Annotated in this window: 48 protein-coding genes and 1 CRISPR repeat array (2 of these 49 running past the window's edge); of the genes, 28 read left to right on the top strand and 20 right to left on the bottom strand. The window is 70.9% G+C overall.

Features of this window, described 5'->3' with window-relative positions; translation table 11 throughout:
* On the bottom strand, nucleotides 1-222 hold the 5' portion of the coding sequence (locus ACNYC2_RS16795) for an NAD-dependent epimerase/dehydratase family protein (RefSeq protein ID WP_419702883.1). The gene continues 744 nt to the left of window position 1, outside the view; 222 of the gene's 966 nt are visible here — the first part of the coding sequence; it begins with the start codon at nucleotides 220-222; its stop codon lies off the left edge, out of view.
* A gap of 111 nt (nucleotides 223-333) precedes the next feature.
* Between ACNYC2_RS16795 and ACNYC2_RS16790 the strand changes: the two genes are divergently transcribed.
* Both ACNYC2_RS16790 and ACNYC2_RS16785 read left to right on the top strand, forming a co-directional pair.
* Complete coding sequence (locus ACNYC2_RS16790; protein WP_419702882.1) at nucleotides 334-978, top strand: TetR/AcrR family transcriptional regulator; 645 nt, start codon at nucleotides 334-336, stop codon at nucleotides 976-978.
* Complete coding sequence (locus ACNYC2_RS16785; RefSeq protein WP_419702881.1) at nucleotides 975-1,664, top strand: type 1 glutamine amidotransferase domain-containing protein; 690 nt, start codon at nucleotides 975-977, stop codon at nucleotides 1,662-1,664. Before ACNYC2_RS16790 ends, ACNYC2_RS16785 begins: the two co-directional genes overlap by 4 nt.
* A gap of 112 nt (nucleotides 1,665-1,776) precedes the next feature.
* Here ACNYC2_RS16785 and ACNYC2_RS16780 read toward each other — a convergent pair whose 3' ends face one another.
* The 5 genes from ACNYC2_RS16780 to ACNYC2_RS16760 form a co-directional block, all read right to left on the bottom strand.
* Nucleotides 1,777-2,397 (bottom strand): ferredoxin--NADP reductase, encoded by a 621-nt coding sequence (locus ACNYC2_RS16780; protein ID WP_419702880.1) that lies wholly within the window; start codon nucleotides 2,395-2,397, stop codon nucleotides 1,777-1,779.
* The gene (locus ACNYC2_RS16775; protein WP_419702879.1) at nucleotides 2,352-3,437 is read right to left on the bottom strand and encodes a hypothetical protein; all 1,086 of its coding nucleotides are present in this window, start codon (nucleotides 3,435-3,437) and stop codon (nucleotides 2,352-2,354) included. The genes ACNYC2_RS16780 and ACNYC2_RS16775 overlap by 46 nt, the downstream gene beginning before the upstream one ends.
* Entirely contained in the window at nucleotides 3,434-4,339 is a 906-nt protein-coding gene (locus ACNYC2_RS16770; protein ID WP_419702878.1) for an FAD:protein FMN transferase, read from the bottom strand. Before ACNYC2_RS16770 ends, ACNYC2_RS16775 begins: the two co-directional genes overlap by 4 nt.
* Entirely contained in the window at nucleotides 4,332-4,835 is a 504-nt protein-coding gene (locus ACNYC2_RS16765) for a hypothetical protein (RefSeq protein WP_419702877.1), read from the bottom strand. The genes ACNYC2_RS16770 and ACNYC2_RS16765 overlap by 8 nt, the downstream gene beginning before the upstream one ends.
* A gap of 135 nt (nucleotides 4,836-4,970) precedes the next feature.
* The gene (locus ACNYC2_RS16760) at nucleotides 4,971-5,510 is read right to left on the bottom strand and encodes a hypothetical protein (protein ID WP_419702876.1); all 540 of its coding nucleotides are present in this window, start codon (nucleotides 5,508-5,510) and stop codon (nucleotides 4,971-4,973) included.
* 91 nt (nucleotides 5,511-5,601) lie between these two features.
* Here ACNYC2_RS16760 and ACNYC2_RS16755 point away from each other — a divergent pair, with 91 nt between their 5' ends.
* The 3 genes from ACNYC2_RS16755 to ACNYC2_RS16745 all read left to right on the top strand — a co-directional run bounded on the left by ACNYC2_RS16755 (nucleotide 5,602) and on the right by ACNYC2_RS16745 (nucleotide 9,310).
* Complete coding sequence (locus ACNYC2_RS16755) at nucleotides 5,602-6,771, top strand: DUF3500 domain-containing protein (protein ID WP_419702875.1); 1,170 nt, start codon at nucleotides 5,602-5,604, stop codon at nucleotides 6,769-6,771.
* Nucleotides 6,772-6,773: 2 nt separating this feature from the next.
* Nucleotides 6,774-8,117, top strand: a complete 1,344-nt coding sequence (locus ACNYC2_RS16750) for a HupE/UreJ family protein (RefSeq protein ID WP_419702874.1) — start codon at nucleotides 6,774-6,776, stop codon at nucleotides 8,115-8,117.
* Nucleotides 8,118-8,449: 332 nt separating this feature from the next.
* Nucleotides 8,450-9,310, top strand: coding sequence for an HAD family hydrolase (locus tag ACNYC2_RS16745; RefSeq protein WP_419702873.1), 861 nt, complete (start codon nucleotides 8,450-8,452; stop codon nucleotides 9,308-9,310).
* A 58-nt stretch (nucleotides 9,311-9,368) separates the two neighbouring features.
* On the opposite strand, the gene ACNYC2_RS16740 is transcribed toward ACNYC2_RS16745, so the two are convergent.
* The 7 genes from ACNYC2_RS16740 to ACNYC2_RS16710 form a co-directional block, all read right to left on the bottom strand.
* Nucleotides 9,369-10,001: a TetR/AcrR family transcriptional regulator gene (locus ACNYC2_RS16740; protein ID WP_419702872.1), complete on the bottom strand. Its 633-nt coding sequence runs from the start codon at nucleotides 9,999-10,001 to the stop codon at nucleotides 9,369-9,371.
* A gap of 5 nt (nucleotides 10,002-10,006) precedes the next feature.
* Entirely contained in the window at nucleotides 10,007-10,801 is a 795-nt protein-coding gene (locus ACNYC2_RS16735) for a tyrosine-protein phosphatase (RefSeq protein WP_419702871.1), read from the bottom strand.
* Nucleotides 10,798-11,664 (bottom strand): phosphonate ABC transporter, permease protein PhnE, encoded by an 867-nt coding sequence (phnE, locus tag ACNYC2_RS16730; protein ID WP_419702870.1) that lies wholly within the window; start codon nucleotides 11,662-11,664, stop codon nucleotides 10,798-10,800. The genes ACNYC2_RS16735 and phnE overlap by 4 nt, the downstream gene beginning before the upstream one ends.
* Entirely contained in the window at nucleotides 11,645-12,460 is an 816-nt protein-coding gene (gene phnC / locus ACNYC2_RS16725; RefSeq protein ID WP_419702869.1) for a phosphonate ABC transporter ATP-binding protein, read from the bottom strand. Before phnC ends, phnE begins: the two co-directional genes overlap by 20 nt.
* A gap of 13 nt (nucleotides 12,461-12,473) precedes the next feature.
* Complete coding sequence (gene phnD, locus ACNYC2_RS16720; protein ID WP_419702868.1) at nucleotides 12,474-13,394, bottom strand: phosphate/phosphite/phosphonate ABC transporter substrate-binding protein; 921 nt, start codon at nucleotides 13,392-13,394, stop codon at nucleotides 12,474-12,476.
* 149 nt (nucleotides 13,395-13,543) lie between these two features.
* Nucleotides 13,544-15,121 (bottom strand): sensor histidine kinase, encoded by a 1,578-nt coding sequence (locus ACNYC2_RS16715; protein WP_419702867.1) that lies wholly within the window; start codon nucleotides 15,119-15,121, stop codon nucleotides 13,544-13,546.
* Complete coding sequence (locus tag ACNYC2_RS16710) at nucleotides 15,114-15,884, bottom strand: response regulator transcription factor (protein ID WP_419702866.1); 771 nt, start codon at nucleotides 15,882-15,884, stop codon at nucleotides 15,114-15,116. Before ACNYC2_RS16710 ends, ACNYC2_RS16715 begins: the two co-directional genes overlap by 8 nt.
* A 133-nt stretch (nucleotides 15,885-16,017) precedes the next feature.
* Between ACNYC2_RS16710 and ACNYC2_RS16705 the strand changes: the two genes are divergently transcribed.
* Complete coding sequence (locus tag ACNYC2_RS16705) at nucleotides 16,018-17,349, top strand: glycosyltransferase (protein WP_419702865.1); 1,332 nt, start codon at nucleotides 16,018-16,020, stop codon at nucleotides 17,347-17,349.
* The gene (locus ACNYC2_RS16700; RefSeq protein WP_419702864.1) at nucleotides 17,346-19,514 is read left to right on the top strand and encodes an ArnT family glycosyltransferase; all 2,169 of its coding nucleotides are present in this window, start codon (nucleotides 17,346-17,348) and stop codon (nucleotides 19,512-19,514) included. The genes ACNYC2_RS16705 and ACNYC2_RS16700 overlap by 4 nt, the downstream gene beginning before the upstream one ends.
* Before the next feature lie 318 nt (nucleotides 19,515-19,832).
* Here ACNYC2_RS16700 and ACNYC2_RS16695 read toward each other — a convergent pair whose 3' ends face one another.
* Nucleotides 19,833-20,063 (bottom strand): hypothetical protein, encoded by a 231-nt coding sequence (locus ACNYC2_RS16695; protein WP_419702863.1) that lies wholly within the window; start codon nucleotides 20,061-20,063, stop codon nucleotides 19,833-19,835.
* A gap of 258 nt (nucleotides 20,064-20,321) precedes the next feature.
* Here ACNYC2_RS16695 and ACNYC2_RS16690 point away from each other — a divergent pair, with 258 nt between their 5' ends.
* Together ACNYC2_RS16690 and ACNYC2_RS16685 are read left to right on the top strand one after the other, a co-directional pair.
* Nucleotides 20,322-20,657 carry a PadR family transcriptional regulator gene (locus ACNYC2_RS16690; RefSeq protein ID WP_419702862.1) on the top strand — a complete coding sequence of 112 codons (336 nt, stop codon included), beginning with the start codon at nucleotides 20,322-20,324 and terminating at the stop codon, nucleotides 20,655-20,657.
* The gene (locus ACNYC2_RS16685; RefSeq protein WP_419702861.1) at nucleotides 20,657-21,118 is read left to right on the top strand and encodes an HAAS signaling domain-containing protein; all 462 of its coding nucleotides are present in this window, start codon (nucleotides 20,657-20,659) and stop codon (nucleotides 21,116-21,118) included. Before ACNYC2_RS16690 ends, ACNYC2_RS16685 begins: the two co-directional genes overlap by 1 nt.
* Before the next feature lie 534 nt (nucleotides 21,119-21,652).
* Here the strand turns inward: ACNYC2_RS16685 and ACNYC2_RS16680 are convergent.
* Nucleotides 21,653-22,051, bottom strand: a complete 399-nt coding sequence (locus ACNYC2_RS16680) for a hypothetical protein (protein WP_419702860.1) — start codon at nucleotides 22,049-22,051, stop codon at nucleotides 21,653-21,655.
* 449 nt (nucleotides 22,052-22,500) lie between these two features.
* Between ACNYC2_RS16680 and ACNYC2_RS16675 the strand changes: the two genes are divergently transcribed.
* From ACNYC2_RS16675 to cas6e, 8 genes are all read left to right on the top strand, one after another.
* Nucleotides 22,501-24,348, top strand: a complete 1,848-nt coding sequence (locus ACNYC2_RS16675; RefSeq protein WP_419702859.1) for a SigE family RNA polymerase sigma factor — start codon at nucleotides 22,501-22,503, stop codon at nucleotides 24,346-24,348.
* Between the two features lie 241 nt (nucleotides 24,349-24,589).
* Entirely contained in the window at nucleotides 24,590-24,958 is a 369-nt protein-coding gene (locus tag ACNYC2_RS16670) for a helix-turn-helix transcriptional regulator (protein WP_419702858.1), read from the top strand.
* Between the two features lie 393 nt (nucleotides 24,959-25,351).
* Nucleotides 25,352-28,333 carry a CRISPR-associated endonuclease Cas3'' gene (locus ACNYC2_RS16665; RefSeq protein WP_419702857.1) on the top strand — a complete coding sequence of 994 codons (2,982 nt, stop codon included), beginning with the start codon at nucleotides 25,352-25,354 and terminating at the stop codon, nucleotides 28,331-28,333.
* Entirely contained in the window at nucleotides 28,326-29,966 is a 1,641-nt protein-coding gene (gene casA / locus ACNYC2_RS16660; protein ID WP_419702856.1) for a type I-E CRISPR-associated protein Cse1/CasA, read from the top strand. The genes ACNYC2_RS16665 and casA overlap by 8 nt, the downstream gene beginning before the upstream one ends.
* Entirely contained in the window at nucleotides 29,956-30,636 is a 681-nt protein-coding gene (gene casB / locus ACNYC2_RS16655) for a type I-E CRISPR-associated protein Cse2/CasB (RefSeq protein ID WP_419702855.1), read from the top strand. The genes casA and casB overlap by 11 nt, the downstream gene beginning before the upstream one ends.
* Nucleotide 30,637: 1 nt before the next feature.
* A complete protein-coding gene (gene cas7e, locus ACNYC2_RS16650) occupies nucleotides 30,638-31,762 on the top strand; it encodes a type I-E CRISPR-associated protein Cas7/Cse4/CasC (RefSeq protein ID WP_419702854.1) in 1,125 nt (374 codons plus the stop codon).
* Nucleotides 31,759-32,496: a type I-E CRISPR-associated protein Cas5/CasD gene (gene cas5e / locus ACNYC2_RS16645; RefSeq protein ID WP_419702853.1), complete on the top strand. Its 738-nt coding sequence runs from the start codon at nucleotides 31,759-31,761 to the stop codon at nucleotides 32,494-32,496. Before cas7e ends, cas5e begins: the two co-directional genes overlap by 4 nt.
* Entirely contained in the window at nucleotides 32,496-33,191 is a 696-nt protein-coding gene (gene cas6e / locus ACNYC2_RS16640) for a type I-E CRISPR-associated protein Cas6/Cse3/CasE (protein WP_419702852.1), read from the top strand. The genes cas5e and cas6e overlap by 1 nt, the downstream gene beginning before the upstream one ends.
* Before the next feature lie 2,441 nt (nucleotides 33,192-35,632).
* Nucleotides 35,633-35,966: a CRISPR direct-repeat array (repeat unit 25 nt; unit sequence TCCCCGCCCGACGCGGGGGTGAGCC).
* A 4,215-nt stretch (nucleotides 35,967-40,181) separates the two neighbouring features.
* On the opposite strand, the gene ACNYC2_RS16635 is transcribed toward cas6e, so the two are convergent.
* Nucleotides 40,182-41,165 (bottom strand): GlxA family transcriptional regulator, encoded by a 984-nt coding sequence (locus tag ACNYC2_RS16635; RefSeq protein WP_419702851.1) that lies wholly within the window; start codon nucleotides 41,163-41,165, stop codon nucleotides 40,182-40,184.
* A 180-nt stretch (nucleotides 41,166-41,345) separates the two neighbouring features.
* Between ACNYC2_RS16635 and ACNYC2_RS16630 the strand changes: the two genes are divergently transcribed.
* The 3 genes from ACNYC2_RS16630 to ACNYC2_RS16620 all read left to right on the top strand — a co-directional run bounded on the left by ACNYC2_RS16630 (nucleotide 41,346) and on the right by ACNYC2_RS16620 (nucleotide 43,040).
* Complete coding sequence (locus tag ACNYC2_RS16630; RefSeq protein WP_419702850.1) at nucleotides 41,346-42,008, top strand: DJ-1/PfpI family protein; 663 nt, start codon at nucleotides 41,346-41,348, stop codon at nucleotides 42,006-42,008.
* A 38-nt stretch (nucleotides 42,009-42,046) separates the two neighbouring features.
* Complete coding sequence (locus ACNYC2_RS16625; RefSeq protein ID WP_419702849.1) at nucleotides 42,047-42,361, top strand: hypothetical protein; 315 nt, start codon at nucleotides 42,047-42,049, stop codon at nucleotides 42,359-42,361.
* A 202-nt stretch (nucleotides 42,362-42,563) separates the two neighbouring features.
* Nucleotides 42,564-43,040, top strand: coding sequence for a DUF1801 domain-containing protein (locus ACNYC2_RS16620; RefSeq protein ID WP_419702848.1), 477 nt, complete (start codon nucleotides 42,564-42,566; stop codon nucleotides 43,038-43,040).
* A gap of 23 nt (nucleotides 43,041-43,063) precedes the next feature.
* Here ACNYC2_RS16620 and ACNYC2_RS16615 read toward each other — a convergent pair whose 3' ends face one another.
* Nucleotides 43,064-43,471 (bottom strand): VOC family protein, encoded by a 408-nt coding sequence (locus ACNYC2_RS16615; protein ID WP_419702847.1) that lies wholly within the window; start codon nucleotides 43,469-43,471, stop codon nucleotides 43,064-43,066.
* A 73-nt stretch (nucleotides 43,472-43,544) separates the two neighbouring features.
* Here ACNYC2_RS16615 and ACNYC2_RS16610 point away from each other — a divergent pair, with 73 nt between their 5' ends.
* The 3 genes from ACNYC2_RS16610 to ACNYC2_RS16600 all read left to right on the top strand — a co-directional run bounded on the left by ACNYC2_RS16610 (nucleotide 43,545) and on the right by ACNYC2_RS16600 (nucleotide 46,203).
* The gene (locus ACNYC2_RS16610) at nucleotides 43,545-44,123 is read left to right on the top strand and encodes a TetR/AcrR family transcriptional regulator (RefSeq protein ID WP_419702846.1); all 579 of its coding nucleotides are present in this window, start codon (nucleotides 43,545-43,547) and stop codon (nucleotides 44,121-44,123) included.
* Between the two features lie 137 nt (nucleotides 44,124-44,260).
* Entirely contained in the window at nucleotides 44,261-45,700 is a 1,440-nt protein-coding gene (locus ACNYC2_RS16605) for a GntP family permease (protein WP_419702845.1), read from the top strand.
* Nucleotides 45,697-46,203: a gluconokinase gene (locus tag ACNYC2_RS16600; RefSeq protein ID WP_419702844.1), complete on the top strand. Its 507-nt coding sequence runs from the start codon at nucleotides 45,697-45,699 to the stop codon at nucleotides 46,201-46,203. Before ACNYC2_RS16605 ends, ACNYC2_RS16600 begins: the two co-directional genes overlap by 4 nt.
* Before the next feature lie 21 nt (nucleotides 46,204-46,224).
* Here ACNYC2_RS16600 and ACNYC2_RS16595 read toward each other — a convergent pair whose 3' ends face one another.
* On the bottom strand, nucleotides 46,225-47,514 hold the full coding sequence (locus ACNYC2_RS16595; RefSeq protein WP_419702843.1) for a cytochrome P450: 1,290 nt from the start codon (nucleotides 47,512-47,514) through the stop codon (nucleotides 46,225-46,227).
* 170 nt (nucleotides 47,515-47,684) lie between these two features.
* Here ACNYC2_RS16595 and ACNYC2_RS16590 point away from each other — a divergent pair, with 170 nt between their 5' ends.
* Nucleotides 47,685-48,881 carry a sulfotransferase family protein gene (locus ACNYC2_RS16590; RefSeq protein ID WP_419702842.1) on the top strand — a complete coding sequence of 399 codons (1,197 nt, stop codon included), beginning with the start codon at nucleotides 47,685-47,687 and terminating at the stop codon, nucleotides 48,879-48,881.
* A 74-nt stretch (nucleotides 48,882-48,955) separates the two neighbouring features.
* On the opposite strand, the gene serA is transcribed toward ACNYC2_RS16590, so the two are convergent.
* Nucleotides 48,956-50,194: a phosphoglycerate dehydrogenase gene (serA, locus tag ACNYC2_RS16585; protein ID WP_419702841.1), complete on the bottom strand. Its 1,239-nt coding sequence runs from the start codon at nucleotides 50,192-50,194 to the stop codon at nucleotides 48,956-48,958.
* Between the two features lie 162 nt (nucleotides 50,195-50,356).
* Entirely contained in the window at nucleotides 50,357-52,612 is a 2,256-nt protein-coding gene (locus ACNYC2_RS16580; protein WP_419702840.1) for a HelD family protein, read from the bottom strand.
* A 121-nt stretch (nucleotides 52,613-52,733) separates the two neighbouring features.
* Between ACNYC2_RS16580 and ACNYC2_RS16575 the strand changes: the two genes are divergently transcribed.
* The 4 genes from ACNYC2_RS16575 to ACNYC2_RS16560 form a co-directional block, all read left to right on the top strand.
* Nucleotides 52,734-54,116 (top strand): PP2C family protein-serine/threonine phosphatase, encoded by a 1,383-nt coding sequence (locus ACNYC2_RS16575; RefSeq protein ID WP_419702839.1) that lies wholly within the window; start codon nucleotides 52,734-52,736, stop codon nucleotides 54,114-54,116.
* A complete protein-coding gene (locus tag ACNYC2_RS16570; RefSeq protein WP_419702838.1) occupies nucleotides 54,113-55,762 on the top strand; it encodes a sensor histidine kinase in 1,650 nt (549 codons plus the stop codon). Before ACNYC2_RS16575 ends, ACNYC2_RS16570 begins: the two co-directional genes overlap by 4 nt.
* 94 nt (nucleotides 55,763-55,856) lie before the next feature.
* Nucleotides 55,857-56,276 (top strand): response regulator, encoded by a 420-nt coding sequence (locus ACNYC2_RS16565; protein WP_419707848.1) that lies wholly within the window; start codon nucleotides 55,857-55,859, stop codon nucleotides 56,274-56,276.
* Between the two features lie 157 nt (nucleotides 56,277-56,433).
* Nucleotides 56,434-56,841 carry the beginning of a proteasome assembly chaperone family protein gene (locus ACNYC2_RS16560; protein ID WP_419702837.1) on the top strand. Its footprint extends 522 nt past the window's final position, so only the first 408 of its 930 coding nucleotides appear in the window; the start codon lies at nucleotides 56,434-56,436; its stop codon lies off the right edge, out of view.

Here is a 56,841-nt window from a genome sequence, read left to right as displayed (position 1 = left end):
GGTGTTCGCCGGCAGCCCGGCGGTGAAGTAGACGATGCTGCTGCCCTCGACGGCCGCAGCCGTCTGTTCGGCATCGAGCAGGTCGGCACGCGCCAGGGTGTCGGAGTCGTTGACCTTGTGCGGATTGCGGCTGACGAGCCTGAGATCGTTCGTGTGCTCGCGTCCCAGCTCCCGAGCTAGCTCGACGGCGATCTGGCCGTTCGCGCCCAAGATTGTCTGCATGTGATCCTCCGACCTCCGCCGGCCGCCCCTGGGGCCAGGGCGCGGCCGATGGTGGTCTTGCGTACGATAATGTTGACGGTGCACACATCAGCGTAGGAGGCGAAGTAAGCAGTGTCAACATCGACCTCACGGGCGAGCTATCACCACGGCGACCTTCGTGCCGCACTGATCGCGGCGGCGATCGAGTCCCTGGAGGCGGGGGAGGCGTTCTCCATGCGCGCTGTCGCGCACCGTGCGGGTGTCTCTCCGACGGCCCCGTACCGCCACTTCGCCGACCGTGGCTCCCTGGACGCGGCGGTCGCGGTCGAAGGGTTCGAGCGCATGCGCGAGGGCCTGCGTCAGGCTGCGGCCGAGCTCCCCGAGGGTGCGGATGCGGTGGACGAGATCACCGCGCTCGGGGTGGCGTACGTCTCGTTCGCGCTGCAGCGCCCGGCGATGTTCCGGCTGATGTTCGGCAACGAGTGCGACGACGCGAACAGCGAGCGAGTCCAGGCGTCCCAGGGTCTGCACGCCGTTCTCGAGCAGACCGTCGTGCGCCTGTTCCCCGCTGCGGATCCCACGAGCCTGTCCACTGCGCTGTGGGGCCTGGCTCATGGCCTGGCGTTCCTCCACCTGGACGGCAAGCTCCGGCCCGAGCCGGGCGACGAGGTGGCCGGCCGCGTGCGAGCGTCGGTCGCCGCGATCCTCGCCCTGCCCGGTGGCGCGCCGACCGGCCGCACATCTGACCGTCACCACCCGTCAGGAGCACGCCCATGACGAAGCGCATCCTCAACGTCGTCACCAACGTCGGCCACTACGACGACCCCGGCCACCCGACCGGGCTGTGGTTGTCCGAGCTCACACACGCCTGGCACGTCTTCGCTGAACACGGCTACGAGCAGACCATCGTCAGCCCGAAGGGCGGTAGCGTGCCCTTGGAGCCGCGGTCGCTGAAGTTTCCCAGCTACGACAGGACCGCCAAGGCCTGGCACGACGACCCAGCCCGGATGGCACTCCTGGGGGACACCGCCAGCCTCGACGACGTCGACCCCGCCGGCTTCGACGCCATCTACCTCACCGGCGGCCACGCCGTCATGTACGACTTCCCCGACAGCGAGCCCCTGCAGCGCGTCACCCGGGAGATCTGGGAGAGCGGCGGGATCGTCTCCTCCGTCTGCCATGGCTACTGCGGCCTGCTCAACACCACGCTGTCCGACGGCTCCCATCTGGTCGCCGGGCGCAAGGTCACCGGGTTCGCCTGGCAGGAGGAGGTCCTGGCAAGGGTGGACAAGCTCGTGCCGTACAACGCCGAGGAAGAGATGAGGAGCCGCGGCGCGCTCTACGAAAAGGCCAGGTTGCCGTTCGTGTCCTATGCCGTCGATGACGGCAACCTTGTCACCGGGCAGAACCCCGGATCCGCCAAGGAGACCGCCACCAAGGTCGCCACACTGCTGGACAGGTGACCTTGCCCTGACCTGAGGCGAGCTGTCGGACCCGATGGACGTGCTCACCCCTGCGCTTCAGGCGCCGAGAGGCTGGGACGTTCTGGCGATCATGCACCGCCGCAGCTACCGATCATGAGCCGACGAAGACGTCGGTGCGCACCCGCCGGACGCCCGCGGCTCGCGCCTGGCGCCGCACCGTCTCGACCGTTCTCGGCGGTCCGGAGACCATCAGCTCGCGGTCGGAGAGCCCCGGGGCCGCTGCAGCGAGCATGCCGTCGGCCTCCAGGCTTCCGTCGACCCACGTCCAGCCCGAGGGCAGGGCACTGCCGTCACGCAGCACCGGCCCGTGGGGGCCGCACCCCGGCGCTCCGGCCGGCACCACCGCGACCACCCGCGATGCTCCGGGCACCTCGCTGGGCAGCGGCAGCTCCGCGGCGTCATGCACCCCGTGCACCAGGACGATGTCGCGGCCGGGCAGCGGCCTGGCAAGGTGGGCGAGGAACGGCGTGATGCCGATGCCAGAGGCCACGAGCGCGAGCCGGGGGCGTCTGGTCTGCCGCCCGCGTCCCGGGATCTCTCTCGAGACATCCGGGCCTCCGGGCAGGAGGAAGTCACCCGCCACGCCGGTGGCGCGTACCTCGTCACCAGGAGCGAGACGTGCCAGCGCCGACTTGAACGCCGAGGGCTGCTCACCGACCCGGGTGATCAGGCGCACCTGGCCCGAGGCCGGGTCCGACGCGAGCGAGAGCACACGGCGCCGGCCGCAGGCATCTCGCCCGGCCGACGGGACGTCGATCTCGAGGTACTGCCCGGGCCTGGCGCGCAGCGGCGCGGTGGTCTCGAACCGCAGGTCGAGCAGGGTTCCGCGCCGCTGCGCGGCCTGCAGCCTGAGCACGACGGCGCGCCGCTGGCCGAACACGAAGGCGAGGACGTTCCCTGCCACGAGCGCGAGCTCGGGGTCACCGGCACTCCCACCAGGAGCGGCAGCGCCGATCCGACCGCGACCACCGCGGCGACGGCGGCTCGCTGCGCCCGCCGCGGCGGTGCGGTCAGCGGCTCGGTGAGCATGAACCCGGCCAGGAACACGATCGGGCCGGCGCTCAGCGCCCACCACGCGGCGTCCCCGAGAGGTGTACCGAGCATCAGGTAGCCGGCCGTCGTCAGCGCCCAGGCCGGCACGGCGTACGCGGCGGCGAAGCCGAACCCACGCGTGCGCCACAGCACCAGCAGCGCACCGGCCGCGACCACGGGCAGCAGTGTGGCGCTGCCGACCCACCACAGGGCCGAGCCGACGTCCGGGACGACGAGCCCGACCAGTCCGACGGCGACCGCTCCGGCCGCGGCCGGGTTGAGCACGTGCCGCCCGCGCCAGGCCAGGACGAACTTGCTCAGGCCAGCCACCAGGCCCGCGACCGCAGCCGTGCCGAGGGCGGCGGGAGTCAGGTCGGGCCACAGCAGCAGGAACAGGATGAGCCCGGTGATCGCCCAGGAACCGGGATGCGGGCGGGCGCCCGTGAACCGGGCGCCCACCGCGGTCCCGGCCCAGGTCGCCGCAAGGGCGATGGCGGCACTGGCGACCATCGCTAGCGGGTCGGTCGACAGCGCTCCCCAGGCGGCGAGCACGGTAGCCGTGACCGCGATCGTCCCCAGGACGACCAGCACCAGGACGTACATCGAGACCCGGCTCAAGATCGCGTCGACACGGGCCGGGAGACCGACCCGGCGGGCGGCGGCGGTGGTCGCCGCGGGCGCGGTGGCGCGGGCGGACGGCCGAGTGATCACGGGGGTCACAGGAACACCTGCCCGTCGATCCCGCCGGCCTGCAGCGGGCCCCGACGCGGCATCCGGACGAGGCCGGTGACCGGGAGGAGCTCCCGGACGGCGTCGGCGTCGAGGAAGAACGCGGCGGTCGCGGCGGCGTCGGCCAGCATTGCCGTCGGGGCGACGGCCCACGTCGCGACGATGTCCGAGGTGGGCCGGCCCGTGCGGGCGTCGAGCATGTGGTGCAGCCGGTCGCCCCAGACGCGCCGGTTGGTCGCCGACGCGCACACCGCGCCCCCGCCGGCAGGCAGGCGCACCACGCCGACGGCCCGGCGCGCATCGCCGGGGTGCTCCAGCGCGACACGGAGCCCGCGGCTGCCGACCTGGCGGATGTCTCCGCCGGCGTCGACGGTGAACTGTTCGATCCCGGCGGCCTCCAGTACGCCCACGACCAGGTCGACGAGGCGTCCCTTGCCGACCGCACCGACGTCGAGCAGCACCGGTGCGGACGGATCGACGGTCGACGTGGCGGGGTCCCAGCCCAGCGCGGGCCAGGCCGGCACCGATCCGCGTCCTGACGAGCTCGGCTTCAGCGTGTAGCCGGCGTCGTACCCCAGGTCCTCCAGGGCATGACCGACCAGCGGGTTCACCGCGCCCTCGGTCGCCGGCGCGAGCGCGGCGTAGAGACCGAGCATCGCCGCGCCGTCGGCGTCGACGTGATGCCTGCGGGGTCTGCGGGCCAGGTCGTGCACGAACGAGTCGGTGCGGAACCGTGACCAGGTGGCGTCGAAAGCGGCGATCTCGCGTCGCACCTCCGCCTGCGTCGTGACCGGCAGCGGGGCGGGGGTGTCGATGATCCACCGGGTCCCGATCGCCTCGAACTCGAGGCGGGCCGGTGCTGCCGGGGGTGCGGTCCGGGTCGCGTCACGCACTGGCCTGCTCCGCGATCTGCGCGACGGCCGCCTCGAAGCCGCCGGAGGTGAGCGAGGAACCAGCGACCTTGTCCACATCGAGCTCGTCCAGCGCGACGCCCACCACCTCGTCGGCGATGCCCGCGGCGAACTGCTCCTGGTACTGCGCGGACGTGCCGTCGGTGGCCTCGGGCGTGACGGTCACGGCGGTCACAACGCCGTCGGCGATCGTCAGCTCGACACCTACCGTCTCGGTCCCGGCCGGGGACACGTAGCTACCCTCGGCCGAGTAGGTGCCGTCGACGTAGGTGCTGGAGGCCGCATCGGAGCTGGTGGTGCTGTCCTCGGACGTCGTGCTCTCACTCGAACCAGCGTCGCCGTCGGTGCCGGACGTGTCGGTGGTCTCCTCGACGACGGTCTGCGTGCCGCTCTGCGCAGCAATGGCCGAACATGCGCTGACGGGTAGAGCCAGGCCGAACAGCCCGATCGCGAGTGCCCTACGAATCCTGAGGTTCATGAGTGCTGCCTTCCGGGGTGTGGTCTTGCTGACGGACACCACACTCGGCCAGGCCGGATCAGCCGCGCCGCAACGCACCGTTAAATCGACGTCAAGACCACCTGGAACCCCGCGGCATGCCCGGCACGTCCTGTGTCAGCCGTGCGCGAGGAGCTTGAGGCCGACCACGCCCAGCGCGAGGACGGCGAGGACGCCCAGGGCCAGGAGCCTCGCCGGCCAGGACAGCCTGGTGCGACGAATGCCGAGCCAGGTGATGAGCACCAGCGTGGCGATGAGCGCACCGACTCCGATACGGAGTGCGACGTCGAGCGTCCACCAGCCGAGGCCCGCCGCTGCGAGGGACACCAGCGGAAGGACCAGTGTCAGGAGCGCGTCTGCGCTGGTCCGTGTGATGGCGGCGAGGTGGCTCCGGCCGGGGAACCTGCCATGTGCGGCCAGGTGTGCGATGAGCTCGGCGAGCCAGGCGGCGGTGACGGTGCCCACGGCCGTGATGGTCAACGACCCTGCGGCGACCCCCACGGTCAGATCCTGCGTGTGACCGAGCAGCGTGAGGATGACCGCCAGCATGGCGAAAGTGACGTAGACCCGTTCACGGAGCTGCTCGCTCAGACGCTCCCTCTCCTGCGGGCTGAGTGCGGAGAAGCTTGGAGCGGCAGGGCGACGAGGGGTGCTCATGAGGTCATTGTGTCGCGCGCCCACCGGGCTGTGACGGACGGGTCTGACGTTGCACGGGCGGTCCCGCGGACCGAGAAGTATCTTCAGATGCATGAAGACCAGGCAAGGGCGTGCGAAGCGGCCCCGCCGCACGGCGGCGTGGAAGGTGCTGGCGGTCGGACTGACCGTGTCACTGGCCGGATGTACCGGCTCGGACGGTACCTCCGCGGGTTCGGCGGAGACCAGCGCATCAGCCTCGAGCTCGTCGACCGCGTCAGCGACGGCCTCCTCCGAGGCGGGCGCCGACGTCGTCACCCTTGCCGAGGCGTTCGCCGCGACGCTCGACGACGAGCAGCTCTCCGCACTGAACCAGGACTACACCTTCGAGAACGCGGCCAACTGGTCGAACCTCCCCAACGCGCTCCTGGCCGGCGGCATGGGCGGTGGGCCGGGCGGCGGCTCGAACAGCACCGGCCGGGTAGGCCTTCAGACGAGCACGCTCACCGACGAGCAGTGGACCGCACTGGAGGATCTGCTCGCCGGTGCGACAGGTACCGCGGAGAACGAGGGCTACGACGAGATCGTCCAGCACCTGGAGGCCGACGACTACCTGGGCGACAACGGCGGTGGTGACGACTACGGTCGGGGCAACTTCTTCGTCGCGTTCCTCGGGACTCCCTCCGCGTCCGGCACCTGGGAGCTGCAGTTCGGTGGCCACCATCTCGCCGTGTCGAACACCTACACCGACGGCGCCCTGGTCGGGGCGACGCCGTCCTTCCGCGGGATCGAGCCGATGGACGAGGTCGAGGTCGACGGCGACACCGTCATCCCCGAGCAGCAGGAACGGGCCGCGTTCGCCGAGCTTCTTGCGTCGCTCGACGACGACCAGCTCACCACGGCGACCCTGTCGGACTCGTTCAACGACATCCTGCTCGGCCCCGGTAAGGACTGGGCGTTCCCCGAGTCGTCCGAGGGCCTGGTCGGTTCGGACCTGACGGACGACCAGAAGGCTCTGCTGCTGACCGCGATCGAGACCTATGTCGGAGACCTGGCAGACGGGGACGCCCAGACGATCCTCGCGCAGTACGAGGACGAGCTGGACGAGACGTACGTGGCGTACACGGGTGACATCGCGATGGAGAACAACGGCGACTACGTCCGCATCGACGGCCCGTCGGTATGGATCGAGTTCTCCATGCAGAACGGCGTGATCCTCGACGGCGCCCACCCCCACGCGGTGTGGCGCGACAAGACCGCTGACTACGGCGGCCTCACGTCCTGACCATGCGTCGGCTCGCGATCCTCGCCGTCTCCGGTGCGGTCCTCCTGCTCTCGGTCGCCCCCGCGGCGGCACATGTCGTACCGGCCACGACGATCGAGCTCGACGTCCACGAGTCCGACATCACCGCGACGGTGACGATGCCCGCGGCCGACCTCGCCACGGCGAGCGGCATCGCGCTACCCGACGGTACGTTCGGCGCGTCGACGTCAGCCCAGGTGAACGCCTACCTGCGCCAGCACGTTGCCCTGACGTCGGACGGCGAGCCATGGACGGTCGAGGTCGACGACCTCGCGGCGACCCGGACCGAGCAGTGGGGAACGGGTGCGTTCCCGTCGGTCACCGCTGAGCTGACGCTCGTGCCGCCGAGTGCTGACCGCATGCGCGCCTTCACGCTCGTCTACGACGCGATCATCCACCAGGTGATCACCTCGGACATCTTCGTGACGCTCCACAGCGACTGGTCTGCCGGGCAGGTCGAGTCCGTGCGCGACCTGGGGACGATCACGCTCGATACCCGTACCGGCGAGGTCGCGCCGCTCGAGGTCGACCTGGACGACGGGAGCATGTGGCAGGGCTTCGCCGGCATGGTCCGGCTCGGCGTCTCGCACATCGCGGAGGGCACCGACCACCAGCTGTTCCTGCTCACCCTGCTGCTGCCCGCGCCCCTGCTCGCGGCGGGCGGCCGGTGGAACAGGACCGCGCCCACCGGCACCGCCGTGCGCCGGATCACGACCATCACCATCGCATTCACCGTCGGGCACTCCGTGACCCTCGTCCTGGGCACCCTGGGCCTGCCGGTGCCGCAGCAACCGGTCGAGGCGTTGATCGCCGCAAGCATCCTCGTCGCAGCAGCACACGCCGTCCGTCCGGTCTTTCCGGGGCGCGAACCGATCGTCGCGGCGGTCTTCGGTCTCGTGCACGGGATGGCGTTCTCGACGACGCTCTCCTCGATGGACCTGTCCGGAACACAGCTCGGCCTGAGCCTGCTCGGCTTCAACCTCGGCATCGAGATCATGCAGCTTGTCGTCGTCCTGATTGTGCTCCCACCGCTGGTCGTGCTCGCACGGACCCGCTCCTACGGGCCGATGCGTGTGACGGCCGCCGTGGTCACGGCGGTGGCCGCGACCGGTTGGCTGCTCGACCGGCTGGGTGTACCGAACGTGGCCGCTCGGGGCGCGGATGCGCTCGGCGTCGGCTCGCCGTGGATCGTGGGCGCCCTCTGGTTGGGTGCGGCCGCTGTTCTCGCGACGCGGGGCACCACTGGGTTGGCCGCGCCGTACGGCAACCGCGCTACCCGGGGAGCGCATCATGTCCGTCGTCGCCGTGGTGCGCCAGTCGCACGGTGAACGTCGTGCGACGCGGTCCGTGCCCGGGCCGGCGGACGGGGCGGCACCGGCGGCGGGCGTGCCCAGCAGGGCCGAGGCGCCGACGGCGGCGACGGTCCCGGTTTCGTGCGCGACCATCGCGACCTTGACGACTTCAAGAGGTGGGTGGACAAGACCCTCGACCATCGACACCTCAACGAATCGATGGGGGCTCTCCTACGGCCGAGAACTTGTCCACATGGATGTTCCGTCGATGGGCCTCGGTGTACCCCGAGCTCCTGGCCGAAAGTCGTGGTGAAAGTGGTGTGACATCGACGATCGCCGTGCGTCTGAGGGGCATGACGGATACGACAGTGCCTTCGCCCAGGACCGACGACGCTCAGGGATCCATCCGCCATGTTCGCGCGGTAGACGTCACGGTCGGCGCAGCCCTGATAGCCCTCGACATCGACGGCACGCTGCTCAAGGACCGCGGGACCGTGCCGGAGGAGACGGTCGCGGCGGTCGCCGACGTGCGGCAGTCGGGGCACCACGTGGTGCTCGCTTCCGGCCGCTCGCTGGCGGGCGTGCTGCCCGTCGCCCGCCAGCTCGGCATCGACATGGGCTGGGTGGTCGCGTCGAACGGCGCCGTCGTGGCTCGGCTCGACGCCGGCCAGCCGGGCGGTTACGAGCTCGACACGGTGCACACATTCGACGTGGAGCCGGTGATCCGCCGTGCCCGCGCCCTGGTCCCCGCGGTGCAGGTGGGCGTCGAGGAGATCGGCTGGGGCTACCGGGTGACGCGCCCCTTCGAGCCCAGCTCGGTGAACGGCGAGCAGCGGGAGGTCCCGGACGCCGAGCTGTGGGACGTGCCCGCAACCCGCGCGATCCTGCGGGGCGACGGTGTGGCCCGGCTTGTCGAACCCCTGCGCTCCCTCGGGGTCACGCCGGTGCCTGCGGCGTCGGACTGGGTCGACGTCACGCCCCGGGACCTGAGCAAGGCGACGGGGCTCGAACGAATCCGCGAGCAAGTTGGCGCAGACTCTGCCCGGACAGTGGCGGTAGGTGACGGCGTCAACGACCTGGAGATGATTGTTTGGGCGGCGCGCGGCGTGGCGATGGGGCACTCGCCTGCGGTCCTGCGCGACGCCGCCGACGAGGTCACCGGCACGATCGACGAGCACGGTGTCGTACCGGTGCTGCGGTCCGTGGGCACGACCACGGCAAGGTCGTAGTCACGGAGCCCTGTGCGAGCCCTGCCGATCGCGCCGACGACCGAGGCCGGGGCAACACTCAGGGACCCGGTTCCTGGGCCATGCCACGCCATGCGACGCGGATGGCTTCCTGGCAGCGGGCGATGGCTTCGGGGTCCTCGAGAGTCACGCCTCGTACCACGAACTGGTAGTAGAAGACCCCGTTGATGAGGTCGATGCAGGCGTCGATGTCGATGTCGGGGCGCAGGACACCCTGGTCGATCCCGGCGCGCAGCACCGCGACCATCCCGCTGCGGCGGCGCGCGACGTGCGACCTCCAGTAGGCCTGTGCGAGCCTGCGGTCGGTCATGGCCAGACGTAGGCGCAGGCGGAACCGCTCCTCGGGGTACTTCTCCCGCGCACCGGCCGACGACGCGGTGTAGATGTCCAGCACGTTCTGGAGCAGGTCGCCGTCGAGCGGGATGACATATGGCTCGCGGCCGCGGTCCAGCGCCGCCGCGACGAGGTCGGTCATGCTCGGCCAGCGCCGATAGATGGCGGCCCGGCCCAGGCCGCTGAGCTGCTCGACGCGGCTGACCGTGATCTCCTCGCCGCGCTCCATGAGTTCGACGGCGGCGTCGAGGATCCGCTGGTCGTGGCCCTCGGACCGCGGGCGGCCGGGGCCGCGGCGGTCCGCCGCGGCCCCGGGCGGGGCAGGTGTGGTGCCTCCCACGGTGCTTACGCCGCGCCGGTGGTCGTCAGCGCCCGCTCCCGCAGGCGTGCGACGAGGTCGTCGGTGAGCCCCGCCGCGCGCAGCGGCGCGAGGGGGTCACCGTGGCGTTCGGCAAGCACCGTGAGCAGCCCGTGCATGGGCTCTGGCGAGAACTCCGAACGCATCGCCGAGCGGGCGGCGGCGTCGAGGTCGTAGCCGAACTTCTTCATGAGCGGCGTCATGACGGGCGCAATGCGTTCCATGATCGCGGCCGAGTTCTCGCCCGTACGGGTGTAGTCGGCGACGATGGCCTCCCCCTCGGCGCCGAGCACGAGCAGGATCGCTGCCGCCAGCACCCCGGTGCGATCCTGGCCGGCCGCGCAGTGGAACGCCACGGTGCCCGGCGCGTGCGCGATGATCGCGAGCGCGGTGACGATCTGCCCGGCGGCACCCTCGTACATCCGCACGTACATCCGCTCGAATGTGGCCTGCTCGAACGCAGGCTGGTCGAGAGGGACGTCGCTCGCCTGACCGATGTCGGCCATGAACGGCACGTGGTGGTAGTTGACCCCGGTGCGAGCGCCGAGCGGGCCGCGACCCGTGATGGTGGCCTCGTCGGACGAGCGCAGGTCGATCACGGTGCGCAGGCCCGCCACGACCAGGGCGTCGGCGACCTCGGGGGTCACTATCGAGAGGTCGTCGGCTCGGATCGCGAACCCTTCACGTACGGTTCCGCCGGCGACGGGGATGCCGCCGAGGTCGCGGAGGTTGACGGGTGCGCTGAGCGGGACGACTACGGGTGTGGTGCGGGTGACTGTCATGTGATCTTCCTTCGGATGACGGCGCTGGCCTGGTCGATGACCGTGACCAGCACGATGATGCAGAGGACGATGGCGGACAGATGTCCGTAGTCGTACATCTTCATGGCGGTGGTGAGCTCCAGTCCGATGCCGCCGGCGCCGACCATGCCGAGGATGGTCGCGCCGCGCACGTTGCCCTCGAAGAGCAGGAGCGTATAGGAGACGAGCAGGGGTCCGGCCTGCGGCAGCACGCCGTACTGGACGACCTGGCGGCGGGAGGCGCCGACGGCCTGCACGGCGGTGACGGGTCCGGCGTCGACCGCCTCCATGGCCTCGGCGAAGGTCTTGCCGATGGAGCCGACGGAGCCGACGGTCATGGCGAGGATGCCGGCGAACGGGCCCAGGCCGACAGCCGAGACGAACATGAGCGCGAACACCAGGTCGGGCAACGACCGGATGATGTTCATGACCCAACGGGTGGGGTAGTACAGCCAGCGCGGGGCGATGTTCGATGCCGCCCCGAAGGCGACGACGAGGGACAGGACGGCACCGAGCGCGGTACCGACGATCGCCATCTGCAGCGTCTCGATCAGCTGTTCCACGATCGTGGGCAGCTTGTCCCAGGTGGGCGGGAACAGGCGCAGGAGGAAGTCACCCATGTTGGTCGTACCCTCGCCGAGTTTGGCGAAGTCGAACTCGGCGCCCACGAACGACCACACCATCAGTACGACGACGACCGGGATGCCGAGCAGGAAACGCGCCCGGGGGACGTTGACGGCGCGTTCCAGCCGGGTGCGCTCGCGCGTATCGAGCTGCGGTCGCGTGGCCGGCTTCTCACGGCGAGAGGTCTCGTGGACGGTGGGTTCAGACGAGATCCTGGACAAGGCCGGCCTCCCTGTCGTCGTGGGCATAGAGCAGGTCGAGCGCAGCCGCGTCGAGCTGTGCGGTCGGGGCGGAGACGAGTACTTCGCCGTGCCGCAGGCCCACGATCCGGTCCGAGTGCTCGAGGGCGAGCGGCAGCACGTGCAGACTCACGAGCACGGGGATCCCGTCCTCGCGTGCGATCTCGTGCAGCAGGTCGAGCACCGACTGCGACATCGTCGGGTCGAGCGAGGCGACTGGTTCGTCGGCGAGGATGAGCTGGGGCCGCTGCATGAGCGCCCGCGCGATCGCGACGCGCTGCTGTTGCCCGCCCGAGAGCGTGCGGGCCTGGTCGGTCGCCTTGTACGCGATCCCGACGCGGTCGAGCAGCTCCATCGCGCGCTTGCGGTGCGCGGTGGAGAAGCCGCCGACCAGGTTGATGGCACCGGCGTCGTGCAGGGCGCCGGTGAGTACGTTGGTGAGCACGCTGAGCCGGCCGACGAGGTTGAACTGCTGGAAGATCTGGCCCACCGACGCGCGGACGTGGCGCAGCCGGCCGCGGCGTAGGTCCGTCATGTCGACGCCGACGACGCGCACGGTGCCGCTGTTGATGGGCGCGAATCCCGTGAGGCTCTTCATGAGGGTTGACTTGCCCGAGCCTGACGCGCCGAGCAGCGCCACCATCTCGCCGGGATGCAGGTCGAGGTCGACGCCGTCGAGCACCAGGGGACCGTCGCCGTAGGCGACCGCGAGGTCGCGTACGGTCACGAGCGGCGAGGTGTGCCGTGGCGATGCCTGATCCAGCGCTGGAGTCGTCATGGTGGTCCGCCGCTCAGCCGAGGTCGGAGATGTCGACGTCGGCGATGGCCGCGATATCGACGAAGGGCTGGAAGATCGACGGGTCGGGGTCCACGACCGGCTCGGTGCCCTGCATCGCCTCGAACATGGCGCCGAGCGACTCGGCGTTCTCCTCGACGAACACGTTCGGCAGCGCCTCGGCGAGCAGCTCTCGCTTGTCGTCGGCGATCTGCTGGTCGGCGAGGACGGTGACGGCCACGGGCATGGAGGCGCTCTCGCCGATGGACCGGGTCTCGCCCTTCTCGAACGGGAACATCCCGTTGTCCTGGCCGGCCATCGTCGGCATGATCGTCGAGGTGCAGGCCACGTCGACATCGCCCTCCTTGAGAGCGATGAAGCTCATGTCGTGGCCGCCAGAGAACATCGCCTTGTAGTCGGTGTCCTTCTCCAGCCCGGCCTCGTGCAGCATCGCCACGGGCATGAAGTAGCCCGAGCTGGAGGCCGGGTCAGCGAACGCGACCACGGTCTCGGGCGTGATGTCGTCCAGCGACCTCAGCGGCGAGCCGTCCAGCACGAGGCAGGTAGAGACCGGGTCGTCGTTGCCGGGCCAGGCGACGAGGGAGTCCACCTCACCCGTGTTGACGGCGAGGGCCGAGGGGAAGCCGCTCATGAAGCCGATGTCGACGTGGTGGTTGCGCAGCGCCTCCACGACGGCGGTGTAGTCGGGCACGTCGACGACCTCGACCTCGCGCCCGGTCTCCTTCGCGACGAGGTCGGCGAACGCCTCGACCGGGTTGGTGGCGGCCGGGTCGTCGCCGAGTGGGGTGGTGGCGAAAGTGATCGGGGCAGCTGGGTCCGGTGCCGGTGTGGCGTCGGCGGAGCCGGTGCAGCCGGCGAGGAGGGCGGTGGCGCCGAGGCCGAGCAGTCCCAGGGCAGGCAGAGCGCGGGAGCGCATGGGAGTTCCTTTCGGGAGGGCCGGACGAGGCCCGATGGGATATCGCGACTGGCGATACCGGAATGACACCCTCCGAAGGTGACTGCGAATTACGAGACTGCTGTACCTGGAACCGAAGAACTGGTGAACAACGAGAACGTCATGCTGCGCTACGTGGAGGACGCAGGGCCGTCATGGTCGTTGTGGTGCGGCAGTCGTACGGTGAACGTGGTTCCGGGTGGTCCAGGTTCGTCCGCTGTGGCGGAGCGGACCTCGATCGTCCCGCCGTGCGCGGTGGTGATCGACTCGGCGATGGCAAGGCCGAGGCCGGTCGAACCGCCCTCGCGGTTGCGGGCGGCGTCGCCGCGGGTGAAGCGGCGGAAGAGCGTGGTGCGTAGGTCGGCCGGGATGCCGGGGCCGTCGTCGGAGACGGTGAGCAGGACGGCGTGCCCGGTGCGTCCGAGCCGCACCTCCACGTGGGTGCCGGGCGGGGTATGGGTACGCGCGTTGGCGAGCAGGTTCGCGACAACCTGCCGGAGGCGGGCTTCGTCCCCGGTCACGACCAGGTCGTACGCTGCGTCGTTCCCGCCTGGCTGCGGGTCATGGTCCGGCCCGTCCGGCAGGTGAAGCGCCCACGTATGGTCCGGGCCGGCCGCGTGCGCGTCCATGACCGCGTCGACGGCCAGGGCAGCCAGGTCGACGGGCGAGCGGTCGAGCTGTCGTCCGGCGTCGAGGCGGGCCAGCAGCAGCAGGTCCTCGACCAGATCGGTCATGCGCACGGCTTCGGACTCGATGCGGTCCAGCGAGCGTGCCGCGGTGGGCGGGAGCTGCTCGGAGGTGCGGTGGACGAGCTCGGCGTAGCCGCGGATCGAGGCGAGGGGCGTGCGCAGCTCGTGGCTCGCGTCCGCGACGAAGCCGCGTACCTGGGTCTCGGAGTCGTGCCGGGCCTGGAGGGACGTCTCGACGTTCTGGAGCATGCGGTTCAGGGCGGCGCCGACCTGTCCGACCTCGGTCCGTTCGTCGGTGAGTGTCTCGGGCAGGCGGGGGATGGCGGCAACCGCTCCACGCGAGAGGTCGAGCTCCGAGACCCGGCGCGCGGCGTCGGCGACACCGTCTAGCGGCCGCAGGGAGCGGCGCACGAGCCATGCACCGAGGATGATGGCCGCGAGTACCGCGGTAGCCCCGAGGGCGGTCTGGACCAGGGCGTAGTGCTGGACCGTCGCGTTCACGGCCTGGGTGCTCGTCGCCACGACGGATGGTCCGTCGTCGGTCGTGAGGTGCACCGCACGGAACGAGCCGAGCCCGCTCAGCTGCACGTCGTGCGCGCGCCCGTCGGCGGGAACCTCCAGCAGCTCGGCGACCTGGTCCTTGTCGAGGTCGAGCTCGTCCAGCGAGGCGGTGACGTGGTCGGCGACGACGAGCTCGCCGTCGAGATACCGCACGACCGCGCTGCCGGGGCCCAGGCCGGGCGGGAGCGTGCGCGGCGTGGCCACGTCCGAAAGCGCGTCCGGTGCCGTCGCTGCGGGGGCGCGGTCGCCGGGTGGCAGCTGCGCGGGCCCGTGCGCGAGCCCCTGGCTCGCCTGGTCCAGCTCGCGGTCGAGCTGTGCCACGAGCTGGGAGCGGAGCCCGGCCGTCGACGCCAGTGCGAGGGCGAGGGTCGTGACCAGGACGACGGCCGCGAGCACGAGCACGAGCCGCCGGCGCAGCGCGACGGCCCTGCGCGCCCGGTGGTGCAGGTCGTCAGCCATGTGCTGCTCCGGCGTTCCTGGCGGGCTTGAGCGTGTAGCCGACGCCGCGCAACGTGTGGATCATGGGGTCACGTCCTCGGTCGATCTTGCGCCGCAGGTAGGACACGTACAGCTCGACGATGTTCGCCTGCCCGCCGAAGTCGTAGTTCCAGACCCGGTCCAGGATCTGTGCCTTGGAAAGTACGCGGCGTGGGTTGCGCATGAAGTAGCGCAGCAGCTCGTACTCGGTCGCCGTCAGCCGGATCTCCTCGCCCGCGCGCCACACCTCGTGCGCGTCCTCGTCGAGCGTCAGGTCGCCGACGACGATGACGGCGCTCTCGGCGTCGGTGACCGCGCCCCGCCGGCGCAGCAGGCCACGCAGCCGGGCGACGACCTCCTCGAGGCTGAAGGGTTTGGTCACGTAGTCGTCGCCGCCCGCGGTGAGGCCCGCGACGCGGTCCTCCACCGCATCCCGCGCCGTGAGGAACAGCACCGGCATCCGGTCGTCCAGGACGCGCAACCGCCGCAGGACGGCGAACCCGTCGGTGTCGGGGAGCATGACGTCGAGCAGGACGGCGTCGGGGGCAGTCGCGCGTGCCGTGCGGACCGCCGATACACCGTCGTGGGCGGCTGACACGTCCATGCCCTCCAGGCGCAGCGCGGAGCTGAGCAGCTCGGTGAGGTTGGGCTCGTCGTCCACCACGAGGACCCGGACGGGTGTTCCGTCGGGCCGGGTCAGGCGTGGCTGGTGCGGGTGGCCGGCAGACGCGTGGGCTGTGGTCATCAACCCACGGTGGCCCCCAAACCAGTGGTCTTCCTGTGCCGCACCTGTGCGTTCGCCATGGCTCGGCCGTACACATGAGATGCATAGGCTGGCCACAGTTTCACCCGGGGTTTCGCCGCCTTTGATCGAAGGCATGGACTCGACACTCTCCTCCGACGCCGGTCTCCGACCGGCCCCTGACGCCGCGGAGCGTCCGCCCGCCGCACCGGTGCTCGACCTCGTGATCCCCGTCTACAACGAGGAGCACGGGCTCGAGCGCGCGGTGCGCGCCACCCACGCCTACCTGACGACGCGCTTCCCGTACCCGGCGCGCGTCACCGTGGTCGACAACGCCTCGACCGACGGCACGCTCGCCGTCGCGCGCCGCCTGCTGGCCGAGCTCGACGGCGTCCAGGTGCTGCACCTGGACGCCAAGGGCCGCGGGCGAGCGCTGCACACCGCCTGGCTCGCCTCCGACGCGCAGGTGCTCGCCTACATGGACGTCGACCTGTCGACCGATCTGTCCGCGCTGCTCCCGCTCGTCGCGCCACTGGTCTCCGGGCACTCCCACCTGGCGATCGGCACGCGGCTGGCCCGGGGCTCCCGCACCGTGCGGGGTCCCAAGCGCGAGCTCATCTCCCGCGGCTACAACCTGCTGCTACACGGCACGCTCGCGACCCGCTTCTCCGACGCCCAGTGCGGCTTCAAGGCCATCCGCGCCGACGCCGCCCGCGAGCTCCTGCCGCTGGTCGCCGACACGCAGTGGTTCTTCGACACCGAGCTCCTGGTCCTGGCCGAGCGAGCCGGGCTGCGTATCCACGAGGTGCCCGTCGACTGGGTGGACGACCCGGACAGCCGGGTCGACATCGTCCCGACCGCGCTGGCGGACGTCCGTGGCATCGTGCGCCTGGGCCGCGATCTGCTCTCGGGGCGGCTGCCGCTCGCGGAGGTCCGCACGCACCTGCCGGGCGCGACCTGGGCGGTCGGCGCCGCACCCGTGCTCGAACCGCGCCGGTCGCTGCTGCTGCACCAGCTCGTGCGCTTCGGCGTCGTCGGTATCGCGAGCACCGTCGCCTACGTGCTGCTCTATCTCCTGCTGGCCGGGATCACCGGGGCTCAGGCGGCGAACTTCACCGCACTCGTGCTTACCGCGATCGCGAACACGGCGGCCAACCGCCGCGTGACGTTCGGCGTGCGAGGCCCGGACCGGCTCGGTACCCACCACGGGCAGGGGCTGGTCGTGTTCGGCCTGGCCTGGGCACTGACCGCCGGATCCTTGTGGGCGCTGCACACCGCGACGCCCGACGCCGGCCGCGGTGTCGAGCTGGCCGTGCTCGTCGCGGCGAACCTCGTCGCGACCCTCCTGCGGTTCGTGCTGCTGCGGGCCTGGGTCTTCCGCCCGCGTCAAGCCGCCGCCCCGACGGCGTCCGGCTCCGTCCCGTCGTCCGCCACCCCAGCTCCCGTCTCCGAGAGGAACCCTTCATGACCACCATCCCCGCACACGCGACCCCGGCAGTCGGCATCGTCGTGCACCCGCCTGCCGACGCCGCGCCAGAAGCCGCCGCGGACACCGCGGCCCGCACACGCTGGGAGCGGCCGGCACTGCTGGGCCTTCTCCTGGTCACGGCGGTGCTCTACCTGTGGGGGCTGTCAGCCTCCGGATGGGCGAACTCGTTCTACTCGGCCGCCGTACAGGCCGGCTCCGAGTCGTGGACGGCGTTCCTCTACGGGGCGTCCGACGCCGCCGGCTCCATCACCGTGGACAAGCCGCCAGCCTCGCTCTGGGTCATGGCACTCTCCGTGCGGCTGTTCGGGCTGTCCTCCTGGTCGATGCTCGTGCCGCAGGCCCTGATGGGTGTGGCCACGGTCGGCGTCCTGTACGCGACCGTGCGCCGCACGTTCTCCGCGCAGGCCGCCCTGCTCGCGGGCGCCGCCCTCGCCCTGACCCCCGTCGCGGCCCTTATGTTCCGCTTCAACAACCCCGACGCACTCCTGCTCCTCCTGCTCACCGGCGCCGTCGCGGCGGTGCTGCGGGCGGTGGAGGGGCCACGCACCACGCGCTGGATGGTGCTCGCGGGCGCCCTGGTCGGCCTCGCCTTCCTCACCAAGCAGCTCCAGGCCTTCCTCGTCCTGCCGAGCCTCGCGCTGATGTTCCTCTGGGCGGCGCCCGTGGGCCTCGGCCGCCGCATCCGCGACAGCCTCCTCGGCGTCCTCGCCATGGCCGTGACAGGTGGCTGGTGGGTTGCGCTCGTCGAGCTGGTACCCGAGTCGATGCGGCCGTACATCGGCGGGTCCCAGACCAACTCGTTCCTGGAACTGACCTTCGGCTACAACGGCCTGGGCCGCATCACCGGCGACGAGGAAGGTTCCGTCGGGGGAGGCGGAGGTGGCGGTATGGGCGGCGGATTCGGTGGCTCCACCGGCCTCGCCCGCCTGTTCGACGCCGAGAACGGCGGTCAGATCACCTGGCTCGTGCCCGCCGCCCTGATCCTCGCCGTCGGCGCCCTGTGGGCCCGCCGCCAGGCGCCGCGCACCGACGTCCGGCGCGCGGCCGTCGTCGGGTGGCTCTCCCTGCTGCTCGTCACCGGCGTGACCTTCTCCTTCATGGCTGGCATCTTCCACGCCTACTACACGGTCGCACTGGCGGCACCGGTCGCCGCCCTGGTCGGCATCGGCGGCTGGACACTCTGGGCCGAGCGGCGCTCGCGGTGGGCGCTGTGGACACTCGCGGCGGCCTCCGGTACGACGACAGCATGGGCAGTGGTGCTTCTCGGCCGAAGCGCCGACTGGCTGCCGTGGCTGCGCTGGACGGTCCTGGCCGTGGGCGCGCTCGGCACTCTCGTACTGGTTGTGGCGTCCGTGCGGGGCGGGGCGGGCACGCTGGCGAAGGCCGGGGCTGCGCTCGCCCTGGTGGCGGGCCTGGTCGGACCGGCGGCCTACACGCTGCAGACCGTCGCCACTGCGCACACCGGGTCGATCGTGACCGCGGGGCCGGCTGTGTCCTCCGGCTTCGGCGGGACGGGCGGGGGACAGATGCCCGGTGGTGGGCAGGGTGCCGGGTTCGGCGGTCAGGCGCCCGGCGGGCCGGGTGGCCAGACCGGCGGCCAGACGGGACAGCCCCCTACAGGCGGTCAGCCGCCGACCGGGACCGGTGGCACACCCCAGGACGGGAGCGCTCAGGGCGGTTCCCAGATGACGGTGCCCGGCGGCCAGGACGGCGGCACCGCCGGTGCCATGGGCGGTGGAGGCGGGATGAGCGGCCTCCTCGACGGCGCCGAGGTGTCGGACGAGGTGGCGGCGCTCCTGCTCCAGGACGCCGACCAGTACACCTGGGCGGCCGCCGCCGTCGGCTCGCAGAACGCGGCGTCCTACCAGCTCGAGACCGAGCAGCCGGTGATGGCCGTCGGTGGTTTCAACGGGTCGGACCCGTCACCCACGCTGGAGCAGTTCCAGGAGTACGTCGCGGCGGGCGAGATCCACTGGTTCGTGGGCGGGGGCGGGTTCGGCGGCCAGAACGGCGGCTCGTCTGCGTCGAGCGAGATCGCCGCCTGGGTCGAGGAGAACTTCACCGCGACGACGGTCGACGGCGTCACGCTCTACGACCTGTCCGGCGCAGCGGGCCAGCCCTCCACCCAGACGCCGGACGCCTGACGCCCCAGCGCCTCGAGCGCACCACACACGGGGGTGCTACCGCGCACTCCATGCCGGGAGCCCGCGCCACGGATCACGAACCTGGTTCTGGCGCCACGGCCCGCGTGGACGAGCTTGCCGGGAGCGAGATCTTCACCTCGCTCCCGGCAGTCGAGGGCGAAGTAGAAAGGAGCGCGCGGTCGTGACGCCCCGGTTCCTCAGGGGAGAACTTCGGCGGTGCGGTCCCAGTCGCGCGGGGTCAGGTAGGGGCGGCGGTGCTCGTAGTCGTTGGACAGGAGGGGAGGAGATGATCGTCCACGGCGGCGACGTTGCAGGCCATCAGGACGTTCCAGACGGCCCCGATGCGCAGGTCGCCGCCGGCCGGCCCGGACAGGAACCGTGCACGGGCAGGCCGAGCTCGTACTTGAGCATGGTGCCGGTGGTGCCGGTCGCGTAGAGCTGGTGCTGCGAGAGGCTGTCATGGTTGCACTCGGCCCAGCGCAGCAGCTCGGTCTTTATGTTGTCGTGCGCGAGCAGGGCGATGTGGCGTTGCTTGACGGCCGGGTACATGGGGAACCTCCGTTGACGGTGTAAGTACCGACCCGAGCCTGCCGAGGAGCCGAACGTGTCCGCGCTTCGGTCGCTGCCATCCTCGGCTGAGATACGCATGAGTCCTCGCCTGTCGGGATGCGTGTTGACGCTGCTCATCTGGCTCGAAGCACTCATGCGAGTGCCGTTCACAGGAGCAAAGGTGGCGGGTAGCACCGCCACATCTGGGCCCGGGCGGCGGCTATCGTGTTTTGCAAGATACCTGGTAGCGTGTACCGCATGATACCGACCTCGGACATGGTCCTGACGCAGTTCCGCAAGGGGGTCGTGGAGTACTGCGTCCTGGCTTGCCTGCGCTCGGCGCCCGCCTACGGGCTCGAGCTCGCCGAGCGTCTTGGCGCCAACGGCTCCCTGCTGACCAGCGAGGGCACGCTCTACCCGCTGCTGTCGCGTCTGCGTCAGCAGAGCTGGGTGACCACGACCCAGGTCGCCTCAGCGGTGGGTCCTCCGCGCCGGTACTACGAGATCACCGACGAGGGCCGGGCGGCGCTGGAGACCTTCACCGCCACCTGGTCCCGTTTCACGACCGACGTCCGTACGATCCTGGAGTCCTGATGACCGCAACGCCCGACTACCCGCCCCTGGTCGAGGCCTACCTCGCCGACCTGGACCGCGCCCTGGCTGGGGCCGACCCGCGCGAGCGCGCCGAGACCGTGGCGGCGGTGCGCGAGCACGCCGCCGAGCTGCTCGCGCGGTACGGCAGCGACGACGAGTCGGCTCGCCGCGTGCTCGACGAGCTAGGCCCCGTGGAACACATCGCAGCCGAGGTGGCCCCCGCCCCGGTGCCCGCCGCCCCGACGGGAAAGACCGAGGCCACTGACGTGGTGCTCGCCGTGCTCGCCGTCGTGCTCTGGCCGCTGGCCCCGGTCCTCCTCGTGTGGGCGATCGTGCGGCTGCGCTCCGGCGTGGGCAACCGCGCCCTGCAGTGGCTCACCATCGTGCTCAGCGCCATCCCCACCGTCGGTGGCGTCGTGCTCCTCCTGATGCACGCCTTAAACCTGTCCTATCTTCGGTAAGTAGATCGGGCTTGCATTTTGCAGGCCTGGCGCGAGTGGACCACGGTGCCGGGTCATGGTCCACCATGCGCCCACCACGCTCGGCCCTTCGTCACGAACCGATGACGTGAGGGCCGGGCCATGTGTTGTCGGGTGAGGATCCGTCCACCAGGACCCGGCCGGGGAGCCGCCATCTCGTCGGGCAGTGCCCGAGATCGGCACGGCGAAGCCCACTCAGGCACTCGACCGCATCGACGTCTGCCGTCGTATAACCCGCGCTCCCGAGCCTCTTGACGTGTGGTCCGAGTGGCGCTGCAACCCCGCGACGCCAACATCATGACAACCCGCCGTGCTTCGAGCTGATCCCTCGTCGGCGGGGAAGCGGTAACGCTGTCCTTATTCCCCCTGGTTCCCCACGGGGTCCTCTGCCCAGGGTCTGGGTGGGGTCGTGGAGGACGGCAGGGCGAGGAGCCGGCGGGGCCGGGAAGCCCGTAAGGATTCCCGGCCCCGCACCACCACAGGTCTTCTCGTTACGGACGGCCCACTGGGGGCACGTCAGCAGTCGTACGACTCGGACTCGAGATGCTGGGCTTCGCCATTCCCGGTAGATCCGGCGGCCCTCCAGTGAAGTATCGCGTGGACCTTGAAGGAACTACCGTGGCTGCAGGCCCAGTGCGCTGTCTCCGCGCGGTCCCACTCCCGGTCCCACCCAGGGCTCGTGGCGACGTCGATGGCGCGCCATCCCAGGTTCGAGTCGTACGCCATGAGGTCGACCCGAGTCACCGAGACGTCGTAGTTCGAACCGTCCGTCTGGTCGTCGGTGATGCTTGCCGCGGCGCTGAGGCCCGTGCCATCCGTGTCGAGCCGCACGCAGCGGATGACCTTGTCGCCCACGCACTTGGGGTCGAAGGCATCAGCCGAAGCAGGCGGGGCGACGGCGAGCGATGTCATCACGGCACCGACTGTTGCGAGGACGGCGAAACGGCTGCGTGTGCGCACTTGGTTCCCTTCACTTGGTAACTGGGTAGTAGGTAGACCGCATCATCTCGGCCAGCCCAGAGGTTAAGGGGACGGCCCGAAGGGGTCAAGAGACACCAAGATCCCCGGAATCGATCGGCTCTCCGATCTGCCCGCACCGCAGAACATGGCTGACAGCTGCGTGCCATCGCGGCATCGGGACTGTTACACGGTGACACCCGACTTGTGGTGCCGATATGCGCTGCACTGGACGGTAGCCTTGCCCGGACGGCGGCCGGTCGCGGGGCGGTGTCGGCGTGGCCGGCGTGGCCGACCGCACTGGACGTATCGCCCGGCCCGCAACCGGCGCACAGTTTTGCCAGAGAGCTGCATCGTGGGCCAGGAAGCCGAGGCTTCGGCTGAACCTTCCCGGGAAGGGGTGCGTCATGGGGAACATGAGCATCCACGTACCCGAGCGGGCCGAGGTCCGCGTGGTCCGATCCAAGGACCAGGAGTTCGTCGCGTTCGTCAGGGACGCCCGCCCGTACCTGTTCCGTACGGCTTTCCTGCTGTGCGGTGACCCGTACCGTGCCGAGGACCTGGTCCAAGGCACGTTCGAGCGCGTCTACCGGTCGTGGCACCGGGTGAGAACCGAACCGCGTGCCTACGCCCGTCGGATACTCGTGAACCTCCGTACCGACACCTGGCGCCGCACCAGCCGCACGGGCCTGCCCGGCGACGACATGATCCGGGTTCCTGACACCCCGGACCATGCCGCTCGGGTCGCCGTGCGGGACGAGCTCGTGCACGCGCTGGCGCAGCTACCGCTGCAGCAGCGGCGGGTGGTGGTCATGCGGCACCTGCTGGACCTGTCCGAGGCGCAAGTCGCCCGCGAGCTGGGGAGGTCGGTGGGGACTGTGAAGTCGGCGAACGCGCGCGGTCTGGAGAACCTCCGAGCCATCCTGGAGCGCGCAGACCTCGCGGACATCCCGGTGCCGCACCGCGACGCGGCCGAGACGCTCGGCGGGAGTCGTGCTGCGCTGCGCAGGCGGCGCACCACACAGGGGGTGCTCGGCGGCGTGGCTGCGCTCCTGGTGGCCTTCTTCCTGACGGGGCCGGTCACGCTCCCGGGCGTGGGTCCAGTCGCGCTCCCGGGCAGCGAGTGGCTCCGTTCACTCGTGGGTCTGGAGCGGCCGGAGGACAACGCAGACGGGTGGCCCGGTGACTGCCCCATGGAGACCTCAGGTCCGGTTGCACCGCCCTGGCTGGAGGGGCGTTGCGTGCTCAGGGCGGATGTGGGGAGCGTGCAGGACGTCGTTGAGGCGGGAGTCGTCGTCGGCGTAGGCCAACCTACGCCGGGTAGCGGTCTGACAGGCACCCTGGCGACGGACGGCTCGATCCTGATGCTCACCGAGGTGGCCCCAGGCCCGGACGACAGCGACGTCTACCTCGACCGGGAGCTTGCGCTGGAGCTGCGTGCGGCTGATGGGGCGAGCCGCCCCGTGGCAGTCAACGGCACCGTCGACGGCCACCGAGCCGAGATCGTCGACGTCGTGCGGCAGGGCGACCGGGTCGCCTGGCTGGAGGTGGCGACGCAGGAGAGCGAGCTGTCGCCCTGGGCGGTCCGCGTGGTCGACGACGCGCGAGACCCCCAGGTGCGCACGCTCATGGAGTCGTCGAGCGATCAGGTGCCTGTGGGATACCGGATCGGGCTGAGCGGCGACTACGTGCACCTGCAGCGCCTCACGGGCGAGGGCGGGATCGAGCAGCTGCGGGTCCAGCTGGCGACTGGGGAGACCGAGAGCGTGATCGTCAGTTCCACCGCGTTCGCCGCCTCGCCGGACGGGGTCGAGTGGGCGAAGGGCGACGTTCGCACCGGGATCGAGCTCGCTGCTCGTGGGGATGACGGCGTCCCGCGGGCGCTCTTGTCCCTCCCGCCTACGGGCGGGTACCCGGATGAGACGGTGAACGAGATGGCGTCGTCGGAGGCCGTGCTGGCGTGGGCCATGGCGGGTGACCTCCATGTGCTTGACCGGGAGTCGGGGGCGGTGACGCTGGCGGAGCTGGACGGAGCGGCAGGCGGGATCGATGCGGACGGCCGAGTGGTGGCGTGGACGAGCTGGCGGGACGGTGTCGGGGCGGGGTATGTGCTTCTCGACGGCCGGGTGTACCGGCTGGAGGGCAGGACCGTCGAGGTCGCCGTGGAGGGGGAATGGCTCGCGTGGGTCAGTGTGCGCGCCGGGGAATCCTCCCCGCGACAGCACCTGGCGCGGATCGTGGGGGCGGGGCGTTGACATCCGGACCGGACGAGGACTGGTCGGCACGACCCAGCGCCGTACTGACCAGTTGGTGGCCCAGGCCGTGAGATGCGCTAGGGAGCTCGGCGGTGCCTACCACCTATGTTCCCGCCGGCAGCAAGGCGCTGGTTGAGCAGGCGGCGGGTCCATGAGGCTTCTCGTACGTCGATGAAAGCGCGTGTGCATCTGGGATCGCCTGGTCCGCTCGGGGCTTTTCGCTATTCCGCACCTGGTAGGTATGGACCTCGAGAACGCCTTCGAGCCCGTGCTCACTATGTCGGAGCTCGCCGCCACCTTGCGGGTGAGCACGCAAGCGATCTACGACCTGCGCCGCACCGGCCGTGGGCCGCGTGCGATCCGTGTGGGCAAGGAGCTGCGGTTCCGGCGCAGCGAGGTCGAGGCGTGGCTGGTCCAGATGGAGAACGAGGACGCCGCCGTCGTCACGAGGAGCGTGCCTCATGAGCGGGCGTCCCCGGACCACGATTGGGACCTAAGGCAGCGTCTGGGGTCGTCTCGTTTTCCTCAGAACCTTCGCCGCGCCTTGGCGGGGCCGTCGCGCGCCGCTTCATGGACGTCCGGTGCTGGTGATGTGGGGGTAGATCGGTAAATTGCAACCAGCCCGAGATGCTCTGTCAGTCCTCAATGTCGGTGGCAACTGGTACTGCAGAGGCCCGGGCGCGGCGGATTCCTGGTCAGTGCCTTCCGTGCGGGGTCCGTCTGCATGTGGCCCGCCGCTGAGGGCGCGACGAAACTGGCGCAGGGCTGCCGGTCCACACACTGACGGGCACCCGCGACTGTTCGGGTGGTCCCCGATCAACGGGTACGTGCCGTCCTCGCCATCAGCGCGATTGCTCCCTCGCTCTCCCGGGGCCTGGGTTACCAAGCCGCGCCAAATGGGGTAGTTAGAGGGTCTAAATACATCTGTCTAGTGATAGAAGCCGCGAGCGCACTTCCTTCATGATCGGCGACGTTGGTTACGGCGCTGAGAGGGACTGGACAGATGTTGAGTCGAGCGGCAGGAACGCTCTGGGGTAAGTCGGGCGTGGGCGAGGCGGGGGAAGTCGAGAGATGGCTTCAGCTTCAGCAGCATATGGAGGACACTGCAGCGGTTGCGGGACGCCTGTGGGACGAATGGCTCCCGCCGATGACGCGACGTCTCCTTGCCGATCCGGTTGGCGGTGAAGCTGCCGCGCGTGATCTTGTCGTCTTCCTCGCTGGTGTGCACGACGTGGGAAAGGCGACTCCGGCATTCCAGGTGCAGGTTCCGGTCCTGGCGAATGTGGTCACAGAGGCTGGTCTGCCGATCGAGCGGGAGATCCCGAACCGGACTGAACTGCCGCATGCGCGAGCTGGTCAGGTGATCCTGCAGCGTTGGCTCGCTGGCCGCGGCTGGGAGCCTGTGCCGGCACGGTCGCTGGGATGTGTCGTGGGTGGGCATCACGGTGTGCCGTCGAGTCCCACGGAGCTCAATGCAGCGCGAGACCGCGATGAACTGTTGGGGACCGGTGCGTGGGTCGCGGTGCAGCACGAGCTGCTGGATCACGTCGTCGCCGCTTTCGACCTGGCGGCGTCGGTCGAACAGTGGCGTGGTTGTCGCGTCCCGGCCACTGCGCAGATGCTCCTGAGCGGCCTGGTCGTGATGGCCGACTGGATCGCGAGCAACCCGGACCTGTTTCCGCTTGAGGCTCTTGAGCAGCGGCCCCTCACCGATGGTCGCTTGGACCGTGCCTGGGCCAGGATCGACCTGCCGCGTCCATGGGCCGCGCTCACGTGCGGCGACGACGCGGACGTTCTGTTGCGCACTCGCTTCGGCCTGTCTGACGGCGCCGTCGCGAGACCGATCCAGGTGGCCGCCTTTAAGGCTGCGCGCACTGTGGATGTGTCAGGCCTGATGATCCTCGAGGCCCCGATGGGCGACGGGAAGACCGAAGCTGCTCTGCTCGCTGCCGAGATGCTGGCCGCGCGGTTCGGCGCCGCCGGAGTGTTCGTGGCGATGCCGACGCAGGCTACGGCGGACGCGATGTTCGCGCGTGTCCTGCAGTGGCTGCGGGCGGTCCCCTCGGCTGAGTCCGGCGACGCTACGGTCGACGCCGACGCGCGCAGAACCGTTCACCTCGCACACGGCAAGGCGCACCTGGACCCGGTGTTCCGTGCCCTGCGCACGCCTGGAGGCCGCGGCGTGAGCAGGATCGACCAGGACGACGACCGGCTACGGGGCGATCGTGACCACGGCACGCCGTACGTGCCGTGGTGGTTCAGCAACCCGAAGCGCGGAGCATTGGCCGACTTCGTGGTCGGCACGATCGACCAGGCGCTCTTCACGGCGCTCCAGGCCCGGCACGTGGTGCTTCGCCATCTCGCCTTCTCACGCAAGGTCGTGGTGCTCGACGAGATCCACGCGTTCGACGCCTTCTCCAACCGATTCCTGGAGCGCGCCCTGGAGTGGTTCGGCGCCTACGGGATCCCCGTCGTAGCGCTGTCCGCGACGCTCCCGGAAAAGCTTCGAGCGTGCCTCGTCAACGCCTACCGCGCGGGTGCGAAAGCGGCGGCCCAGCCGGCTGAGGAGGTTCCTACGCGTCGCCTGTCGCGGGCTGAACGACGCCTGGCCCACGAGCAGGCTTCGTCGGCTCGGTCTGTTCAGGCCACTGAGGTGTTTTCCGGAGAGGTTGTGGACAGTCCGGATGCGACGTCCTTCGTGGGCTATGACCTGGACGGCGTGCGTCACCGTCGCGGTGTGGATTCCGCGGGCCGTGGCTCGTCGGTGACCCTGGAGATCCTGCCCGACGATGGCCTGCCTGCCCTGGTGACGCAGGTGGCAGAGGGGCTGGGGCTGGCTCGGACATCGGACGGTGGATGGGACGGGCGCCCGGAGGGTTGTGTCCTGGTCCTGCGGAACACCGTGCGCCGTGCTCGCGAGACGGCGGCGGCTCTGCGCGCGGTGCTGGGCAACGGGGTCGTCCGGCTGCACCATTCACGGTTCATGGCGGCCGATCGGCAGTACAACGACGGTGAGATGCGCCGCGAGCTCGGTCCTCCCGGCCGAGACGGCAGTCGAGGGGACCGCCCGCTGGCGCGTGTGATCGTCGCGACGCAGGTGGCCGAGCAGTCCCTCGACATCGACGTAGACCTGCTCATCACGGACCTCGCGCCGATGGACCTGCTTTTGCAGCGGATGGGCCGACTGCACCGGCACGCGGATCTGGCATCGCACCGTCCTGAACGGTTGCGGCAGCCGCGGTGTGTCGTGACCGGCGTGAACTGGTTCGGCGACGGGCTCCCCCAACCGACCCAGGGCACTCTGATCTACGGCATGGCACCACTGCTGCGGTCGGCCGCACTCGTGCGCGAGGTACTGGACGGCGACGGCGTGGTGCGGCTCCCAGACGACATCGGGCCGATGGTTCAGCGCGCCTATAGCGACAAGGTGCCAGGCCCGACGGCGTGGCACGAGGCTATAGCGGACGCGGACACGCGGGACCGAGCTACTGCGGACGACCAGGAGAGCCGCGCTGGAGCGTTCCTACTGCAGAAGCCGGGGGAGCTGGAAACGCTCGACGGCCTGCTGGACCACCACGACAAGGACGTCGAACGCGACGGCCGAGCCCAAGCACAGGTCCGCGACAGCGAGGACTCGATCGAGGTGCTGCTGCTCCCACGCGTCGGCCCCGGCACGTTCGAGGTACCGCGATGGTTCGACGGGGAGCTTGCCGGGACACATGTCTCCGCCGACTTCCCGCCAGATCGCGAGGTGGCGCTCGAACTTGCTCGATGCGCGGTCCGGCTGCCGCTGGAGGTCACTCAGGGCAAGGACGGCGACAAGCTGCTCGATGCTCTGGAGACCAATTGGTTCCGACCGTGGCAGGACCTGCCCGATCTGCGTGGCCAGCTCGTGCTCCCGCTCGACCAGGAGCCGCGCCCGTTCGCGGGGTACCTGTTCACCTACACCGCCGAGGAAGGACTGGACGTGAAGCCAGATGAGTGAAAACCGTGCAGCAAGCTTCGACCTGACCAAGAAACCCTGGATCCAGGTCCTTGGCACCGACGGACGACGCCGGGAAGTGTCGATCACCGAGTTGTTCCGCGAGGCGGAGAACCTGCGGGAGATCGTCGGCGAGATTCCGACCCAGGGCTTCGCGATCCTGCGGCTCCTGCTGGCCGTCCTGCACCGTGCCGTCGAGGGGCCGGCGAGCGTGGCCGACTGGGTCAGGATCCGCGACGACTGGAAGCAGACAGTGGCCGACGTCGAGGAGTACCTGGACGAGCACCGTCACAGGTTCGACCTGCGGCATGCCGCGGCGCCGTTCTACCAGGTGGCCGATCTCCGGACGGGTAAGAACAAGGCCTTTGAGCTGAAGAAGATCATCGCGGATGTTCCCGACGGACACCCCTATCTCACCCCCCGGACCGGTCGAGGCATTGAGCGGATCTCGTGGGCGGAGGCGGCGCGGTGGCTGGTGCATGTCCACGCCTTCGATACGGCTGGGATCTTGTCCGGTGCGGTTGGTGACCCAAGGGTGCGAGACGGGAAGGGCTACGGCATCGGCACGGGATGGGCCGGCATGCTCGGCGGCCTCTTCCTGCGCGGCGAGACCCTCAAGGAGACGCTGCTGCTGAACCTTGTCGGGCATGTGGGTGCAGGACTTGAGATCAGCGGTGACGATGTGCCGGTCTGGGAGCGAGAGCCGCACGGGCCTGCGCCCGAGGGCCGCCCACCGGCAGGGCCGGTCTGCCTGTATACATGGCAGTCGCGACGGGTCCGGCTGGTCGGAGATGACGTGGGGGTTACGGCTGTCGTTCTCGCGCAGGGCGACAGGAACACACCGCAGAACCAGCATCATCTGGAGCCGCTGACCGCGTGGCGGTACTCCAAGGCGCAGACAGCAAAGGCGAAGGGCAAGCGGCATACCTACATGCCGCGCGAACACGACCCGGCGCGCGCCATGTGGCGAGGCCTGCCCGGGTTGTTGGCCGGACAAGGCGAAAAGAACGGGATCGAGCCGGGCGTCCTGCGCTGGGCCGCTGTTCTCGAAGCCGACGGGCACCTTCCCAACGGGGCGCTCACAGTGCAGGCCGTAGGCATCAAGTACGGCACCAACAACTCGGTCGTCGAGGAACTGGTGCACGACCACCTCGACCTACCGCCGGAGATCGTGGCGCACGGTGACGGGGCTGCCGCACACCTCGCGCGCCGTGCAGTCGACCAGGCGCAGCTCGCGGTGAGCGCGCTGGCCAACCTGGCCCAGAACCTGTACCTCGCCGCCGGTGGAAACAGCGATTCCGACGGCCCGGCGACCCGCGCCCGCGAGGCCGGCTACCACGATCTGGAACAGCCGTTCCGTCGCTGGCTCCTGAAGCTCGAGCCGGACACGGACATCACCGAGCTTGAGAGGGCGTGGCAGAGCGAGGTACGCGGCGTCGTCGCCCGGATCGGGCGCGAGCTGGCCGAGGGATCCGGCCCGGCAGCTTTCGTGGGGCGCAAGGTCCGCGGCAAGCAGATGGATCTAGGCGTCGCCGAGGTGCGGTTCTGGTCGCGTCTGCGCAAGGACCTTCCACTGGCCGTTCGCCCGGCCGACACAGAATCGGACAGAGACAACGAGGAGCACCATGATGGCTGACAACACCGCCCTGAGGTCGGCGGGCCGGACCGACGCCACTGCCGTCGAAAAGTTCGTGGCGAGCCGTGTGAAGCACTTGCAGGACACGCGGCTGGAGCGGGGCGCGCGCGGGTCCCGGACCGTGGCGCTGCTCGCGCGTCTGCGCCGCGTCGCGACGGCGGAGCCCGGCGTGGACCTGAGCGTCTGGGACGACACGCTCGCTGGCGCACCCGGCTCACCTGATGGTTCGTCGCTCTCCAAAGCGACCGAGCAGGAGCGCGCCATCCACCTGGCCCTGGCGATGTACGCCACGGCCCAGCAGAGCCGGACCGAGAGCGCCCACGAGTACGGCACCGGGCTCGGGCGCGCGGTCCGCCGGCTGGAGGGGCGGCGGCCGAACGTCGGTGGCGGCGACACCTCCCCGGTCCGGCGGCGCTTCGACGCACTGGCGACGTCAGTCACCATGCCCGAGCTCGCGGTACACCTGCGCGGGCTGATCACCCAGCTTCGCGGGGAACGGATCACGCTCGACTACGCCCGCCTGGCCCGCGACCTGTTCGTCTACCAGCTCCCTGGCCAAGCCCACACGGTGCGCCGTGCCTGGGCGCGCGACTACGCCGCGGCAGGCGCTCGAACCGGCCGTGACACAACGACCACCACCGACACGACCATAACTAACAGGGAGAACTGAGATGACCCGCACCATCGTCGACATCCACGTGCTGCAGACTGTCCCGCCGAGCAACCTCAACCGCGACGACACTGGATCGCCCAAGACCGCCTGGTACGGCGGCGTGCGCCGGGCCCGCGTCTCCTCACAGGCGTGGAAGCGTGCCACCCGCAAAGACTTCGAACGCACCGTGGACGCCATCGACCTCGGGGTGCGCTCCAAGCGTGTGGTCGAACTACTTGGCGACGAGATCCGCCAGCAGTCGCCCGAGACGTCCAAGGAAGACGCGCACAAGCTTGCAGCAGAAGTTCTCACGGCAGGCGGGATCAAGCTGAGCAAGCCCCGTAAGGGTGAGATCGAGGAATCCGGCTTCCTCCTGTTCCTGTCCCACCAGCAGGTCACCTCGCTCGCCGGGCTCGTGCTGGAGGCGTCACAGGCCGGGACGACGCCGGACGGTAAGACCGTCAAGGCACTCTTCAAGGACAAGAACTCCATCGACCTGGCGATGTTCGGCCGCATGGTCGCGAACATCACCGACCTCAACGTCGACGCCTCCGTCCAGGTGGCCCACGCGCTCTCGGTGCACGCCGTCGAGGCCGAGTTCGACTACTTCACCGCCGTCGACGACCACAAGGCCGATGACGCCGACGAGGACGCCGGCGCGGGCATGATCGGCACCGTCGAGTTCAACTCCTCGACCCTCTACAGGTACGCGACAGTCGACGTGGACCTGCTGCAGAAGAACCTCGGACAGGATGCGCCCACGGATCAGGCGGTGGCGACCTTCGTCCGGTCCTTCGTCCGGTCCATGCCCACCGGCAAGCAGAACACGTTCGCCAACCGGACGCTGCCTGACGCCGTCGTGGTCACCGTCCGCTCCGACCAGTCCGTCTCGTACGTGGGCGCGTTCGAAGAGCCCGTCCTGGATGCCGAGACCGGAGGCAGGGTTACAGCGGCTGCGAACGCACTGGCGGGCTACGCGAAGGAAGTCACCGACGCTTTCGGCGGGGTACCTGAGCAGACATGGGTCGTCTCCCTCGGGAGCCGGGCCGCAGCGCTCGACGCGCTGGGAGAGCGCGTCTCGTTCGACGACCTGCTCAGCGGGCTCGAGCAGACCGTCGCGGGCAGGCTGGGTGGCACGGCGTGAAGACCCTGCTGCTACGGCTCGCTGGCCCGCTGCAATCCTGGGGCGTGCAGTCACGGTTCACCCGGCGCACCACCGAACGCGCCCCCTCCAAGAGCGGCGTACTCGGCATGATCGCCGCAGCTCAAGGCCGGCGCCGCACCGACACCCTCACCGACCTGCTCGGGCTGCGATTCGCGGTACGCATCGACCAGCCCGGGCGACTGGACCGGGACTATCAGACCGCACGCATCTTCGAGGGGCCCAAGGGAACAGCGCCGTCGCAGCGCTTCTACCTGGCGGACGCCGTCTTCGTGGCCGGAATCCAAGGTGACGACGAGGTGATCAGCGGAATCGAGGACGCGTTGCGCCGCCCGGCATTCCCGCTGTACCTAGGGCGACGTTCCTGCCCGCCCGCCGGCCCAGTCGTGATCGGCACGCGCGCCGACGGTCCATACCAGGCGCTCATGGTCGAGCGTTATCACGCATCGCCGTTCTGGGCGCGGAAACAGCCACCCGACGTCGAGCTCGACTTGCTGGCCGACGGTGGCGTCATCCCGGTGCCGGAGGTACGGGAAGCGCCGGTGACGCAGCGCGACGTCCCCTTGTCGTTCAGCCCAAGCCTGCGGCAGCACGACTGGCGCTCGGTCGAACGCACCACGCTGCAGTTGACCAACCCGCTCGGGCGCGTCACCGTGACTGCCGGGCCGGGACCTTTCACGCATGACCCGATGACCGCGTTCGAGGAAGGCGACTGATGTACCTCACACGGTGCGAGATCAACCCGGTCGCACGCGGTGCGCGCAAGCTGCTCGGCTCGCCGCAGGCGATGCACGCCGCCGTCCTGGCGGGCTTCCACGCTGGATCCGGAGACGTCGGGCGTGTGCTGTGGCGCGTCGACCAGGACCGAAAACACACGTGGCTGTACCTGGTCAGCGCAGCCGAACCGGATCTGACCCATCTGATCGACCAGGCAGGCTGGCCCGCCACCCAGACCTGGGACACACGTGACTACGGCAGGACGCTGGCCCGGCTCGAAGCCGGGCAGAGATGGGCGTTCCGCCTGCGGGCCAACCCCACCTCGAACGTGCGAGACGGGAGCGGAGGGCGGGGCAAGCGCGTCGCGCATGTGACGGTCGCACAGCAGATGGACTGGTTCGTGCGTCGGGCGCCGTCCTTCGGGATCGACGTCGGCAAGGACGAGGAACCTACAGTGGTTCTCGCCGGACGTGGCGTCGACGAGTTCCGACGGCGCTCCGACAGTTCCGCACGAGGCGGCGCATCTGGCCGCACGCCATCGTGGGGGCAGGTCACCGTGGCCTGGGCACAGTTCGACGGGACGCTCACCGTCGTCGACCCCGATGCGCTCCGTGCAGTGCTCACCGGGGGAGTCGGATCGGCCAAAGCGTACGGATGTGGGCTGCTGACCCTGGCGCGCAGCGTGACGCCATGACCTGGGGTGCTCGGCGCGTGGACGTCATCAAACTCTCACGCGCGCAGAACCATTTGACGTTCGTCTACGTCGAGCACTCGGTGATGAGCCGCGAAGCCTGCGCGGTGGCGTCGCTTCCGGAAAGTCTTGGGATGCCGCCGGGCCGCGAACGATCCAGAACGGTACGGCGGGCCGTGCAACTACTGGGTCAGGAAGTGTCCTCCCCGCCCTACGCGGGGGCGAGCCGTTCCAGAACGTGCCCGAGATGCTGCGGATTCGGTCCTCCTGCCGTACGCAGGGGTGAGCCTCCGGGATTTCGCCGGGTGTCCGCGACGATCGAGTGGTCCCCGCCACGCGGGGGTGAACCCTGCGGCCAGGTGGACAACGCGTTCGGAACCGGGTTGCCCCGCTATGCGGGGTGAGCCGAGCGGTTGCCGGGTCTCAAGCGTGCGGCGGGTGTGAGCCGAACCGGCGGCGCCAGGTCCCCGTGATCGTCGCGGAGTCTTCCCCGCCCGTTGCGGGGGTGAGCCCATCGTCAAGATGTACTCGCGGATGCTGCCGACGTCCTCCTCGCCCGTCGCGGGGGTGAGCCCTGCCACCACAACTTCACTGAGCAGGAGCGCGAGTAGTACCCGCCGGCGCTGGGGTGAGCTGTACGAGAAGGCCGAGGGCCTGGCAGTCCTGGCGGTCCCCGCTCCTCGCGGGGTGAGCCCATCCACGACAACGGACCTACACAAAAGGAGGCTCAGTCCTCCCCGCCCGTCGCGGGAGTGAGCCGGGCACGTTGCGCGGGTCAACACCGGCGTAGTCGTCGTCCCCGCCCGTCGCGGGGTTGAGCCCAACGCCTTCTACCTGCAAGCCCAGACCGATGGGTCGTCCCCGCCCGTCGCGCGGATGAGTGAGCCCACCGCTTCGTCGAAGGGCGCGTCGTTGGCGATGTCCTCCCCGCCCGCCGCGGGGATGAGCCCGAGGACGGCAGCATCCTGCACGGCCATTGCATGTCTTCCCGCTTCTCGCGGGGGTGAGCCGACGATCACGATCGCGGTGACGACCGAGATGGTTTCCTCCCCGCCCGTCGCGGGGGAGTGAGCCGTCCTGGGCCGGTGACATCGTCAAGGTGCTGCAGTCTTCCCTGCCTGTCGCGGGGGTGAGCCCAAGAACCTTCGCGTCGTGTACGCGGACCACACGTCCTCCCGGCCCGTATCCTGGGGTGAGCTGGTGCGCATGGCCGACGCGAGCGCGGCCGACCTGTGATCCCCGCCTGACGCGGGGGTGAGCCGCACGATGACGCGCTGTTGTGGGGCGCGCGGCTGTGGTCCCTGCCCGTCGCGGGGGGTGAGCCGGACTCCACCGGTGGTGTGCTCGGCAGCACCGCGTCCTCCCTGCGCGACGCGGGGGTGAGCCCGGTGGCTTCGAGCCAGACCCGCCGGACGCCGGGGTGAGCCGGTGTTCTCGAACAGCATTTTCTCCATCGCGGCGTCCTCCCTGCCCGATGCGGGGGTGAGCCCGCGGCGGTGAGCATCGTCCACGCGACTCGTAGTCCTCCCTGCCCGACGAGGGGGGGGGTGAGCCGCGATGACCAGCGAGACCGAGTTCTGCCAGAATCGTCCTCCCCGCCCGACACGGGGGTGAGCCGACGCCCGATTCCCGGGGCGCCGCCCTGCTCGACGCGGGGGTGAGCAGGGCAAGCCTGGTTGGTTCCGCATCGCCGTGGACGGGCCTTCGAAGGGTGAGGCCGCTGAGGAATTGGGTGACCCGCGACAAGAACGGAAGAAGTTGCGCCCGGAGAACTGGAGCATCGCGGCACGACGGCGTCGCTTCCGCAACGTTGTGGAACGCCGCCGCGACGGCGAGTGAATGTATAACGGCGTGGAGGGGCGTATAACTGCTGGTCAGGAAGTGTCCTCCCCGCCCGACGCGGGGGTGAGTCCTTGACCACCGCGGCGCGGCGGGCAGGCCCGTAGTCCTCCCCGTCCGACGCGGGGGTGAGCCCCCGTCGACGAGCGCCGCCAGGACCACCCCCGGGTCCTCCCTGCTCGGCGCGGGGGTGAGCCCGCGCCGACGAAGCCGCCGCCCGTCAGAGGGTCGTCCTCCCCGCCTGACGCGGGGGTGAGCCCGCCTTCGCACAGTCCTGCGGGGCTTGCAGGGTGTCCTCCCCGCCCGAGGCGGGGGTGAGCCCCGCAGACAGAGCGTGCTACGGCTCACCGGCTGGTGGTCCCCGCCTGTCGCGGGGGTGAGCTGGCCGACGAGGACCGTGAGAAGGTGCGCGCGCAGTGGCCCCCGCCCGACGCGAACTTGCGCTTGGGCGTCGCCCGACGCATGTACTCGATGCGGTTCCCCGGGTGAGGACGTGGAGCACCTGACGATGCAGCAGCTGCGCGGTCGGGAGGGTGCATGCGTCCGTAGGCGTACGCGGGGGTGAGCCTCAGCGAGGCCTGCTCCCCTTAGACAAGGGAGCGTCCTCCCTGCCCGACGCGGGGGTGAGCCGACCGAGGACGGGCAGCAGCGCACGCGCCGATTGACCTCCCCGCTCGTCGCGGGGGTGAGCCGGTCAGCTTCTACCAGGACCCGGAGGACACGCGGCTCTCCCCGCCCGACGCGGGGGTGAGCCCGCGCACCGGCACCACATCCACATCAGCGCCCGGTCTTCCCCGCCCGACGCGGGGGTGAGCCGTGGTTGTGGATCGCGTGTCCGCCGCGGTTGTGGTTTTCCCCGCCCGACGCGGGGGTGAGCCCGGAGTGGAGACCTCCGATGGCCAGCAAGAAGTGTTTCCTCGCCTGACGCGGGGGTGAGCCGATCAGCGTCCGGATGCCCGGCCAGGGTCGGCCTCTTCCCCGCCTGTTGCGTAATCCCGACACCTGGTCGCGGTTCTACCGGTCCGCCGGGTCCTCCCCGCCCGTCGCGCGGGGGGGTGAGCCCACCGACAAGCGCCTCTATGCGCTCGCGGCGTCGTGGTCCCCGCCCGCCGCGGGCGTGAGCCGGACGGGTCGTTGAGCAGGTCGAACTGCTGGCCGTGGTCCCCGCCCTGCGCGGGGGTGAGCCCGGTGGATCGAGCCATGAGGAGGTTGCGGAAGCTGGTCCCCGCCCCGTCGGGGTGTAGGGCGAAGCCCCCCCGAGGTCGTAGACCCGTCTTCCCCACCCGTCGCGGAGGTGATCCGGACGTGGATACGGGCAAGAAGATCCGCCAGCCGTCTTCCCCGCCCCTCGCGGGGATGAGCCCAGCCCGACGAGCTCGGCCACCAGCGGGTCGAGGTCTTCCCCGCCCGTCGCGGGGGTGAGCCCTCCTCCTCGAACGTGACGATGCCTGCCTCGACGTCTTCCCCGCCTGTCGCGGGGGTGAGCCCGGGTTGCCCCACTTCGACGGCCGGGCGACGACGTCTTCCCCGCCCGTCGCGCGGGTGGGCCCGACTGCTGCCACTCGCCTGGCGGGACCGGACGGTCTGCCCCGCCTGTCGCGGGGGTGAGTCGGAGAACCAGCGACGACGACTGAGAACACGCCCCGTCTCCCCGCCCGTCGCGGGAAGGAGCCCTGCTACCAGGGCCGGTCAGCCCGGACCTACACGTCTTCCCTGCCCGTCGCGGGGGTGAGCCCGTCAGCGGCGGCTGCAACCGGGCATTGCGCGCGTCTTCCCCGCTTGACGCAGGGGTGATCCGACCCGCACAGCGCTGCTGGACACGTTGAACGCGTGGTCCCTGCCCGACGCGGGAGTGAGCCCGCCTTGGACGCCCCGCCCCGCGACGGCAGGGCGTGGTCCCCGCACGTCGCGGGGGTGAGCCCCGGATGGCGGTGAGGCATGCCTGCGAGGAGGAGTGGTCCCCGCCCGCCCCGGGGGTGAGCCCCAGGATGGTGCAAGCGGCGCAGAATCGGGCAAGCGGTCCCCGCCCGTCGCCGGGGTGAGCCCGGCGCCCCGTTCCTCAGACCAGGGGAGCGGGGGTGGTCCCGCCCGCCGCGGGGGTGAGCCCGCCTCCGACCTGGCCGACCTGGTCGCCTGGCTGTCCTCCCCGCCCGTCGCGGAGCGTGAGCTCGTGACGGTGACCTTCTGCTCCGAGTGCTCGTCGTCCTCCCCCCGGTCGCAGGGGGTGTGCCTGACGGGCCGTCGAGCGCGGCCCGCGATCGGGTGTCCTCCCCGCCCCGTCGCGGGGGTGCGCTGCAATGGGGAGACGTTGCCCCGGTCGCCCTGGGGTCCTCCCCGCCCGACGCGGGGGTGAGCCGACCAACCACAGCACCACATTGCCGCGCGAGTAGTCCTCCCTGCCCGTCGCGGGGGTGAGCCCGGGCTCGACCACCAGTACATCGACGCCGGCGGCGTCTTCCCCGCCCGACGCGGGGGTGAGCCTTGGAACGCGCCGAAGGGTGGCAAGAAGACCACGTGGTCCCCGCCTGACGCGGGGGTGAGCCCCCCACGCTTTCGGGGTTGCAGCCGAGTTGGGGCGGTCCCCGGTCTACGCGGGGTGGGCCTACTCAAGGCACGGGGGGCAGCACTTCGTCTTCCCTGCCCTGCGCCGGGATGAACCTCTCAAGGAGGGCTTCGAGTTCCTGTGGGACGTCTTCCCCGCCCAGAGCTGGGTGAGCCGCATCGGCGGAGCGCCTCCGTCAGACGACGAGCCTTCCCTGCTCGACACCCCATACCTGCCATAGCCGTGGTGGCCCAGTAGCGTCCTCCTCGCCCTGGCGGGGGTGAGCCGATCCGCGAGTGCCTCGACGAGGCGCGGTACCAATCCTCCCTGCCCTACGCAGGGGTAAGCCTGCCTGCGGACGACAGGACTAGACCAGCGATCGTCCACCCCGCCCTACGTGGGGATGAGCCGATGACCCGGCCTTACCGCGTCATCGCGGACGAGTCCTCCCCGCCCGTCGCGGGGGTGAGCCGAAGATGCCAGGCCGCACGGCACACGGACCCGCGTCCTTCCCGCTCGTCGCGGGGGTGAGCCGAACACGCCCTTGTCGGAGTTGTTCAGAAACACATCCTCCCTGCCCGGTGCGGGGGTGAGCGCGGATGCCGTCCGTGTGGAGCCAGCCGAGGTCGTGGTCCCCGCTCGACGCGGGGGTGAGCCGCGCACCGGGAGGCCCTGAGCGACGAGCAGCGGGTGGTCCCTGCCTGACGCGGGGGTGAGCCGTTCGCCAGGACAGGCAAGCCGTTCCCGGCATCGCGGTCCCCGCCCGACGCGGGCGTGAGCCGCGCACGATCGGCGGCTTCGCCGCCAACTTCGAGTGCTCCCTACCCCACGCGGGGGTTGAGCTCCTGACCGTGGCTGCCACGCGGCCGTACGGCGAGTGGTCCTCGCCCGACGCGGGGGGGGGGAGGAGCCCGACGGCGACGCCTTACGTCGGGTCTCCGGCCTGTCCTCCCCGCCCGTCGCGGGGATGAGCCGAACCTCATGGGCACCCAGCCCGCCAGCGGCCGGTCCTCCCTGCCCGTCCCGGGGGTGAGCCGTCGTGGACGTCGCGACCCGGGGTGTATCCGGGGTCCTCCCCGCCCAACGCGGGGGTGAGCCGCTCGCCAACCGGGCCGCGAAGAAGATCGGCGACGTCTTCCCCGCCCGAAGCGGGGGTGAGCCCGGCACTCGAGGCGGGGCCTACGCCACCCCTTCGGTGGTCCCCGCCCGAAGCGGGGGTGAGCCGGCGATCGACTAGCACTCCGAAGAGTGCCGGGCGTCCTCCCCGCCCGAAGCGGGGGTGAGTCCTGCTTCGCCTTGCCCGCGTACGCCTTGACCGCGTCCTCCCCGCTTGTCGCGGGGGTGAGCCCGAGGTAGGGCTGTGGTTGCACTGGACCGACGTGTCCTCCCGTCCGTCTCGGGGTGGGCCCGACCAGGAGGAGACGATGTCGCCCGCACGCGCGTTCTTCCCGCCCGACACGGTGTGATCCAGCTGGCGGTGGGCGAGGGGCTGGGGCGCGGGTTCCGTGGTCCCCGCCGACGCGGGGGTGAGCCGTTCACGACGTTGTAGCAGTACCGGCAGATGTCGTGGTCCCTGCCCGACGCGGGGGTGAGCCGTGCTGCTCGCCCGACCAGTGCGGGTCGTCGCGGTGGCCCCGCCCGACGCGGGGGTGAGCCCGACTCGCGCTCATTGGGCTGCTGACCCAGGTCGTGGACCCCGCCCGACGCGGGGGTGAGCCAGGATGCCGCCGTGCGCGTAGATCGCATACTGAACGTCCTCCCCGCCCAACGTGGGGGTGAGCCCGCGTGCCCGCTCAAAGTTGTGAGCGTCGCGCGGCCAGCCTGATCAGTACCGGCAGGCAGCGTCGCTGAGGACACGCGGTTGCGAACGCGACGCACGTTGTCGCGTGCCCGCTATCCTGAACGTGGGCGTGGCGTCTGCCACGTGCACCAGCGAGCAGCCCCACGCGGAGCCCTCGCCGCGTCGGCGGTCCTTGGCCGGTGACTTCGAAGCCCCAACGGTCCCAAGTCCCAGGGAAGTCCCAGCCGCTCGCGGCATGTGATGAACCACCAGGTCAGGACCGGTATGCACAGTTCAACGTCTGAAACCCAGCATCCTCGGGCCTGGTCGGGACGATCTACGAGGTCTTGACGCCGGGGATTCAACGCACTGATCGTCCGGTTCCAGAGTGCGAACTCTCAGCCCGGGGAGCAGAGCAGAATTGGCGCGGTGGGTGCGCGCTGCCGGAGGCGGTTGGCTGACACGGTTCGTGACACAGTTGCCCGCCTCCGGGCCCGCCTGACACGCGAAATGACACACTTGCAGCACCCGCTGACGCCCACGGTTGCCCACTGTCGCGTTGTCGTGGCACTCTGGGGCGTACAGTCCGGGAACGGCAGAATCAAGCGCCGTTCTGACCGCCCAACGCGGCCAGCAGCACGGATTCGAAACGCGCCTCGCGAGCAGTCCCAGCAGTTTGCCGCGGAACAGAAGATGTTCCGCCGCAAGTCCGGCTGATCCTCGGTGGTGGAGGCCGCTGACCTGGTGAACAACCGGGTCGGCGGCCTTTGTCGTACCTGCTCTCGGAAACCGAATCACGACGACATCGACGCCGTCCTCGCCGAGGCCGCCGTCAACGCCGTCGGAACGTGGAAGTGACGTCGCCTGCGCCGTGCGGCCTCCCGCGGAACGTTGTCCGGTAGGCGTGCGGGGTGACGCCGGTGGCGCGGCGGAAGAGCGTCCGAAAGTTGCTCGGGCTCGGGAACCCGACCTGGCGGGCTATGCGTTCGACGCCGTGATCGGTGGTCTCCAGCAGCTCCTGCGCGTGCCGGATCCGGACGCCGCCGAGCCACTGCACCGGGCTCTGACCGGTCTCCTCGTGAAACCGGCGGTTGAGCGTCCGGGCACTCATGCGGGCCGCCGCGGCGATGTCCGCGAGTGCGAGGTCCGAGTGGGCGTTCTCCTCGATCCACATCAGTACCGGTTCCAGCGTCGCGCTCTTGAGCACGGGCGGGTTGCGCAGGATGAACTGTGCCTGGCCGCCGTCGCGGTGCAGCGGTGCGACGGACAGCCGTGAGGTGTCGGCCGCAACGGCGACGCCGTGGTCACGGCGGACGAGGTGCAGGCACATGTCGAGCCCGGCCGCGGCGCCGGCCGACGTGACGATCTGCCCGTTGTCGACGTAGAGGGACTCGGCGTCCACCTCGACCGACGGGTACCGCTTCGCGAGGGCGTCGGCGGCGAGCCAGTGCGTCGTCGCGCGCAGCCCGTCGAGCAGGCCGGCCTCGGCGAGCGAGAACGCTCCGACGCAGATGGAGGCGATGCGCGTGCCGTCCTCGGCCGCGGCCCGCAGCGCGTCGAGGGCCGGTGCGGGGGTCTCCTCCTCGGGATGGATGCGGCCGGGGACCACGACGGTGTCGGCCCGTCCCAGTGCCTCCAGGCCGGCGTCGACCCCCAGCCGGAGCGGGCCTGCGTCGACCACCGGCTCGGTGCCGCAGACGATCACCCGGTAGGCCGGGCGGCCGTCGGGCAGCCGGGCGCGTCCGAAGGTCTCGATCGGTGTGGCCAGATCGAAGACGATCGTGTCGGGCAGGGCGACGACCACGACGGTGTGCACGGGCCCACGGTAGCGATCCGAACGGCAACACCCGGCGGTCGAGGCGGTGCTGGCCAGATCCAGTCGGACAATGGCACGCGAGCCAGTGGTTCGACCCGGGAGCTACGTCGAGCATGGACTGCGGGCGGCCTCGATGCCCTTGCCTGACGACCCGCTGATGTCTACTGCTGAGGAGTTCTCATGGCCCTGTCGGCCCAGGTCCTGCTGTTCGATGGTTTCGACCCGCTGGACGCGATCGGTGTGTTCGAGGTCCTCGCCGCGGGGAGCGCCGCCGTCGGCGGTGAGCTCGCGGTCGAGCTCGTCACCGCCGAGGGCCCGCGATTCGTCGTCTCGGGGACCCTGGGCCTCACCGTCCCCGCCACGGGGACGCTGGACCCGGAGAAGCCCGGCTACGTCGTCGTCCCGGGGGCGAGCGGACCGATCGACGGTGACCCGGACGACGGCATCGACACGATCCCGGTGCTGTTGTCCCGCTTCTCGCAGACGGCGGCTATCCCGCTGGTCAAGCAGGCGATGGAGAACCCGGCGGTCACCGTCACCGCTGTGTGCGGGGGTTCGTTGGCCCTGGCGATGGCGGGGCTGCTGGAGGGGCGCCACGCCGTCACGCACGTGCTCGGCATGGACATGCTGGACGCCACCAGTGCGCTCGCCGTGCAGGCGCGCGTCGTGGACGACGGCGACCTGATCACCGCCGGCGGTGTCACCTCGGGGCTCGACCTCGGCCTCTACCTGCTGGAGCTCGCGTACGGGCCGAAGATCGCCCGGGCCGTCGAGACGCTCTTCGAGTACGAACGGCGCGGCACGGTCTGGTCCAACACCGGCCGGGTCCCGCAGGCTGCCTGAGCCCCTGCGCCCGCGACACCTCGAACACGGAGCGACGAATGCACACCATCACCGGAACCTGGGACGTCAGGCTGAAGACGCCCATCGGCACCCTCGAGACCCGCTACACCTTCACGGAGGACGGCGGAACGCTCGCCGGAACCGCGGAGGGTCAGGGCGAGACCGGCACGCTGGAGGCCATCACCGTCGAGCCCACGACCGACGGGGAGCGCGTCACCTGGTCGCAGAAGGTCACCAGGCCCGTGCGCCTCAACCTCGACTTCGACGTGATCGCGACCGGCGACCTGCTCAAGGGTCACTCACATGCCGGAAGGCTCCCGCGAACCCAGGTCTCCGGCACGCGGCGGGCTTGATGACCTCAGCCCGCGTCTGGCGCCACTGGTGATTCCCCAGGAGGCGCAGGCGATCGATCGCGCCGCGCTAGGTCCGCGACGTGTGGCGCGCATGCCCCCGGCCCTCCGCGCCCGGGGCACCGGTCAGGAATCGAGAAGCCGTCCACCGCGCGAAAACCTAACCTGGACGGTGTAGTCAACACCCACACCAGGAGGAATCCCGATGGCCGACACGGCTGGCGCGAAGGCGAAAGAGGACGGCTTCTCCGCCCAGGAACGCGCGGCGATCAAGGCGCGCGCGACCGAGCTGAGGACCGAGGTGAAGCGTGCGCGCGGGGCCGAGAAGGCAGCCGCCGACGAGGCCGACGTCCTGGCCAAGATCGCCGAGATGCCCGACGGCGACCGCGAGCTGGCCGAGCGGGTGCACGCGATGGTGACGACGGCGGCGCCCGAGCTCGCGCCGAAGCTGTACTACGGGCAGCCCGGCTACGCCCGCGGCGGCAAGGTGCTCTGCTTCTTCCGCAGCGGACAGCAGGACAAGGAGCGCTACTCGACCTTCGGGTTCAGCGCCCTGGCGCAGCTGGACTCGGCGGACGGCCTCTGGCCGACGGCGTACGCGCTGACGGACGTGTCCGAATCCGCGTGGGAGCGTCTGGGTGAGCTCGTCCGGCAGGCGGCCGGGGGCCCGGGTGCCGGCTGACGCGGACTCCCGGCGGCCCGGGCTCACGCCTCGGCGTAGGCGTCCGCGTACTCGGCGGTGGGCGGGATCGGCTGGATGACGTCGAGCAGGACGCCGTCCGGCGCGGCCACGATGAAGTGCCGCTGCCCGAAGTCCTCGTCGCGCAGCGGCAGCAGCGGCTCCAGCCCGGCGTGGCCGGTGAGACGCGCGTGGACCTCGTCGGCGTCGTCGACCTCGAGGTTGACCAGGACTCCCTGCGGCAGGGTGCGGTAGCCCGCCGGGATCGTGGGGTGGTCGTGGGCGACCAGCGCGAGCTCGAACGCGCCGAGCCGCAGGCTGACGTACCAGTCGGAGTCGTAGGTGATCTCGAAGCCGAGGAGGTCGCGGTAGAAGGCGGAGGCGACGGCGACGTCCCGCGACATGAGGACCGGGTAGAGGCCGGTGACGTTCATGGGGAGCTCCTTTTAAGTACAGTGTGTATGTAAGACTCAGGTTACATACACCGTGTACGTAAAGGAAGTGCTCTTGCCTCGCGCCTCAGCGGCGGACGCCGCCCAGACCGCCCGGACGGTCCTCGACTCGGCCACCGACCTGCTCGCCGCCCGGGGCTTCGCCGCGGTCTCGCTCGACGACGTCGCGGGCGCGGCCGGCGTCACGCGCGGCGCGGTCTACCACCACTACCGGAGCAAGGCCGGACTGTTCCGCGCGGTCGCGGCACGGCTCCAGTCGGAGGTCGGGGAGGCCGTGGTGGCGGCCGCCGAGGGCGCCGGCGCCGACCCGCGGGCGCAGCTGCGCGCAGGCTGTCACGCGTTCCTCGACGCCATCACCGCCGCCCCGGCTGTGCGCGTCCTCCTCATCGACGCGCCGGCCGTCTTCGGCTGGGAGCAGTGGCGCCGTCTCGACGCGGAGAACTCGGTGGTGCACCTGCGTGAGGCGCTGTCCGACGTCGGCGTCCCCGCCGCGCTGCTCGACGCGACGGCCGCCCAGCTGTCCGGCGCCATGAACGAGGCGGCGCTCTGGATCGCCCAGCAGCCGCAGGGCAGCGAGGCGCGAGACGCCGCGCACCAGGTGCTCGACCGGGTGCTCGCTGCCGCAGTCGGCTGACGCGCGGAGCGCGCTGCCCTGGGCCGCACGAGCTGGCTACCTGGCAAAACGCTCGACGGTCCTACCCCGTCGTCGTAATTCACCCTGCTACTGTCGAGGCGATCATGTGAGCCAGAACGGACCGCGAGGAGGCGGTGATGACCGAGATCGAACCGGTCTACGGGGCGGGCACCCTGCTCCTGATTGCGGCGGCTGCGGTCGCCTTGCTCCTGTTCCTGATCATCCGGCTCAAGCTGCACGCGTTCGTCGCGCTCGTGCTCGTCAGCCTGCTCACGGCGGTCGCCGCGGGCATCCCGATAGCGGACGTCCCCGACGCGCTGCTGAGCGGGTTCAGCGGGACGCTGGGCTCGGTGGCGCTGCTGGTGGGCTTCGGCGTCATGGTCGGCAGGCTGCTGGAGACCACCGGCGGCGCGCAGGTCCTTGCCGACACGCTCATCGCGAGGTTCGGCGAGAAGCACGCGCCGTTGGCGCTCGGCGTCGCCGCGCTCATCTTCGGCTTCCCGATCTTCTTCGACGCCGGTCTCGTGGTGTTCCTGCCGATCATCTTCACCGTCGCGCGCCGGTTCGGGGGCGGCATCCTCCGGTACGGGCTGCCTACGGCCGGTGCCTTCGCCGTCATGCACGCGGTGGTTCCGCCGCACCCCGGGCCGGTCGCGGCCGCCGCCGCGATGGGCGGGAACATCGGCCTCACCCTTCTCCTGGGTGTGCCGGTGGCGGTGGCCGCCTGGTTCCTCGGCGTCCACTACGTGGCCCGGTACCTGAGCGCGCGGTACGTCATCGACATCCCGACCGCGGTGTTCGGCCAGCTGAACGGCGGCCGGGACCAGGACGCCGCAGGCGACGGGGGCACCGGAGCGGGCGGTGCGGCAACCGCCACCGCCACCCAGGCCCCGCCACGGTTCGGCACCGTGCTGTCCATCCTGCTCCTGCCGCTGGTGCTGATCTCGCTCAACACGGTGGTCAGCACGCTGGTCACGGCGGGCGTCGTCGCCGAGGACGCCGTCTGGGCGAACGCTCTGACGCTCGTCGGGCAGACCCCGATCGCCCTGCTCATCACCGTCCTGGTCGCGCTCGCGGCGCTGTCCCGTGGCCGGTTCTCGATGGGCCAGGCCACCGGCATCCTGGACGACGCCCTCGGCCCGATCTGCTCGATCATCCTCATTACCGGCGCCGGCGGCATGTTCGGCGGGGTCCTGCGCGCGAGTGGCATCGGCTCGGCGCTCACCGAGGCGCTGTCCGACCTGGGCATGCCGATCCTCCTGCAGGCGTTCTTCATCGCGACGGTGCTGCGCGTCGCCCAGGGGTCCGCGACGGTCGCCCTGACGACGACGGCCGGGCTGATCTCGACGCAGGTGACGGCGGAGGGCCTCAGCGACGTGAAGATCACGCTCCTGGTCTTCGCGGTGGCGGCCGGCGCGACCGTCCTGTCGCACGTCAACGACTCCGGGTTCTGGCTCGTGAGCAGGTTCTTCGGTATGGACGTCAAGACGACGCTCAAGACGTGGACCGTCCTGGAGACGACCCTCGGCCTCGCCATCTTCCTGATCGCCGCACTGCTCTGGCTCGTGACCGGATGAGCGCGCCCCGGCACATAGTGGTCATGGGCGTCACCGCGACCGGCAAGACGACGGTCGGCCGCGCGCTCGCGGCAGCGCTCGGCGGCGTGTTCGTCGAGGGCGACGCGTTCCACCCGGCCGCGAACATCGAGAAGATGTCGGCGGGCATCCCCCTGGACGACGACGACCGGCGTCCGTGGCTGCGTTCGCTCGCCGACGAGATCGCCCGGCTCGACGCCGCGGGCGAGATCTCGGTGACCGCCTGCTCCGCGCTGCGCCGGGTGTACCGCGACTGGCTGCGCGAGGGGTATCCCGGGCTGTTCTTCGTGCACCTCGACTCGACGTTCGACGTGCTGCTCGACCGGATGCGGCACCGCACCCACTTCATGCCGCCGTCGCTGCTGCAGTCCCAGCTCGACACGCTGGAGCCGCTGGAGCCGGACGAGGCGGGCGTCGCCGTCGACGACACGCCGCCCGCCGACGTCGTGATCGCGACCAGCCTCGCCGCCGTCCGGGCGGCGTGACGCTCCCGGAGACCCGGTTACCTACAGCGCGAACTCCTCCGGGGGCCAGCCGCCGGGGACGGGCTGCTGGAGCGGCGACGGGAACGTCACGGGCAGCCGGGCGGGGAAACGCATCCACGGGCTGGTCGCCCACTCGACCTTGTCGGGGTCGCCGACCAGGGTGACCTGCAGGCGCTGCAGCAGCTCCGCGACCGCTATCCGGGCGATGACCCGCCCGAGGCGCGGCGCGGGGCACCTGTGCGGACCGGCGCCGAACGACAGGTAGGCCCGGTTGCCCACGGTGTCCCACGGGTCCGCGCTCTGGACCTGCGGGTCGTGGTTGGCCGCGTGCACCCCGACGATCACCGCCGCCCCGCGCTCGATCAGCTTGTCGCCGATCGTCACCTCGCGCGTGGCGAACCGCGGCATGAGGTTGGGGTTCGTCGTCGAGCGCCACAGCACCTCGTCGAGGGCGTCGTCGATGTGCAGCCGGCCTCCGGAGACCCGGTGGGAGAAGCGCGGGTCGCTCAGCACCAGTGCGAGCGTCTGCGCGATCCAGGCCAGCAGCGACTCGTTGGCCGCCAGCGTGATGGCGGTCAGGGTCTGTGCCCGTTCCAGGTCGCTCTCGAAGTTGTCGTGCACGGCCAGGATCCCCGCGATGTCGCGGGTGCCGAGCGCCCTGCTGTGGGCGATGTGCTCGGTGACGATCTCCAGCAGCTCGACCGTCCGCTCGCGCGCCGCGGCGCCGGACTCGAAGATCGCCCGGGTGATCTCCTGGAGGCGCTGCGCCTGGCCCGGTTCGAGCCCGTCGAGCTCGGACAGGACGAGGAACGGGACGACCGCGGCGTACTCGGCGACCAGGTCCGCGCGGCCGCGGTCCTCGAACCGGTCGATGAGCGACCCGCACAGCCGGCGCGTGATCGCACCCGCCCTGGCCTCGTCGACCTGGCCCAGCGCGTCGTCGACGGGCGGCCGCATCCGGGCGTGCTTGGCGCCGTCGGCGTCGGCGAGCGTGGGTTTCGGGGCGCGGGGGAGCACCAGATGCAGCGCCGACTGCGGGCCGAGCAGGTTCTCGGCGTGCCCGTGCCAGATCGACGGGTCCTTGATGAAGGTGCGGTCGTCCCGCAGCACGCCCACCGCCTCGTCGTGGCCGAGCACCAGCCAGGCCGGCACGCCCGGCTCCAGGTCCACCGGCGCGACCGTTCCCCACTGGAGCCGCAGCCGTTCGTACACCTCGTTGGCGTCGGCGGCCGCCGTCGTCTCCACGAGGAGCGTGCGGTCACTGACTTCACCCAGCCGTACCAGCGGGCCCGACGGCGGTCGTGCGGTCACGATTCCCCTCTCGACGACAGCCCGGCACGACGGTGTGACGCCGAGCACAGGCACTCGCTTGGGATGCTAGTGGACGGACGCTCCGGATTGGCAAACAGCTCCGTCACGATCCGGCCGGGCCGGTGCCCGGCGGCTTGTCGCCGTCCGCCGGTATGGGCAGGATGTGCGCCATGCCCCAGGCCACACCACTGCTCCGACTTCTCAACGTGCTGCTCACACCCGGTATGCGCACCCGCAAGGACCCCGACGCCGTCTTCGAGCGGCTGCTCCAGGAGGTCCAGGAAGGGCGCGTGCCGCTCGGCGCCGACGACCTCGCCGCGCTCGACGGGCTGCGGCTGCTGCTCGCCGACCACGCCGCCAACCCCGACCTGAGCGGCATGGGCTGGATGAGCACCCAGCAGCAGATCCGGGAGCGGCTGGACAACCGCGCGGTGGTCCGCGACATCCAGGCGAAGCACCCCGGGGTGCGCGACGAGCCGGTGACGGCGCCCGTGTTCGTCGTCGGCCTGCCGCGGACCGGGACCACGCTCACGTACAACCTGATCGCGCGCAGCCCCGGCAACCGCGGTCCCAAGCTGTGGGAGATGACCAACCTCGGCCTGCCGCGTCCCGAGGCGGAGCGCGAGAAGCTGATCGCGCAGGCCCGCAAGCGGTTCGCGACGGTGGCGAAGCTCAGCCCCGCGTGGGCGCACCTGCACCCGCTGGTCGCCGACAGCGAGGAGGAGGACTTCATGCTGCGCGCCCACACGGAGATGTTCGCGACGTGGGGGCCCGCACCGCGCTACCTGGACTACGTGGCGGACGCCGACCTCACCGCCGACTTCCTGTTCCTCCGGGACGCCCTGCAGGTCATCGCGGCGGGCGAGGCGCCGGACCGCTGGGTCCTCAAGCACCCGATGGACCTGTGGCGGCTGCCGGAGATCCTGCGCGCCTTCCCGGACGCGCGGTTCGTCTGGACGCACCGGGCGCCCGGGGCCGCCGTCGCCTCGGGCTGCTCGATGGCTGAGGCGACGCACACGATGTACATCAAGCCTGGCCGGATCGACCTGGCCCGGATCGGCCAGGAGTGGCTGGGCATCTCCGCGGGCGGGGTCGAGCGCGCGATCAAGCTGCGGGAGCAGCTCCCCGACTCCGCTGTGGTCGACGTCCTCTACGACGACCTGCTCGCGGATCCGGAGACGGTGCTGCGCGGGGTCTTCGACCGGGTGGACCTGACGTGGGGCGAGCAGGACGACGCGAACCTCGCCGCGTCGCTCGACCGGACGGGACACCGCCCGCACGCGTACACGCTGGAGCGCTACGGCCTGACGGAGGCGAAGGTCGCGGAGGCGTTCGCGTCATACGAGCTCCCACCGTCCGCCCTCTGACCAAACTGTTGAGTGCGTGATATTTGCCCTCCTGACGGTGTCAGAAGGGCAAATATCACGCACTCAACGAGGGGTCAGCGGGCGGCCGGGCCCGGCGGGAACTCCGGGCGCTCGAAGGCGTCGCGGATGCGGAGACGGATCGTGGCGTCCAGCGCCTGGAGCTTCTTCGAGGCGCCGCGCTCGGTCACGTCGGAGATGTCGGTGACCACGTAGCCGATGTCGCCGCGCGTGGCGAGCATCTGGCCCTCGATGTTGGCGCCGTGGTCGGCGAAGATCTGGTTCACCGTGGCCAGCACGCCGGGCACGTTGCGGTGCAGCAGCTTGATGCGGCCGACGCCGGTGTGCTCGAGCTGCAGGTTCGGCAGGTTGACGCTGAGCATCGTCGAGCCGGTCGCCACGTAGTCGCTGAGCTTCTTGGCCACGAACTGGCCGATCGCCTCCTGCGCCTCCTCCGTGGAGCCGCCGACGTGCGGCGTGAGGATCACGTTGGGCAGGTTGCGCAGCACCGACTCGAAGGCGTCGCCCCGCTTCTTGGGCTCCTCCGGGAAGACGTCGACCGCGGCGCCCGACAGGTGTCCCGACGTGATGTGCTCGGCCAGCGAGTCGACGTCGACGACGAACCCGCGGCACAGGTTGAGGAAGATCGCGCCCTGCTTCATGCGGGCGAACTGCTTCTCGCCGAACAGCCCCGCGTTGCCCGAGCGGCCGTCGACGTGCAGCGTCACGATGTCCGAGGTCTCGAGCAGCTCGTCGAGCGTCTCGGCGCGGCGGGCGTTGCCGAGCGCCAGCTTCTCGGCGGTGTCGTAGAAGATCACCGACATGCCCAGGTTCTCGGCGAGCACGGAGAGCTGTGAGCCGATGTTGCCGTAGCCGATGATGCCGAGCGTGCGGCCGCGCACCTCGTGCGACCCCTCCGCGGACTTGTCCCAGACGCCGGCGTGCAGGGCGCGGTCGCGCTCCGTCATCCGGCGGGTCAGCGAGATGATTTCGGCGATGGCGAGCTCCACCACCGACCGGGTGTTGGAGAACGGCGCGTTGAACACCGCGACGCCGCGGTTCGCGGCGGCGGTCAGGTTGATCTGGTTCGTGCCGATGCTGAAGGCACCCACGCCGACGAGGCTCGTCGCCTCGGCCAGGACGCGCGCCGTCACCTCGGTCTTGGACCGGATGCCCAGGAGGTGGACGCCGTCGAGCGCGGCGATCAGCTCGTCCTCGTCGAGGGCTCCCTTGCGGTAGTCGACCTCGTACCCGGCCGATTCCAGGATCGGGACGGAGGTGGGGTGGACGTTCTCGAGGAGAAGGGCTCGCTGCACGCACCCATGGTGCGCCAGGCACACGGGAACCAACAAACGCACGACCCCCACGTCCCGCCCACTGGGACGGTAAGCCGGGATTCGCGAAGTAGAGCGCTTGTCCGAGGCTCCCGGCTTGACCCGGGAGACTCGGACAGGCGCTCTACTTCGCGAATCCCGGCTTCAGAACCCCTCCGGGAGGTTGCGTGTGTGTATTACCACCAGGCGCTGGGTCGGGCGGGTCATCGCCACGTAGAGGTCGCTCGTCGCGCCGGCGCCCTCGGCGATGGCGGCCGGCTCCACCAGCACCACCGCGTCGAACTCCAGGCCTTTGGTCTGCCGTGGCGCGAGCACCGGGACCTGCGCGTCCTCCGGGCGCTGCGCCGCCAGCCGGCCGGCCTCGGCGGCGCCGACCGCCTCGGGCAGGGCCGCGGCGACCGCCTCGGCCAGCCGCGCGACGGCGGCCGACGGCGCCACGACCGCCACGCGCCCGGCGTCCGGTCCCACGAGCTCCTTGACGAGGGCTATCGCCTCGGCGACCACCGCGTCGTCGTCCGGCAGGCCGTCGGGGCCGGCCGCGGTACGGACGGCGGTGAGGGAGCCCTCGACGTCGCGCGCCGCGCGCAGCTCCGAGACGGGCAGCCCGGCGGCCCGTGCGACGGCCTGGGCCGTGTCGGCGACCGTGGACGGCGTGCGGTAGGAGACCGTCAGCTCGGCGAGCCGCCACCCGTCGTGCAGCAGCGGCGTGAGCATGCGGTCCCAGTTGCGCGCGCCCGCGGCGGACGACGTCTGGGCGACGTCGCCGACGATGGTCATCGAGCGGGTCGGCACCCGGCGCACGAGCGACCGCCAGGCCATGGGGGAGAGCTCCTGCGCCTCGTCGACGACCACGTGGCCGTAGGTCCAGGCGCGGTCGCCCGCCGCGCGTTCGGCGGTGGTCAGCGACGGGCCGCTCGCGGCGAAGCGGGAGGCGAGCATCTCGGCGTCCACCAGACCGTCCCCCGCGCCCGTCGAGGACAGCACGGTGCGGGCGTACTCGATCTCCCGAGCCTGCTCGGCCTCGCGGTTGCGGGCCTCGGCGAGTGCCACGGAGTCGTCCTCCCCGAGCAGCTCGTACGCCTCGTCGAGGATCGGTACGTCGGACTCCGTCCACGGCGCGCCGGCCTCCCGGAACAGCAGGCGCCGCTCGCGTGCGGTCAGCTCGGGCGCGGCCTCGGCGAGCCGGTGCGGCTTCGAGTACAGGTCCCTGACCAGCTTCTCCGGGGTGATCGGCAGCCACGCGATGTTGAGCGCCACGCGGACCGTGCGGTCCGAGCGCAGGTCCTCGAACACCGACGAGCGGTCCTCGCCCGACAGGAGCCCGCCCGTGAAGTCGCGGTACTGGTCGGTGAGGCGGTCGAGCATGTCGCGCACGAACGCCCCGCGCGCCAGGTTGTGCGGCTTGTGCGTGCGGCGGGCGCGGGCGATCGCGTCGCTGATGTCCTTGGGGCGGATCACGAAGTCGTGCCCCTCCACCCGCACCGGCGTCTCGTGCTCCGGCACGCGCTCCCGCGCCCGCACGGCGCGGCGGATGACCTTGCGCCACAGGAGCAGGCCCTTGAGCCGGGCCACCTGCCCCTCGTCGACGGCGGTCGCCCGGATGCCGGGGATGAGGTCGCCCACCGTCGTCGAGACGACGCCGGTCTCGCCCAGCGACGGCAGCACCTGGTCGATGTAGCGCAGGAACGCGCTGGACGGGCCGACGACGAGCACCCCGGACCGCTCCAGCAGGCGCCGGTGGGCGTACAGGAGGTAGGCGGCGCGGTGCAGCGCCACCGCCGTCTTGCCGGTGCCCGGGCCGCCCTGGACCACGAGCGCGCCCGACAGGTCGGAGCGGATGATGCGGTCCTGCTCGGCCTGGATGGTCGCCACGATGTCCGACATCCGGCCCGTGCGGCCCTGGGCCATCGCCGCGAGCAGCGCGCCCTCGCCGGACAGCGCGTCGGGGTCGATCTCGGCGTCGAGGTCGAGCACCTCGTCCTCCAGGCCGGTCACCGACCTGCCCTTCGTCACCAGGTGCCGACGTCGCCGCACGTCACCCGGGTGCAGCGCCGTGGCGCGGTAGAACGCCTCGGCCGCGGGGGCGCGCCAGTCGGTGAGCATCGAGCGGTGCTCGACGTCGGTCAGCCCGATCCGCCCGACGTACCGCGTGGCGCCGTCCGCCAGGTCGAGACGGCCGAAGACCAGCCGGTCCTCCACCGCGTCGAGCTGCGCGGCCCGGTCCTCGTAGAGGGTCGCGAAAGCGTCCCGCTCGCTGCGGTTCTGGTGCGTACCGCTGGCGCCCGCCAGGCGGACCCCCCGCAGGCGGTCCGCCGTGGTGCCCCGAAGGGTGTCCAGACGGACGTACATCGTGTCGACGACTGCCTGCTCGTGGGCGAGCTCGCCCGCGATTCCCGTCACGCCATACCTCCGTGGTTCACCAGCGAAAAAACCTCGGTCAGAATCAACCGGCCGACCATTATCGCCCACCTGTCGGCCTGTCCGCTGACACGGCGTCATCTCGCTGGATAGGATCGCCGCCATGGCACTGGGCGGGGCAGGTTCTGCGGGGCCCGGGAGCGGGCGCGGACCCGAGGCGCGCCCGGCCTGGATCGACGGTCCCATCTCGGTCCTGCTCGTCGAGGACGACGACGCGGACGCGTTCCTCGTGAGCGAGCTGCTCGCCGACGCCGACGTCGAGGCGGACCTGCGCGCCGAGCTGCACCGGGCGCGGTCCGTCGACGAGGCGCTCGGGGTCCTCTCGATGGTCGCGGTGGACTGCCTGCTCCTGGACCTGGGTCTGCCCGACGCCGAGGGGCTGGGCGCCCTGCGCCGGGTCATCGACGGCATCGACGTGCTGCCCGTCCAGCCCGCCGTCGTGGTGCTGACCGGAAACACCTCGCACGACCTCGGCGCCGCCGCCGTCGCCAACGGCGCCGACGACTACCTGGTCAAGGGCGAGGTGGACGGCGACGCGCTCGCCCGCTGCCTGCGGTACGCGACGCTACGGCGCCGGTCCGCGGCCCAGCAGATCGCGCTGTACCGCAGCGAGGTGCGTGCCGCCGAGACCACCCGGCTGGAACGTGCGCTGCTGCCCAAGGAGCTGGTCACCGACGAGAAGGTCTCGGTCATGGTCGGCTACCTGCCCGGCGGGAACGGGCTGCTCGGGGGCGACTTCTTCGACACGGTGGAGCGCCCCGACGGCACGCTCGTCACGGTCATCGGCGACGTGGCGGGGCACGGCCCGGACGAGGCGGCGCTCGGTGCCGCGATGCGCACCGCGTGGCGCACGCTGGTGCTCGCGGACACCCCCGCCGACAACGTGCTGCCCCTGCTCGAGCGTGTGCTCCTCGCGGAGCGGGGCCGCCCGGAGGTGTTCGTCACGATCTGCCAGGCGGTGATCTCACCCGACCGCCGGCGCATGGACGTCTACCTCGCCGGGCACCTGCCGCCGCTGCTCGTGGTGCCCCGGACCTCCACCGACTCTGCCGCGCAGGTGACGCACCACTGCGAGGAGCTGCCGTCGGTGCGGCGGGGCCGCGCGCTGGGCATCCCGGTGGACGGCGGCTGGTCGGCGCACACCGTCGAGCTGCCCGAGGTGTGGACCGCCGTGCTCTACACGGACGGGCTCGTCGAGGCCGCGGTCGGGGCCGACCCGAAGGGCACGCCCGTCCTGGCGCCCAGCGCGCACGGACGCATGCCGCGGCTCGGGGCGCACGGGCTGCGCAGCGTCGTGGAGCGAGAGATGGACCAGGGCACCGACGAGGTGGTGACCCGCGTGCTGCGCCGCGTCCGTGAGCTGCACGGCGGCCCCCTCGTCGACGACGCGGCCCTGCTCTTCGTCGGCTGGGCCGGCGCCGGGGCGACGGGGCCGCCGGAGCGGACGTCGACGCTCGCCGACTCGGTGGAGTGGTCGCGCGCATGACGCTGGTTCCGGACGAGCACCGGTTCACCGGTGTGTCCATGCGACGCCGGCTCGCCCGGCTCCTGGGTGCGGTCGCGGCCATGCTCATCATCGCGCTCGCGGTCGCGGTGCTGGCCCTGGTCCAGTCGCGCAGCCTCGACGCCAGGGCAGACGGCCCGTACACCCGCGCGCTGGTCGACGGCGAGCGCGCCTCGCTCGCGCTGGGCGACGCCGAGGCCTCGCTGCGCGCCTACCGCGCGACGTGCGACGACGCGGCGCTCGAACCCTGGACCCGGGCGGTCGGGTCGAGCGGCCGCATCATGCTCCTGGCCGACGTCGAACGGCGCGAGCTCGCGTCCGACGCCGAGGTGGCGCTGGCCCACGAGGAGGCGGTGCGCCGCACCGACGCCTGGTTCGAGGAGTACGCCGAGCCCGTGGTGGCGGCCGTCGAGGCGGCGCCGGCCGGCCAGATGGCGTGCCGGATGGAGCTTCTCGGCACGGCGCCGGCATCCGCCGAGGGCGAGGCGCTCTACGACAGCGCCCGCACCGCCGTCGTGCAGTACCTGGCCGAGCTGGGCGCGCAGCGCGACGAGATCATGGAGACCCGGGCCGTCTGGGAGCAGCTGCTGCTGGGCGCGGTGGTGGCCCTGGTGCTCGTCGTGGTGCTCATGGGCACGATGATGTGGCTGGCCCTTGAGACCTGGGTCATCCGCCCGCTCACCACGCTCACCGCCGGCGTGCGGGTGGTCAGCAGCGGCGTGCTCGGCCGCGAGATCCGTCCGGTGGGTGCGGGGGAGGTCGCCCTGCTCGCCATGCACGTGGAGACGATGCGGCGCGAGCTGGTGCACCAGGTGGAGGAGATCCGGCTGTCGCACCAGGAGGTCGAGAACGCGCACGGCCTGCTCAGCGAGCAGGCGCGCGAGCTCGAGCGGTCCAACCGCGACCTCGAGCAGTTCGCCTACGTGGCCTCGCACGACCTCCAGGAGCCCCTGCGCAAGGTCGCGAGCTTCACCCAGCTCCTGCAGAAGCGGTACGGCGGCTCGCTCGACGACCGCGCCGACCAGTACATCGAGTTCGCGGTGGACGGCGCCAAGCGCATGCAGCGCCTCATCCAGGACCTGCTGAGCTTCTCGCGGGTGGGCCGGACCGGGGTGCCGCGCGAGGACGTGGAGCTCGAGGCGGTGCTCGCCGGCGCGCTGTCCGAGCTGTCCGAGCGGGTGGTGGAGACGCAGGCCGAGATCGTCCACGACCCGATGCCCGTCGTGCACGGTGAGCGTGCGCTGCTGCAGCAGCTGTTCGTGAACCTGGTGGGCAACTCGCTGAAGTTCCGCGACCCCGAACGGGCGCCCAAGGTGCGCATCGAGGTCCGGAGCATGCGCGCCCACTGGGAGATCTCCGTGGTCGACAACGGCATCGGCATCGACGCCCAGTACGCGGAACGGGTCTTCATCATCTTCCAGCGGCTGCACCCGCGTGACGAGTACGCGGGCACCGGCATCGGCCTCTCCCTGGTGAAACGCATAGTCGAGTACCACAAGGGCCGTATCTGGATCGAGCCGGCGGCCGGCGGCGGCACCATCGTGCGGTTCACCCTGGCCAGGCGGCAGGGGCAGCCCGGCGGAGGGCGCCTTTCGACCGAACGTGCGCAGTCGACTACGCTCGGATGAGGCGGCCTGACCAGGGCCGACGGCGGGTCGCGACGACGGGTCCCGTTGTTGCCGAATCCAGGGGACAGGTACGGGCGTGAGCGGTCACAAGGTGATGGAGATCCTCCTGGTGGAGGACGACCCGGGCGACGTCCTGATGACCCGGGAGGCGTTCGAGGACCACCGTGTGCCCAACAACGTCTCGGTGGTCGGTGACGGCGTCAGCGCGCTCGAGTTCCTGCGCAAGCAGGGGCCGTACGCCAAGGCCCCGACCCCGGACCTGGTGCTGCTGGACCTCAACCTGCCGAAGATGGACGGCATGGAGGTACTCGCGGTCGCGAAGGGCGACCCCATGCTGCGGCACATCCCGGTGGTGGTCCTGACCACGTCCGACGCGCAGGAGGACGTCGTCGGGTCGTACTCGCTGCACGCCAACGCGTACGTCACCAAGCCCGTCGACTTCGACCGCTTCATCGACGTGGTCCGCCAGATCGACGAGTTCTTCGTCTCCGTGGTGCGTCTGCCCGGTCGGTAGGGGCCCTGCGCTCGGTGGGGTTCCGGGACTCGGTAGGGTTCCCGCGACGCTGAGGGCGTAACGGGAAGACACAGGGCCGTCGCGGCGTTGGACCTCAGCAGAGCACCCGGTCATATCGGGTGATCGCCGAACCACCCCGACGAGCGAGGGAGCGCACGTGCTTGACCCCCAGGGCATCTACGACGTCGACGAAGCAGCGGTCGAGCGCACGCTGGGTCGCAGCGTGCCCGGAAGCACCGACGGACCTGTTCTGCTGCACGCGGTCCGCGGGTTCGTGGACGCGGGCAGCGCGGGCGACCTCGCCGTCGAGCACCTCGTCGACGAGTTCCGCGTCGAGCGCCTGGTGACGTTCGACGTCGACCAGCTGCTCGACTACCGCTCCAAGCGGGCCACCATGACCTTCGACTCCGACCGCTGGTCGGACTACCAGGCGCCCTACCTCGCGATCGACCACGTGACCGACGCCGAGGGCACCGGCTTCCTGCTGATGCACGGCGCCGAGCCGGACCTGCAGTGGGAACGCGTGGTGGCCGGCGTGATCCAGCTGGTCGAGCGCTTCGGGGTC

Source organism: Promicromonospora sp. NFX87, from assembly GCF_048564965.1.
Taxonomy (GTDB): domain Bacteria; phylum Actinomycetota; class Actinomycetes; order Actinomycetales; family Cellulomonadaceae; genus Promicromonospora.
This window is presented reverse-complemented; position numbering and strand designations above follow the sequence as displayed.

Excerpts from the sequence above, each read along its gene's own strand:
- ACNYC2_RS16785 (WP_419702881.1), top strand. The coding sequence starts at position 975 with ATGACGAAGCGCATCCTCAACGTCGTCACCAACGTCGGCCACTACGAC.
- ACNYC2_RS16765 (WP_419702877.1), bottom strand. The coding sequence starts at position 4,835 with ATGAACCTCAGGATTCGTAGGGCACTCGCGATCGGGCTGTTCGGCCTG.
- ACNYC2_RS16760 (WP_419702876.1), bottom strand. The coding sequence starts at position 5,510 with ATGAGCACCCCTCGTCGCCCTGCCGCTCCAAGCTTCTCCGCACTCAGC.
- ACNYC2_RS16755 (WP_419702875.1), top strand. The coding sequence starts at position 5,602 with ATGAAGACCAGGCAAGGGCGTGCGAAGCGGCCCCGCCGCACGGCGGCG.
- ACNYC2_RS16750 (WP_419702874.1), top strand. The coding sequence starts at position 6,774 with ATGCGTCGGCTCGCGATCCTCGCCGTCTCCGGTGCGGTCCTCCTGCTC.
- ACNYC2_RS16735 (WP_419702871.1), bottom strand. The coding sequence starts at position 10,801 with ATGACAGTCACCCGCACCACACCCGTAGTCGTCCCGCTCAGCGCACCC.
- phnC (WP_419702869.1), bottom strand. The coding sequence starts at position 12,460 with ATGACGACTCCAGCGCTGGATCAGGCATCGCCACGGCACACCTCGCCG.
- phnD (WP_419702868.1), bottom strand. The coding sequence starts at position 13,394 with ATGCGCTCCCGCGCTCTGCCTGCCCTGGGACTGCTCGGCCTCGGCGCC.
- ACNYC2_RS16715 (WP_419702867.1), bottom strand. The coding sequence starts at position 15,121 with ATGGCTGACGACCTGCACCACCGGGCGCGCAGGGCCGTCGCGCTGCGC.
- ACNYC2_RS16710 (WP_419702866.1), bottom strand. The coding sequence starts at position 15,884 with ATGACCACAGCCCACGCGTCTGCCGGCCACCCGCACCAGCCACGCCTG.
- ACNYC2_RS16705 (WP_419702865.1), top strand. The coding sequence starts at position 16,018 with ATGGACTCGACACTCTCCTCCGACGCCGGTCTCCGACCGGCCCCTGAC.
- ACNYC2_RS16700 (WP_419702864.1), top strand. The coding sequence starts at position 17,346 with ATGACCACCATCCCCGCACACGCGACCCCGGCAGTCGGCATCGTCGTG.
- ACNYC2_RS16695 (WP_419702863.1), bottom strand. The coding sequence starts at position 20,063 with ATGTACCCGGCCGTCAAGCAACGCCACATCGCCCTGCTCGCGCACGAC.
- ACNYC2_RS16690 (WP_419702862.1), top strand. The coding sequence starts at position 20,322 with ATGATACCGACCTCGGACATGGTCCTGACGCAGTTCCGCAAGGGGGTC.
- ACNYC2_RS16685 (WP_419702861.1), top strand. The coding sequence starts at position 20,657 with ATGACCGCAACGCCCGACTACCCGCCCCTGGTCGAGGCCTACCTCGCC.
- ACNYC2_RS16675 (WP_419702859.1), top strand. The coding sequence starts at position 22,501 with ATGGGGAACATGAGCATCCACGTACCCGAGCGGGCCGAGGTCCGCGTG.
- ACNYC2_RS16670 (WP_419702858.1), top strand. The coding sequence starts at position 24,590 with ATGGACCTCGAGAACGCCTTCGAGCCCGTGCTCACTATGTCGGAGCTC.
- ACNYC2_RS16665 (WP_419702857.1), top strand. The coding sequence starts at position 25,352 with ATGTTGAGTCGAGCGGCAGGAACGCTCTGGGGTAAGTCGGGCGTGGGC.
- casA (WP_419702856.1), top strand. The coding sequence starts at position 28,326 with ATGAGTGAAAACCGTGCAGCAAGCTTCGACCTGACCAAGAAACCCTGG.
- casB (WP_419702855.1), top strand. The coding sequence starts at position 29,956 with ATGATGGCTGACAACACCGCCCTGAGGTCGGCGGGCCGGACCGACGCC.
- cas7e (WP_419702854.1), top strand. The coding sequence starts at position 30,638 with ATGACCCGCACCATCGTCGACATCCACGTGCTGCAGACTGTCCCGCCG.
- cas6e (WP_419702852.1), top strand. The coding sequence starts at position 32,496 with ATGTACCTCACACGGTGCGAGATCAACCCGGTCGCACGCGGTGCGCGC.
- ACNYC2_RS16630 (WP_419702850.1), top strand. The coding sequence starts at position 41,346 with ATGGCCCTGTCGGCCCAGGTCCTGCTGTTCGATGGTTTCGACCCGCTG.
- ACNYC2_RS16625 (WP_419702849.1), top strand. The coding sequence starts at position 42,047 with ATGCACACCATCACCGGAACCTGGGACGTCAGGCTGAAGACGCCCATC.
- ACNYC2_RS16620 (WP_419702848.1), top strand. The coding sequence starts at position 42,564 with ATGGCCGACACGGCTGGCGCGAAGGCGAAAGAGGACGGCTTCTCCGCC.
- ACNYC2_RS16615 (WP_419702847.1), bottom strand. The coding sequence starts at position 43,471 with ATGAACGTCACCGGCCTCTACCCGGTCCTCATGTCGCGGGACGTCGCC.
- ACNYC2_RS16605 (WP_419702845.1), top strand. The coding sequence starts at position 44,261 with ATGACCGAGATCGAACCGGTCTACGGGGCGGGCACCCTGCTCCTGATT.
- ACNYC2_RS16600 (WP_419702844.1), top strand. The coding sequence starts at position 45,697 with ATGAGCGCGCCCCGGCACATAGTGGTCATGGGCGTCACCGCGACCGGC.
- ACNYC2_RS16590 (WP_419702842.1), top strand. The coding sequence starts at position 47,685 with ATGCCCCAGGCCACACCACTGCTCCGACTTCTCAACGTGCTGCTCACA.
- ACNYC2_RS16575 (WP_419702839.1), top strand. The coding sequence starts at position 52,734 with ATGGCACTGGGCGGGGCAGGTTCTGCGGGGCCCGGGAGCGGGCGCGGA.
- ACNYC2_RS16570 (WP_419702838.1), top strand. The coding sequence starts at position 54,113 with ATGACGCTGGTTCCGGACGAGCACCGGTTCACCGGTGTGTCCATGCGA.
- ACNYC2_RS16565 (WP_419707848.1), top strand. The coding sequence starts at position 55,857 with ATGGAGATCCTCCTGGTGGAGGACGACCCGGGCGACGTCCTGATGACC.